We start from the raw sequence: 52,627 nt of genomic DNA, 5'->3' as shown, positions 1-52,627 counted from the left end.
ACCGGAGGTATCCGTACTGCCGCTTGTACCGGAGGTATCCGTACTGCCGCTTGTACCGGAGGTATCCGTACTGCCGCCTGTACCGGAGGTAGCCGTACTGCCGCCTGTACCGGTTGTCGTCGTCGTACCACCACCAGAGCCGGTAACAACGGTGCTCGAGCTACCGACCCATGCATCATAGGAGAATGGATAACCGTCAACCAAGCTGGAACCTGCATTCAGAAGATCCACAGTGCTCCCAGGAATAACGCCGTACTGGTTATAACCATCTGCCTGCGTTGTTGCATAATAGATGAATTGGTTGTCGTAATACCCTGCTCCCGACGGGTTGGTATTCTGTACAAGAGCATTGTCATGCACATTCCAGTCTGCTTGACCGTTATAGCCAACGATCGAGGATGTGACATTATGATCGATCGTCACATTTTGAGATCCGCTACTAACGATGATTTTCGGAATCGTTATGCCACCGGTTATCGCCCGGGGGACTGCTATCAGCGTGTTATCCGAGATCGTTACGCCATCAGTCATGTGAAGGGCGATACCATTGGTATGGGCATTGTAGAGAGTATTGCCCTCGATCGTGATATTGTAATGCCAGTCTGTAGGATCCGACCAGTCGGCTTTGTCTCCGCCTGCCCAGATACCTTGGGTGTAATCACCCGCGCCCATGTCCAGCACATTGTCACGGATTGTAATGTTGCTGCTGCCATCACCGCTTGCACGCATAATCTGGATCATGTCGCGGTGATCTCCAGAGCCCGCAGAACCACCAAAATCATGGATATAGTTGTTTTCGATTAGGACATTGTCGACCCGGCCCAGATTAATGCCATCGGACCGGATCGTATGAATGTTATTCCCGATCAGGTTAACATCCGTTGAGGTGCTAACACCTATGGCTTTCCACCATGAATGAAACTCCGTGTTGATTACGTCTACATTTGTCGAGCCCTGGATCACGAGCCCCCTACCGAAACCGGTTCCATCGGCGCTTGTACCGGTCCCGCTTGCAAAATCACCATCAAAAATCGAGTCTGTGAAGGTGATGTTACTACTGTCCACCACCCGGAATTCACTGGCGGATTCCCTCTGTCCGCTGGAATATGTATAATCAAACTCGATTGTATCAAACGTGATGTTCGATGCCTGATTAATGTAGGCTTCCGAAAAGCTTGCCATCGCGTTGGGATCCGCCGACTTGATCGTCACATTTGATGCAAACTGCTGACTAAGGCTCAACTTACCATAATTACCAGCCGCAAGCAGGATGGTTTCACCACCTGTCGCGCTCGCTAACGCCTGATTCAACTCTGCCGCATTGGCCACCGTGATAGTTTGAACTGCCATCTTACACCTTTTTCTTAGTGGCGCTTGCGCGCACACGATATCCCGTCCATCCAATTCGGATGCAACAATTGCCAGCAGGCAAAAGAGAGACCAAATTACGGCTAAAATTGGAAATTTTTGCTTAACTCGACGCAATCAGCACCGAATTCTGCTATTCCCGAGCAAACTCGTACTAAACTGGCGGGGATTGTTTCCTCCCCTTACCTATTTTCCCGATATGTGCGGCTTCGTCCGGCTATTTGCAACAAACGGACAATGTATTGCTTTTTTCAGGCGCATCCTCGCGCATATCTGTTCGGTGTCGGCAAATAGTCGCCCGATGCCGTAGCGCACCCACGCAAAACCTCAGCCCTCGCGGAAGGCACGGCTCAACTGATCGGCCAGTGGCTTGGTAAGATAGTCCAGGACCGATCTCTCCCCGGTTTGCATGAACGCCTCAACCGGCATACCCGGCACCAGATGTACCGGGCCAAGGCTGCGCAACTCCTCGGAGGGCAGTACCACCGTAGCACGGTAGAATACCTGCCCGGTTGCTTCGTCCTGTATGGTATTGGGGGATATCTTGACCAGCTCCCCATAAAGGATTGGGGCGGTTTTCAGATCAAAAGCAGGAAACTGCACTTTTGCGATCTGCCCGATATATATTTGGTCGATTGATGTCGGATCCACCCGCACCTCGAACTCCACCCCTTTCGAGACCGGCACGATCTGCATGATCACGGATTCCGGTGCCACAACACCCCCCACCGTATCAACCTGCGATTCATGCACGATACCCTCAGCCGGAGCCACAATATCGATACGCTCAAGCTGCTTTTCGATGGTCACAATTTCCAGTAGCAATTCCTCATACCGGGTTGTTGTCTCGCGCAGCTCGGTCACCACCTCTTCCTTGAACTGACCCTCCGATTGCAAGATCTCAAGCTGTGTGTCGCGGATCGAATTGAGGATGCGGGCAAGCTCGGACTGATGCGCAACTATTTCGCCAAGAAGTGACGACTCGGCGCGCTGAAGCGCCAACACATCGCCCTCGCGGGCCAGGCCCTGACTGTTGAGCTGCTGGGCGTTACTAAGCTCCTGACGGATATAGGTCAGCTGATCGCGCTTTGCCGCAGCCTGTCCTTCAACCCCATCGGTTTGGTTCTTGAACTGCTCAATACGCTCCTTGAGCTGTTCTTTCTTACCAGCCTGCAACTCACGGCGGGTCTGCAAGATTTCCATCTGCCCGGCATACTGACCATCCAGATTAAGCCCTCCCAGCTGTTCAGGCGGATTACTGCGCACAATCCGGTCAAGCCCGCGATGCTCTGCCTCCAACCGATCGCGGCGCACCACGATCTCGGATAGCCGGTTGCGGTATATGTCACGGTTAATGTCCAAAAGCGTCCTGTCCAGACTGAGCAGCAGATCCCCCTGCGCAACCAGATCACCATCGCGCACACGGATATCAGCCACCACGCCACCATCAAGGCTCTGAACCACCTTGGGGTTGCCCCGCACCACCGCCTGACCCGAGGCTATAACCGCCCCATTGATCTGGGTGTAATTGGCCCAGAGCAACAGCGAGGCAAACATAACCACGCTTCCGAAGCTGCCTAAAAGTGCCGGCCACCGCAAACCCGTTCTCAGACCCGAGTTCGATGGTATTTCTTTGGCGACACTCTGTTTTTCCGCCAGCTTCATAACTGTCCCCCCTTCACGGCATGGGGGACAGACGGTGACGTCGTCGCAAGGCGGATGGTTTCTTCCTTATCGCCGAAATAGGCCACACTGCCCTCACGCAGCAGCATCAGCTTGTTGACCGACGAGATGGCGCTTGGCCGATGCGCCATCACCACCACGACACTGCCGCGTTCGCGCAGAATCTGGATGGCCAACGACATCGCTTCGTCCGCATCCGCATCAAGATTCGAATTTGGCTCGTCCAACACCACAAGCCTAGGAATTCGGTAAAGCGCGCGCGCCAGACCCAGCTGCTGGATCTGGCCGCTTGAGAGGGGTTGCGCATGATGGCCGATCACGGTCGCATAACCATCGGGAAGAGCTAAGATCATATCATGCACACCGGCAACCTTTGCCGCTTCGATAATATCAGCATCACGCGAAGCTGCATCAAACCGCCCGATATTCTGGGCAATAGTTCCTGGCAAAACCTCTACCGCCTGAGGAAGGTACCCAATATGACGGCCCAGATCATCGGGCGGCCACTGATCCAGTGTTGCCCCGTCAAGCCGAACCTCACCCGCATCCGGCCGCCAAGCGCCAATCAGAATTTTGGCAAGGCTGGATTTACCGGCAGCACTGTTGCCAATCACCCCCAGCCCATCCCCTGGTGACAGGCTGAAATTAATTTGATTCAGAATCCGCTGCCGGCCCTTGGTATGAGATTGCGGCGGCATCAGCTTGATCAGGTTTTTGACTTCCAGTTCACCTTTGGGATCGGGCAGGGAAAGTTGCTGCTTTGCCTGCGGCATCGCATCGAAGGCCGCCATCAGACGCTTATGTGCCGCCATCCCGCGGGCAATCGCGCGCCATTGCCCCAGCACCTGATCAATGGGGGCCAGCGCCCGGCCCGCAATGATCGAGGTCGCGATGATCATGCCCGGTGTTATCTGCTGTTGCAGCGCCAGATAGGCCCCCACCGTTAGCAGGGCCGATTGCAAAAGCATCCGAAAGGACCGGGAGAAAGATGAGAACAGCTCGGTCCACTCTCCGCCCTCCTGCGCCTTGGCAAGAGCAGCTTCATGAAGCTGTCGCCATCGCGCAACAACTGCCCCCCGCATTCCCAGTGTCATGATAGCATCGGCATTGCGGTGGCTCGCATCCAGAAACTCCCGCTCCGATCCATCAAGCTGGGCGGCAGTATCGGTGGTGCCTTTTGTCACTGCCTGGTTCACGAGAGCCGCAGCGATCACAACCCCCGCCCCGGCGATGGTCAGATAACCCAGCCACGGGTGGATCGCAAAAACCACGACCAGAAACAACGGAATCCAAGGCAGATCAAACACACCCTGAATGGCAGGGCTCGACATGAAATTGCGGACCATGCTCAGATCCCGGATAGGGTTATGCACTTTTTTGGCCTGATTATCGAGGCTCTCCTGCATCCAGAAGGCCATCGCCGGATCACCGAGACTGCGGTCCAGACTATAACTCGCCCGGGATAATAGACGTGAACGCAGGAACTGATAGAGCCCAAGGAAGGCATAAAGGATGACCACGACCATAAAGAGGCCCTGAAGCGTCGGCACCGAGCCGCTGGACAGCACCCGGTCATAGATCTGCAGCATGTAGATCGGACCGGTGAGCATCAAAACGTTGATCATGGCACTGAACAGCCCAACGGTGATCAACGTCCGGCGCAATCGCCGAAGTGCAATTTTATAGAGGTTCTGCCCCTTGGGTACGGCCCGTTGCATTCTTTATTTGCCCTTATACCCCCGCCTGTATTCGGCGTGGTTGCCTGTTAGAAACACAATGTGACATTCAGGATGAGAAATCCAGCGTGAACACCAAGTACATCGCGACCGGGCTGTCCGGCTGAAACCGAAGGCGTATATATTATGCCCGAAGCCTGCGAACACAAGCTGTCCGGTGCGCCGGAACCGGGTTCCATGGCTCACGTGCCGCTACCACCTCGAAGGTCTGAGCGTACCCTTCTGCTTTGGCAGGAGAAATAGTGGGTTAGCGGACCAGAACCAATCGGCAGAGCTATGCCTATTGCATCAATATGTCGATCTTGGCACCCCGAATCGCATCCCCCATGTCACTATGTCACCATGGACAAAACATCACCTCAGACGTACAGTTTCAGCCTGCTTCATTGATAAATCATAGGGGTACTCAATATGGCCAAGACCCGCATCGTTACCGCACCTCTGGCCCTTGCAAGCGCTCTGTTCCTGCTGCTGGCAGGGCCGCTTGCTGCGGCCCCGGCTTGTTCTGGGACAGATATCACCACCAAAGTCTCAGCCACCCCTAGGGGCCATCTGATACGCAACCCCGCCGAGCTTTCCAACGCGCTCGGAAACACCCAAGGCGGCGATGTTTTCGAACTCGCCTCCGGCAATTATGGCGCGTTGACCATTACCACAGCGTTCCGCAAACCCGTCACACTCCGGTCAGCCGACCCGAAGGCTCCAGCGTGCTTTACTGAATTGCGCCTCGAAGGGGCCAAAAACGTGACACTTGATGGTCTGGTTTTCGATTATGCCTACACATCAGGTGATAAAGATAGTGCTGGCAGATTCAGTATCCGAAAAAGCCATAATATTCTCATTTCCAATTCGACCTTCGACGGAGACTACAAGTCCGGCGCAGGCACCGGCCGTGGCCTGCGCCTCAAGAGAAATGACTCCATCATCCTTCAGAACAACGTGTTTCGCAAATGGTGGAAAGCGGTCACTGGTGGTCTCGGCACAGACTACATCATCCGCGGCAACGAAATTTACGATATCCGCTCAGATGGCATGGCGTTTGGTGCCGTTGACGGGCTAACGATCGAGGCCAATCATCTGCATAATTTCCGAGGCATTAAGGGCGGTAAGGACCACCGCGACATGCTGCAGATCATGCGGGCCTCTAACCTGCGCAGCACCAATATTATTATCCGCGACAACATTTTCGATATGGGGGCGGGAGACTACGCACAAACGATCTGGATGGGCGGGGATGGCAAAGACCTTGGTGACCCGATGCTGCGTCATCAGAATGTGAGGATCGAAAACAATGTCATCTACAATGCCCACACGCATGGCATTTCGGTCCATGGTATCGACAACCTGTCGATCCGCAAAAACTCGATCATCCGGGTGCGCCGCGCCAAAAGCGGAAAGGTCACTATCCCGCGGATCAACGTCTCGCCGGGTTCGACATTTGTTGTCATCGAACAGAATGTCACCAGCAAAATCAACGGATACCAAAATCAGAAAAATTGGGTTGTACTCAACAACGCTCTCATCCAAGACACCTCTCCGGGCGCTCCGGGATATTACGACCGTGAATTTATCTACTACGCCACTGGGTCCTCTCACGGATATCACGAATATGGTGTGCGCCTTGGCAGTTCCGCCGACCGGCTAAATGCTGGCTCCACGCTTGTGAAGAATTATCCGACCCGCCGTTAGGGATATTTTAGAAAAATTTGCTGGGCCTGACCGGCTGGTAACGATACTAAGTCATCTGCATAGCGCAAACCGGGGCAGACATGGCATCAGATCTTAGAGATAAGCGGCTATTCTTACGATTTCTGAGCATCAGTGTCTTGGGTACAATTGCCGACTATCTGCTGGCGCTGCTGCTGGCTGAGGCCTTCTCCTTTGCCTACGTTACGGCTTCAACATGCGGTTTCATCTTAGGCTCGATCGTCAATTACTGCGGCCATAGCGTTTTCAGCTACGAACATACCAGCCGGAAAACCATCTCCCTCAGAGGCTATGGAAAATACCTTCTGGCAGTGCTGTCGTCGCTGCTCGTCCGGCTTATTGCAGTGGCGATGCTGGACTACCTTACAGCCCTGCCCTTCTGGTTCATTCTGCTAGTCGCCATCGGTGCGTCTTTTGTGACCAGCTATGTCATTTCGACCTTATGGGTGTTCCGCAAGCCGGATTAAAGCGTCTCTAAGTTTCGATATAAAGCTCATGCCACATCATATAATTCAGCAAGCCCCATAGTGGCCGACCATTGTCCCGCTTGCCACTCAGATGATCTTCGATTAGCGCCGAAATCGCCTGCACGCGGAAAATGCCAGTCTTTTCGATATTCTCCGGCCCCAGGTAGCGCATCATCAGATCTTTCAACTCATCCTTGAGCCACCGTGAATAGGGCATTTCCAGCCCAACCTTCTTTTTGTTGAGGATGCTCTCGGGCAGGTCGTTTTCCATCGCCCGACGCATTAAATGCTTCTTGCGCCGGTTCTTCATCTTCATCTCCGCCGGGACCGTGGCCAGAAATGCGGTCAGCTCCGGATCGGTAAAAGGTACCCGTGCCTCTAATGAATGCGCCATGGTCATCCGGTCGTTCTTGATCATCAGATCATCCGGCAGGAAGATGGTTGAATCGATATACATCAGCCCCGACAGTTCCTCGTCGGCATCCGCGTGCTGATAGGCGCGGGTGAAATGCCGCACTGCCGGTTCCAGGGTCCCAGAACTTTCGACAGCATCCGTATAAAGACCTCGCTTCTCAGCCTCACCCAGCACGATCCGCCACCACAGATGCGCCTCTTCGGGTGGCAGATCCAGCCCGCCCAGAAACCGTTTCGCCTTAAACTCAAAGCTCAGCTTTTTGTCCGACACTGGCAGACAGTTGACCAACGGCTTGATGATACCGTTGCGGATAAAGCCTGGAATTTTCCGTGCCTTTTTATACACGTTATAGGCCGCGTGAGTGTCATATCCGGCAAAGGCCTCATCCCCACCTTCCCCCGACAGGACAACGACAACCTCATCCTTGGCCAGTTCACTGACATAATAGGTCGGGATGGCCGAGCCATCACCATAGGGTTCATCCGTGAAGCTCAGGTATTTCGGCAGCATGTCCCGGACCATATCAGCGGTGATGATCACTTCACGGTGCACCGTGTTGAACTCTTTCGCGACAATTCTGGCAAAGGGCAGCTCGTTAAAGCTCTGGTCTTCAAAGCCCACGGAATAGGTATGGATGGGCTCATCGGTGTGCTTGCTCATCAAGGCCACCAGTGTGCTGGAATCCAGTCCGCCTGACAGGAACACACCGATCGGCACATCAGCGATCAGTCGACGCTCAAGCGCCTTGTCCATCAGTTCATATGAGCGTTCAATCGCATGATTTTCGGTGATGCTGTGATCAACGGTGAAATCCAGATCCCAATAGCGTTTCGTGGTGGTCTCACCATTTGCCGAGACGCTCATGTGATGCCCCGGCTGAATTTCATAAATCCCCTCAAATGCGGTCTGTGTGCCGGGTATATAATTGAAGGTCAGAAAATCATGCAGCGCCTGCATGGACGCTTTGCGTTCGACACGCTCATCCGTAATGATCGCCTTGATCTCGGATCCAAACCGAAAATGGTTTTCATCCTGCTGATAAAAGAACGGTTTAATCCCATAACGATCCCGGGCCAGATGCAGCATCTGGGCGCGCTGATCCCAGATCGAAATGGCAAACATGCCGTTCAGTTCGGCCACCATGTCCAGGCCAATCTCTTCATAAAGATGGATCAGAACCTCGGTATCGGTGCGCGAGCAAAACACATGACCGCGCTCTTCCAGCTGGTATTTCTCTTTCAGCTCCCGAAAATTGTAAATCTCACCGTTAAAAGCGATCACCACGCTGCCATCTTCATTGGTCATCGGCTGATGCCCGTTATAGGACAGATCAATCACCGCCAGACGCCGAAACCCCAAAGCCATACGATCATCCAGCCAGATACCATCATCATCCGGCCCGCGATGCGCGAGTGTCTTGGCCATTCTGGTGATCAGCGTTTCATTTGTCGCCGCCGCCTGTGGATCAAGCCGCAAGATCCCACAAATTCCGCACATGTTAATTAATTTCCTTCAAAAAATTTCCTAACCCACAATACTGTCATGACGCAGGCCGTGTGTTTTCAAGACAGACCACCACCGTTCCACCATTCAAAGACCCCCAGAACCGTTTCACCACTGAATAGTCCTGTTCGATCAGGGCCAGAAGACCGGGATAGGCGGTTTTGGCATGAACCGGCATCGTATAGATCAGCCAGATACGCCCGGTCACAGGTGCCAGACGGCTCAGATCCTCAAGCGTATCCACATTCTCCCAGCCCATGCCGTAATAGGCGTTGAACGGGAAACCGGCGATGCCAATGGTGACAATTCTATCGCCTTTTTTCTGTTCGCGCTCAATCAGCTCAATCGCACCGCTGTAGTCCTGTTTCGGCAGATAGACATAGCGCAAAGACAGACAGGAAACCGACACGATACCAACGCAAAACAGCATTCCCATCCGGACAGGCCAGAGCCCCGGCAGGTAAAGAAGACGGCCCAGATACTGCCCACTCAGCACCGCGCCGCGGATCAGGATGATGATGCCAAACCCCATGCCAAAAAAGAAAAACCGCGGGAACAGCGTGTAACCAATACTGGTCATAGCCGCGAACCCTACCACAACAGGGATCAGGAACAGCGCCGCCATTGCCGGCCTGGTCCGCAGAAAATCCAACAGGCCAATCCCAAAGATCACCAGCGCCACCAGCGCCACAGCGCCCCCGGCAAACCCGACCTGCACCGCGTTCACAATCTCCATCAAAGCCCAAAACGGATTGGTCCATTCGGTATCCGGGCCCTGCAGGCCAGAATTTAGCAGCGCCCCGCCAACCACGCTCGGCAGAACCAGCGCGTAGGCCTGAAAGGTCAGAAGACCCACAGGAATAAACCCGTAGAACAGGCCATTCCACCGGTTTGGCGTAGAGCGGAACAGAGTAGCGCCCCAGATCGCGAAATGGGCCAGTGCCACAAGCCCCATAGTCAGATGTGTAAAGGCCCCCAGTCCAACCGCCAGACTATATAGCAGCCATTTGCGCGGGCTGCCCTGCCGGATCGCATCCAGCAACCAGGCACTGGACAGCAGCGTGAAAAACAACAGCGCAGTATAGCCGCGCGCATTCTGGCTGAACCAGATATGATGAAAGGAGAATGTCATCAGGGCGATGGCAAACAGGCTTTCGCGGATGCTGGCCACTCGGCGCGCTAATGCATAAAGCGCCACGATACTGCCAATTCCGAACAAGACAGCCGGCAACCTCAGAGCCCAGACAGTGTCCCCAAACAGGGACAATGACAGCCGCGCCAAGACGCTGAACAACACGTGATTATTGGCGTCATGATAGGTGCTGACAATCTGCCCTACGGACAGGGGCATGTAATTCACATGGGTCAGCATCTCATCAAACCAGATGCCTGTATCGAGACTGTAAAACCGCAAAACAATCGCACATAAGAGCAGCGCTATAAAAATAGCCGTCTCTGATTGGGTAGCTTCGGCAAAGCCAGAAGAAGGGTCAGCGGACGGATAATACGTCGACAAAAACCGCAACAGCAGAGTATACGCTCCGATCGTGACAAGCCCACCCTTAAACAGCTGCGCGCCCAGAACAAGCTGCGGATTACCTATCGCCTTGGTGCCCTGCAGCAGCCAGATCAGCGAATCCGATGCCACAAACAACCCCAACAGAATGAGGGAAACCCCGAGAGCTATGTTGATATATGCCGTATTCATTGAGCCTTTGGTCTAATACCTATAATCGTGTTTTCGTCTTTATAAGTGTTGAAGCTTTTTTAATGTCTGAGCGCCTTCATAACCGCGTAATCTGGTTTTGTCGTGATCTGAAATTTAACGAAATAGCCATATAGTATCGGATTGGTTATCAATGTGCCTTTTGGTCGGCCATTGGTAAAGGATTCAATACAAACAAAGGCATGGAAGACATAAAATTATAGGTTCAACATTGCTTAACTGTCACATCCCGGACGGTAGTATGGCTGTTTCTTGAACCAGTGCCGCTCAACGCGATGCCGTCTTTTCAATTTGTAATTGTTCCATCCCAGACGATCACATAAATCGTCGCCGCTCTGCATTTTTAATGGCAAGATCGGTTTTGGGTGACATCCGGGAGGACGTTCAATGCTGATCAATCTTCATAGCCAGGCGATGACGACACCCAAAGTGCGGGCGGAAATTCAAGCGAGTGACGAGCCTGCTTGGGTTCTGGCGGAGCGGTACGGCACAACCGAACAGACAGTGTGGAAGTGGCACAAGCGCGATAGTGTAAATGACCGCAGCCACACAGCGCACCGGCTGGAAACAACGCTCACGCCTGCGCAAGAGGCCATTACAGTGGCCCTGCGCAAGACGCTGCTGGTGTCTCTCGATGACCTGCTCGCCGTGGTGCGCGAGTTCCTGAACCCGGATGTCTCGCGCTCAGGGCTGGATCGGTGTCTGCGGCGGCATGGCGTGGGCAATCTGCACGATTTGAAAGCAAAGGTGGCACGGCCCAAGCCCAGCGGCTTCAAGGCATATGAGCCCGGATACCTTCATATCGACGTGAAATATTTATCGCAGATGGCCGATCAAACGTCCCGTCGTTATCTATTTGTCGCGATCGACCGGGCTACCCGCTGGGTGTTCATTCGTATCTACAGCAGCAAGACAGCGGCCAACGCGCGCCGCTTTCTGCGTGATCTAGAGCGGACTTGCCCACTGCGCATCCGAACCATACTCACGGACAATGGGAAGGAGTTCACCGACCGTCTCTTTGGCCCGCGCAAGCGCGCGCAAAGCGGGAAACATGAGTTCGACAAGCTCTGCGCCGAACTGGACATCGAACACCGCCTGACGCCGCCCACCTGCGCCAGAAACCATCGTACCAATGGACCAAAAGCCAATCATGCACTAACTTTCAATATGGACCACTCAAGTGGGGCTGCTCACTTTCAGTTTGACAAATACCAAGGCTTAAGACGAAGGGTATCTGGTAAGCTTGGATGCAAATTTTGAAAAAACAACTGATGTCATTACTCTGTAATCACTTCTCTTTTTTCACTCGGCGGAAAAACCGGAGACTGCTTATCGTGGGTGTTCTTACCGTTATTCTTGGCCTAACAGCGGCACTAAGACTGTGGGGAATAGACATTCGCAGCATATCACATCCAGAGGTATATGTTCCCGGCATAGATCTTATTGCGCATCACTCAGAACCGCCACCGCGCCACACATTGACTGAAACACTCCACTGGCATTACCACGATGAGCCACATCCAATGGGATGGTATCTGGCCATGTTGGCCTGGACCAACGTTTTCGGCACCTCGCATCTGGCCTTGCGCTTACCGGGTGTCTTGTTCGCTCTGGGGTCTGTCCCGCTTATTTTCGCAATTGCGCGCAAAAGCTTCGGAACAGCTGTCGGCGGCCTCGCCGCCCTGATGCTCTCACTGCATGGGTTCCATATTTTCTGGAGCCAAACAGCCCGCATGTATGTCGCAGGAGCTTTTCTGGCGTTGCTGGCAACCTGGCTTCTTCTGCGCCTTACCAAAACGCCCAAACCCCTGCCCAGGCTTGAAATCTGCTATATCGCGACGATCATAGCGGGCGTTCTTACAGTAGAGTTCTTCTGGCCTCTCATCATGATTCATATGTTCTGGGCCATGCTGGTTTTGCAGCGCCCTGCTATCGGAACAGACAAATCAAGCGGTCAAATCGGGTTTAGCAAAGCACCAAGGGTGCTCCAAACCCAAACCATCGCCTTCATCATGGCTGTCCCCGCGCTGACACATGCGGTTTACAGGGCACGCAAAGGTGCCGCACCAGACCCGTCTACAGATTTCCTGATGGAATACTTTTCGTTTGGCTTCCTGTTTGCAAAGGATGAGTTTGCGATCCCTGCGCTTCACATAGGCCCGGTCTGGACCGGGCTCCTGCTAGTGTTTTCGCTGATCCTTTTGCTGTGCAGTTTAAAAGCCCCTAAGCGGGAAGCCCCGCTTACTATTCCACGTCAAAGCATTCCCATATGGATTCCGATCGTGGCCGCAATCATATCGGCCAGTTTCATGTTCTGGCTGGCGTCAATTGCTCATCGGCGCAACGAGGCCCTGATGACCTTGTCCGTTCTGCCATTCATTGCACTGATCATCCCGAGTTTAGCCTCGGTCTGGCGCAGATATGTCCCGCGACTGCCTTCCAGCTCTCTGCACCTGCTGCAGGAAAAGACAATCTTGTTATGGCTAATCGCGGTGATATCGCCGCTGGTCCTGTTTGCGATGTCTTATAAAGTGTCTATTCTAGCCCCAAGGGCCTTTCTGATCTTTATACCCTATTATCTCATACTCTGTGCCGCCGGGGCGCTTCATGTCATCCGTCATCAACGGCTCAGATGGGTAGCCGTGAGTGTGACCCTCCTCGTGTTTGCCGCCAGTATACCCTATTCCGCCCACAAGCCCGGCTCCCCTAATGACTACCGGGGTCTGGCTGAAAGCATGCAGACCGAGATGCAAGCCGGGGACTATATCCTGCTAAGAGACCGCGACTGGGTCGACACTCCTCTGCTTTATTATATGCCTAACGCACAGTTAATCGTATTGAACTATGTGGCCGCTCTGAAAGCAGATCCGGATGCGCGCGTCTGGTTGATCACATGGCCTTCCACAGCTCAACCTGTGATCAATGATGCACGCCGCGAAGCGCTGAAGAATTATCACCACGTGTTAACTCTCAAGAAACTAAGGGCGTCCGCCGAGCTCTTTGAACGAAATACAGACCCATAACCATTTATCAGCCTATACACCTAGAGAAACAGAACATTGCAGCCAGCAAATATGTTTGATCTTATTTTAGGGTACAAATAAACCTGATCGACGTCAGGCTGATATCCGAAAGTAACGCCAATGAGACATAAAACTCCGAGCCGGCCGTCACAGGCACAAAACACTGTCGTGGCACCGCCCACGCTCAGTATCGTTGTGCCGATGTTCAACGAAGAAGACGTGCTGCCAATCCTGTTCACCCGCCTCGGGAAGTTTTTTGATCAGGTCGGGGAAACCTTTGAGATCATCTGCATCAATGACGGCAGCACAGACCGTACAGCAAAACTCCTGGTTGAAGCGCACAATAAAGACGACCGGATCAAAGTTATTAACTTCTCACGCAACTTTGGAAAAGAAGTGGCTCTAACCGCTGGTCTTGATGCATCATCAGGCGATGCGGTTATTCCATTTGACGCGGATTTGCAGGACCCCCCCGAGCTAATCATAACTTTTCTCGAAAAGTGGCGTGAAGGTTATGACGTTGTCTGTGGTGTACGGCGGCAGCGGGGCACCGATACCGCCATAAAACGTTGGTCGGCAACAAATTTCTACCGGGTGATCAACCGGCTTTCCGGTGTACGAATTCCCACCAATGCAGGGGATTTCCGTCTGATGGATCGGCGGGTTGTGCGCGAAACATGCCGTCTGCGCGAGAAAAACCGCTTCATGAAAGGTCTTTTTGCTTGGGTCGGCTTCCGACAAACATCTGTGCCCTATGACCGACCAGAGCGCGCGGCTGGACAAACCAAGTTCAGTTACTGGAGGCTCTGGAACTTCGCCCTGGACGGAATTACTGGTTTCAGTTCTGTGCCGCTACACATAGCTGGCTATATTGGTATGCTGACGGCTGTCATCGCTGTCATCTATGGTTCTCTTCTGTTCATACGCACATTGGCTTACGGAGTCGACGTCCCCGGCTATGCCTCGATTATGGTCGCGGTGCTTCTGATCGGCGGATTGCAACTGATCGTACTCGGCGTGATTGGTGAGTATCTTGGCAGGCTTTACGAGGAATCGCGAAAACGCCCGCTCTACATCGTCGAAAGCACACTTGGACTGCCCCACCCTGAGGATACGTACCGCTGAAATAGACTCTATTCCAGCAAATCTGTCGCCGGATTTTCGGTAATCTCCACATCATCGTAATAGCGCTGAGCTTGCAACGCCGACCGATGCAAGCTCAGCCGCATCGCAGCCTGAATAGGTGCACCATCCAGAGCCGCCTGCGTCAGAAACCCTGAACGCAACCCGTGGGGGGTGGCGTAATTTTCAGGCAGACCAGCCTGTTGCAACCTTCGTTTGAGGATTTGGTAGATGGCATCAGGAGACAACCCTCGGGCAAGCGGTCGGTCGGCCTTGCTAATTGCCCGGAAAAGCGGGCCGTCCCCGATACCCCCTGCATCGATCCATGCCACAAGCAGCCGGGCCGCCCGCCCCTTCAGAACCAGCCGTGGTGTTCTACCTTGCTGGGTGGTTTTGGTTTCAACCATATTCAGCCATATCAGACCCTGTTTTTCGAAATCCTCCAGGGATACATCCTCACACCGGAACCCCACGATTTCGGACCGTCTGCGTCCGCCCGACGCCCAGCCAACCGCCAAGATTGCACGGTCACGCACCCCGCGCAGGGACGACCCACAAGCCTCAAGCAGCGCCTCAAGTACCTCACGGGTGATCGGGCGGGCGGATTTGGGTGTATGGGGACGGGCAGCGGCCCGGCGCGCTTTGGTGCGGGCCTGTCGGATAAGGGGGGCCTCAAACGGACTATTCAGATTGCGCATCCGGTGAAACGCTCGCCAAGAGGCAATCCGCCGGTCCAGCGTAGACGGGGCCGGGCAGGTCAGCGATTTTCTCAATCCGGCTTTGATCAAGGTCTCGGCTGTCACACGGGCCGGATCGCCCAGATCGGCATCCCGCAAATCACGCGCATGGTCCAACAGAAAACTCAATGCAGTAGACTCTGTTTCGGGCCAGTTTAGTCCCTGTTTCAGGCGAATTCCCTTCCAGGCGGTCAAATAGATCAAGTCCCGTTCATAGGCGCGCAGTGTGTTGGCCGGGGTGCCGCGAACATAAAGGTCGGTCAGAGCAATCTCATCGGTTTTGGAAAGAACCGGAGGCACGGTCAGCGAAAGCGCGATAGCCTGTGTCATCGCTCCATCCTGCGGAAAATTCGTGTTGAATACAATAGACGTGATAATCTTTTCTTATCATGTTTAATATGAAAACAATAAAAACCCACCTGTAATATGCATTTTTATGCTATTTTGCATATGTAGTTATGAAGCACCTGAATATAATGAAGAATACTGATCAAGAGCACAATAGCCCCAGGTCTCTCTACGACCCACAGGACAGCCCGGAAGAGGACCTATGGTTTTTACCAGGACCTGACGCAGAGACCATAGAGGAGCCCCTCCTCTGGCAGTTTACAGATCGCCAGACACTGGATGCAGCCATCTGGCGCGATGCAGAATGCGCGAATGCGGTTCCTCTGGCACGGGCTGCTCAGGCCTATGGCGCGCTCCATGACCGGCTGAGGCAGTCTCCAAACGCGTTGAACCGGATTGCGCTGATGCAGGTCGCTGACCTCAGCTGGCATCTGGGCGACCGGCTGACCGAAGACAGAATCGCCCTTTATCTTGCAGCGCGCATTTCACATGCCCGCGATCAGATGCCCGCTTTCGAGCGGGCCAGTTGGGCATATCGACGGCTTACAGACCGCCAGGAGGCAAGACCGGGGCAATTGGCGGATTTTCTCGGTCGCACCCCTGTAAAAGCCCCTGCTGCTGACCCTCTGCCGGTTGATCGGCCTCAGGGCACCGAATTTGCGGCTCTTGAGGCAGAATTCTGGGACGGCCTGTCCGATATGTCAGACAGCCATCCGATCACCCGTGCCGGTTTTGCCTGGCAACTTTGGAGCCGACTGGACCTTTCAGGAGAAACCAACCGGATTGAAGGCGCGGTGGTAGCCGCCCGAATTGGATCCGGCAACCCTGCAACGGGCCTGCGGTTTCTGCCCCTGAGCCCTGTCCAGCGCGGAAATACTCCCACAGACCGGCTAGCTGCTTTTTATGCTGGAACAGAGACTATATGCCTGCGCGCGCTCATGCAGTTGGATCGCATTGCAAGCTGGCGGGACAAGGCCAATACCGCAACTGGACATCTGTCAGGCCGCACTCCTGCCCGCCTGATCGGTGCCCTGACCGACTGGCCAATACTGTCAGCCGAAGCACTGGAAACCCTTACTAGGGTCTCCCGCGCCGCTGTGCAGCGCAATATTGATAAGCTGGAAAAGCTCGGACTGATCCGCGAAGTGACAGGCCAGGGCAGGTTTCGCATGTGGCGGGCTTTGACGTAGGGCCCTAATCCTCGACAGCCGCGGCGGCGATCTCCTGCGACACTGGACTATCCTTGTGCCCACCCACGTTGCTGCCGGCTCCAATGCTGATATTGAGCAAAACAAAATTCCGCCCCAACTGCCGCACCTCATTGGCCAGCACCACATCTGCATCGGCGATATTTTCTTCGGTGTCGATCAAATCGCGGATGGTTGCTGAACCACGCCCAACCTGATCACGGGTCAGATCACGAGCCTCTCGGTAAAGACGCACTGACCGACGGGCTGTCCTAGATGACTCGGCGCTGCCCTTGTAAGCGGCGCGTGCATTCTCAACATCCCGCAACGCACTCAGAACGGTCGATTTCCACTGCTCATGCGCCTGTCTTGCCTGAGAGTGACGCGCTGCAACCCGCGCTTTAGGTGATTTATCCAGTAGTGAGGGGAACACAATCGACGGACCAAAGAAATACTCCAGCCCCTCCAGCCCGCCGACGCGGACGGGTCCGATCGACCCGCCCAGCGACAGCCGCGGATACAGATTGGCCCGCGCCACACCTATTTCGGATACAGCAGCGTAATAGCTCCGTTCGGCGATCCGGATATCAGGGCGATTCCGCAACAGATCCGCAGGGATACCTATATTGGGTGCCAGATTTGGCTGCGGTTGGTGAACATAGCCATCAAGATTGAACCCAAGCGTCCCCGGTGCCGCCCCGGCCAGCACAGCGATATCGTTCTTGATGCTTTGAATCTGAGCCTGCAGAGGGGGAATCTGGGTCTGAGTTTCAGCAACCAACGCTTCGGTCCGGACCATCTCTACCCGTGTGGTCGAGCCTTGGTCAAACAGACTGCGTGTCAGACCTACCGTTTTGCGGCGGGAGGCCAACTGTTGGTTGCGCAATTGCAAAAGCCGTTGATTGTAACGCAGGTCGATATAGGCGTTCGACATGTTGAGTATCAAAAGAAGGCGCGCGGCATCCACCTCGGCCGCTGCTACCTCAACCCTAGCACCGGCGGCTTGTAACTTTTGTTTGCGCGACCCATAGGGATCAAACAGCCAATTGGCCCCAAGCGCGGCCTCGGAGCGGGTACTTGGACCATTCCCCGAACCTATTTGGTCCCGCCGCCGGATGGATGCTGTCGGTGTTAGGTCTCCGTTTGGTGGTACCCCTTCAAGGTTGCTATGGGCCTCAATCACACGCTCACGGGCGATCGCAAGATCGATGTTACCTTCTAGGGCCCGGGCAATCAGAGCGTTCAGTGTTCTGTCATCCAGATTTTTCCACCAGAGATCATTGGTCAAAAGCAACGGTGCGCCATTTGGAACGGATTTGTAGGAACGCGCAAAATTGAAAAATGGCTTGTTATAGGGCTCTTCAGTTGAACACCCAACAAGCCCAAGAATGCTGACCATAAAATAGCCAACAACCGGCGCCAAACGCCTAAAAATCTTTTTCATATCACTGCCCGCCTGCCTCGTTGAGCCGTCTGTGCGGCTTTATCAATTGCGGTTGTTATTCCAGAAAATCTGCCACATCTTCGTATTTCGAACAAGCGCGCAGAGCCATTTTCGGCAAGCATTCGAAAAATTTGGCAAAAACCACACAGTCGCAATAGGCTCGCCCACGCCGATCCGAGTTCTCCTGAGCGTGGTCAAAAGTGTTTCGCGCGCGAAACATCGGCTTACCTGCGGCGATGCAACCACTCCCGCAGGCTGTCCAGAAACGCTTCGGACATATCCGGACCCGACAGGGTTAACTGCGCGCCGCCTTTCTTCACGTCAATCCGGACACCACCAATCGTTTCAAATCGACCCGGAACAGACTCTATTACAGGGGAATTAGACTCTAATTTGGCGGCGCGGGTCAGGGCCTGCGTCAATATTGCCGCCTCTTGCTCGGCGGTCTCGGCGGGGTGTTCATTCAATGCCCGCGCGATGCGCCGGGTGGCGTTCTGATCTTCCTTGAGTGCTTTGACCACTGCCAGCCCCAACCGTTCCGGGATCGCCGAGGCAAAGCGCAGATGCGCGTCCAGCGCGTGATAAAGCACCATGAACGAGCCGATCTTGGAACGTTTCGCCCGGCTGGCCGAGGCAAAAAGCCCGCGCAAGGCGGCGGCTTCGTCGGGATAGACCCCCTGCTCTGCTGCGCGTGCGGCGATCCGGGCACGTTCGTAATAGGACAACCCGACACGTATCTCGTTTTCCTCGACCATCGCCAGATAGGCTTCCGAGGCGCTCTCGGGGCGCCGCAGCAGCGCCAGAACGCTGGCAAAGCGGTCTTCCCCGGTCTCAGCATGCAGAGCCTTGAGCGCCGTCAGGCGGCGCCATCCCGAGATCAGGCCAAACCGACCATCCTCAAGAGCAACCACTTCGATCGGCGTTTGCTGGCCCCGGCTCCGCAAGCTGGCCATCAAGGCAGACATCTCATTGCCATCAGCGACCAACCGGTCACGCACCAGATGGCCTGGATCCACCCCCTCAAGCGGCAGGGCCTCGACCAGCCGCCCATCCGCGCGCGCGGTGCGCAACGCGTCAGTCACCTCTTCCAGTGCCGCCTGCGTGGCCGTGGAGCCCGCCACCTGGGCGATTGGCGGACTGTGACGCGCCACACCCAATGGAAACATCAATTTGGTTTCAGGTGCCGGGGTGTTTTCGTCCAGATAATGAGGACGGGCAGGGGTCAATCGCTTGCGTTTCGCCATTGTCAGTCTCCTTTTTCCGCCTGTTTAGACTCTATTTTTGCATATCCTGTTACGCCACCGTGCGGTGCCATTGTTTCGCGTGCGAAACAGGTGCGTCTCACTGCGCCACCTCTGGTTCTCCAGCGGCGTCAGCCTGCTGCGCAAGATCCTCGCGGCGCCAGATGCCGATCAGCAGCCGCTTGAAGGCGGCATAGGTGGCATCAAAGGTTTCGCGACCCCGCACATAGGTTTCGCGGTTGAAATCGCGGTAATCAGCCTCGTAGATGCCGCTGACCTGTTCGCCGGCCTGACCGATCAGTGCGGTATACCCCTGCCAGTGCGGGCTGAGGGTCCGGCCCAGATAGGCCTGCATCAGCCCGGCCAGTTCGGCCTGCTGGCTGCCGTCATAGCGGGTGATGAGTGTGCGCACGGCATCCCATTCAAATGCCATCTCCGAGCGCCCCAGGGCGCGAGCGGCCATGTTCTCGCCGTCCTCGATGGATTGAAAGGTGGAATGCAGCATGTCGAAAAAGCGCCCCGTTGAATCAAACTCAAGGAATGATGCGCCCATCGGCACCAGCAGAATATCCGAGGCCGCAAGGCCGTTGATCGTCAGATACCCAAGCGCCGGCGGGGTATCGAGAAAGACGATGTCATAGTCATCCAGCACGCCGTCCTGGGCCAATGTATCGCTCAGCGCATCCCATAATTTCCAGCTGCGCCCCTGCATCCGCCAGACCGGGATCTGAAATTCAGCCCAATAGAGATTAAGCTGCGCCCCGATCAGATCAATATTCGGCCAATGGGTGCTTTGGATCAGATCCGCACTACGGGTTTTCAGCGCCTCTGACAGCGTGTCATCGATCGGGTGGGGGGTATCGCCCCGGTCAAGCCGTCTTTGGTTGTCCTGCTGCAAATGGGTGGCGTAGTGGCGTGCCAGAAGCGGAAACACCGTTTGCCATTCATCCTTGACCTGCCCGCCAAAGATCGAGGTCATCGAGCCCTGGCTATCGAGATCAATCACCAGCACCTTGTAGCCATCAAGTGCGGCCGACATCGCCAGATGCGCACAGGTCGAGGTCTTGCCGACCCCGCCTTTGAAATTGGCCACCGCAACCATCTTGGCCGGCAGGCCCTTGGGACGGTAGGGCAGGTATTCCTTGGCCTTCGATCCCTCAGAGGCGAAATGGGCCCGCAGACGCAGAACCTCATCAAGGGTGAACCACTTGGCACCCGCTGTCGTGTCCGAGCGCCCCTGAGGCAGATCAGGGTTGGCCTTGAGCACCCGGCGGAAATGCGCAGGGGCGACCGGGATCAGATAACGGGTGATTTCCCAGGTGGAAAACATCCGCAGTTTTTTATGCCCGTCCTCCTGCAAGCCGCGGCTGGCCAGATCGGCCCGTCCCCGCGCACAGGCCTCGGCAATGTCAGAGAAGTCGCCGGTTGTGGTGGGGTCACCCAGCTCTGCAAGCGCATCGTCGGGGGTGATGTTGAAATAAGGGGGAAGCCCGTCATGCGTGCCTGTTCGCATTGGTAAACCTGTCTATGTGATACCTTTTTGGCAAGGTACCACAAAACATCGCACATGGAAGGGAAATGAGGACAAGCCCGGTTTTTCTAAGCAAAAGAGCAGGGATTTGCCATTTTTTATAAGGGCGGTTGTGTGAGGTGCAAATATTTTCTGGTTATGAATCTGTTAATTTATAGTTACGGGATTTGGCATTGTGCCAAACATACTGATTATACAGGGCTTTTGGGCGCTTTATCTGGTTTGGGTGACTCTGATCCCACGATAGAATGACTCTGAAGCCACGATAATACGATTCCGATCCCACGATGGCGCGGCTTTACGGAGCCTGTGGATAACTTTAGGTTGGGCGTCAATAAAACCACGAAAAAAGATTCGGGCAGAATTGATGGGCAGGGCAGTATGAGCGGGGCAGGGGCGCTGTTGCCGGAGCGGCATCCGACAGCGGATTTTTTCGTTTGCGATATTTTTGACGCGTTGCCCAAGGATGATCTGGCCTCGATGGAGCATCCGATGTTTTCGCTGTCGACACGGCCGGACCGGCGGATCCTGAACTATGCCCATAACGGGGTTGAAATCACCGTGACGCCGTCGGTCAAAGGGCTGGCCACGATCCACGACAAGGACATCCTGATCTTCTGCATCAGCCAGCTGATGGCCGCGATCAATGCCGGCCGCGCCGTAAGCCAGGTGTTGCATCTCAAGGCGCACGACCTGCTGGTGGCGACCAATCGTGAAACCAGCGGCGATGGCTACAAGCGGCTGGCGCAGGCCTTTGAGCGGCTGGCAGGCACGCGGATCACCACCAATATGTCCACCGGCGAGACCGAGACCACCAGGGGCTTTGGCCTGATCGAAAGCTGGGAGATCGTGCGCCACAGTCGCGCCGGGCGGATGGCCAGTGTCAGCGTGAAACTGTCGGATTGGTTGTTCCGTGCGGTGCTGGCAAAATCGGTTTTGACCTTGAACAGAGACTACTTTCGCCTGCGAAAGCCCCTGGAGCGGCGGATTTATGAACTGGCGCGCAAACACTGCGGGCGTCAGCCTGAATGGCGCATCTCGGTCGAGGTGCTGCTGAAGAAATCAGGCTCGGCCAGCCCGCGGCGGGTGTTTCGAAAAATGATCCGCGACATGATCGTGGCGGATCATCTGCCCGATTACGAGATGTTTGAAGAACCGGGCGATATCATCCGGTTTTGCCGCCGTGGTCAGGTTGTGGAGGGCCCCGACCGGCCGGCTCTGTCACCCACAGCCCTGGAACAGGCCCGCGCACTGGCCCCCGGCTGGGACGTTTATGCGCTGGAGGCCGATTGGCACAGTTTCTGGGCCAGCACAGGGCGGCCCGCGCTCAGAAGTCCCGATAAGGCGTTCTTGGGCTATGTGGCCAAGCGAATGGCGGCCTCATAAGCGCGCCCGACGTTGCAGCATCATATCTATCCAAAAGGGGGGAGGTTGCCCGGAAGGGAGCTGCCGGCGGATTTGCCAGTGGCAAAGCAGGGTTCGCCAGTACGGACAAAAACCGCGCCAGCGAGCACGGCCAGCCATCCCGCCAAAGTATAGAGCCATAAGGACATCAGGACAGAATATCCGGCCAGAAACGCCGTACTTCCTGCTGTGGTCCCGGCAATAATGCCCAATCCGATGAGGCCCAGTATCATGCTCGTATCCTCCACAATGCAAATTGCACCCAAACGCGTTTGCAAGGGCAGTTTTATTTTTGCTTTAGCATACCCTGCTTGAATCTATGGCCAAAGTTGGACCCCGGCACCTAGTTTTTCATTAAGTTAGCCATGAAAATCCTCAAGTTTTCTAGCTATTTTATAGGAGGAGGGCAAAAACAGCCGATTTTTGCTGAAATTTCAGTGTGAGTTAAAAATTATACCAAATGTTGTGTAGGTTTGGTACTAAACAACAAGATACCGGGAATGTCCCTACGTTAAGCCCTGAGTTGCCGCAATCATGTCAAACTTCTGTCGATATTGCGCTTTAGCCTGTTTTAATTCAGATGCTTAGGAGCGCTTAAGAATGAACAAGCCGATCAGTCAGTCCGAAAAGCGCCAAAAGCTTTTCGCGCTCTTGCAAGACAGCGAGCATAGCCCGAACCACTTAACCATCCCGGTGCCGCAACCGCAGCCGCCGCGCCCATCCGCTCAGACGATCCGCGCGCAGCGTCAGGCAGAAGAGGTTCATAATATGCTCAGAAAATTCGTGAACCCGAACGCAGATCGATGGTCCTTGCTCTGAACTCCTAAAGCCTATTGATAAAATGCGCTGTTTACTGCTCCGGGCGTTCATCCCGGGGCTGATCCGGTGTTTTGCTTTTCTTCAGGAAGCGTTTGACCGGATACCAGACAAATCCCACGATCAGCAGAACTACAGCACCGATAAGGGCGATCAGAGTCCCGATAGCGCTGAGACCGGCCCCTGGGCCCACATAGGCAAGGGCGGCTTGTGGCAGTATGATGCCAGCTAACAGAACGGGTATCATCCAGAATTTGGGATCAGGCATTTTATTCACCATATTAATAATACTTATCTTGATCATTGGTTTTGAATCTAACTTACGAGATGCTCTATGACAACGCTGGGCTGCGTCTTGCAGTCTTATGGGGATGGTTGTTTTATCTAAAAATAGCTTGACCATATCTCGCTGGAGGTCATCGGTGCCCTGTGTTTCAAGAAGTGCAACACGCCCGGTTTGGCCGGGTTCTCCGCTGAAGTGGTCTGGGAACGCTTTACATTCACTGTTTAGAATCCATTTGCGCTTTATTTTTTCCATTTTGTCGGTCTCCTGCGTCAAATCTTTGCAGCCTTTTGGAATACAAACCTGTTTCGGTGTTGTTTTCGTTTAGGTCTCTGAGCACTGTCTGTACAGCGCTTCGGCTTGATCCCGCAGCGGGCTACGATAGGCGGCAAGCGTGGCATCGGGTGGTGGGACCGGTCGGAAATGCCGGGCAATATCTGGCGCGTGTGATATGTCAAGGTCAAGCCGCTCGCAAAGGTTGATCCCGGCTGTATTTCCTTGGCGGCACATGTCTTCGTAGCCAAGGATCTGCAGCTTCTCGCGATGTTGGTTGATATGCCGGAAGGCGCTGATCCAATAAGCGAGCCAGTAATCAAGGCAGGCAGGCGTCAATCCGTCTGACAGCCTGGCAAAATCTTCAAACAGGATCGGGCGGTGCAGGGTGCCAAACTCAAAATGCCCTATATCCTGCATATATCTACGGGAGAATGGGTCATCGGCATGGCGGGTCAGGAAATTCTTGTGCTGTCGGTGAAGTGAGGCGGCATGAGTCAGTGGATGGCGCATAGGAACCAGAATATCTGCTTCGGGGAATATCTCGGAGATTAGTCCCAGCCGAGAAATATTGCCGTTGTTCTTGGAGATATAGCGCCCAGGGCCAGGCTGGCCTTTGCAGCGTAGAGCAACTATTTTTTTGAAATGCCGCTTCAGAAAGGTGCAGGCTTCATCCTTGAAATCCTGCGCGGTGCCAAGAGCTATCCCGTCCAGTTTAAAAAATTCGGGCCAGAACGCTTTCCAAATGACTTCCTCAAAGGCTTCGGGGCTATCAAATCCGATGGTTATCCCGTCGCCATGGGCCCGCTCCTGCAAATAGGCCTGTTTGCCGAACTTTCCGCTGAGACGGGACCACAGCAAAGGGGCCATCAAGAAGGGCATGTCGCGGTAAAGGTGAGGGGCCAGATCAGGCACCGAATTTAGTGCGGTTAGCAAGATGGTCGTGCCAGCTCGGGGTAGCGATGTGATAAAGATCGGCGGTCCCGTCTCGATGTCCTTAAGATCACTCTGAAACATCCGCTCTTCTATCTCTGCGGCCGTGATCTGGATCCCGGGAGAGGAAAAGGCGATGCGATGGATCAGCCTGTCGAGTCGGGAATAGTTGTTTAGCGCGACCATAAGCGTGTGCCTGCCACATAGCCGAGCGTGATGATTGCGGTTGCTATCAAAATCACTTCCCAGCGTTCCATAAAGGCCAGGGTGGCCGCCAGGGGGGCAAAGCCTGTCAGATCGGCCATAAGAACTGGAATGAAGGCTGCCGCCAGGGCCAGAAGGCTGCGCAAGATCAGGGATCCGGCCAGCACCAGAAGGCTGACTGCCGCCGCCTGAACCGCGCGTTCACGGGCCAGCTCGTCCAGCGTGGGGTCGCGCATATTATGCAGGGCATTGCGTGTTGTAATTATCGCATTTTTTGCAATAGCGACAATATTGGCGCACCAAAACACAAGTAAAAATAGCCCGGCGGACAGGGCTGTGATAACAATCATGACAATCATGTCGGGATTTTTCGGGATTGATTAGAACACAGCGATCCACTCATATCTTGATCAGCCGATCTCCATCCACCGTGATCCCTGATTTGTCGAACACATTCCGGGTGTCGAAAATCAGCGCTGCGTGGGATGCAACCAGCCCATAATCTGTTGCGCTGTGATCGGTGATGATAGCCACCGCCGCGTAGCGTTTCACAGTGTCCGCCGTCAGCGGAACCGATTCCCGTCCGGCAAGCCGGGGAAATTCACCCCCTTCAGGCAGGCGGGGAAAGAACGGGTCATGATAGGCCACCTCGGCCCCGAGATTTTCGAGCTGTTCCAGCAACACCAGTGCGGGGCTGCGGCGGGTGTCTTCCACATCGCGCTTATAGGCGATCCCCATCAGAAGGATCTGTTGCCCGGCCAATGGTTGTGTGGGATCTGAAGCCTCGTCGGCGCGCGCGGTCAGATCTGCGGCGATCCGCGCAGCTAAGGCGGCGGGCACGCCATCGTTGCTGTGACGGGCCAGATCAATCAGCGGTGTGGCCGATCCGACGTCTGTCGCGCGCCAGGACAGATAGGCGGGTGAGACCGGGATACATGCCCCGCCTATCCCAGGACCGGGATAGAAGGGCATGAAGCCAAAGGGCTTGGTTGCGGCGGCTTCAATCACCTCCCAAACATCCACCCCCATGGCTTCAAGCGCGATCTTCAGCTCGTTGACCAGCGCGATATTGACGGTGCGAAAACTGTTCTCGACCAGTTTGACAGCCTCGGCCGTTGCGGCTGAGCTGACAGGCACAGCACTGGTGACAATCACACTATAGAAGTCTTCAATCAGCTGGCGCGACAGTGGATCATCTGCGCCGACCACTTTGGGAATGCTGTGGGTATCAAACGTGTCATTGCCTGGATCTTCGCGTTCAGGCGAGAACCCGAGGAAAAAATCAATCCCCGCGCGCAGCCCACCGGCTTCTAGGATCGGCCGAACCAAATTGGTGGTCGCTCCCGGCCAGACGCTGCTTTCCAAAACCACCAATTGCCCGGGCCGCAGCTGCGGTGCAATATCTTCGGCGGCCGCCGACACAAAGCGCATATCCGGGTTTTGTTCAGGCGTGAGGGGGGTCGGCACGCAGATCAGGATGATATCTGCATCCGCCAGCGCCGCACTGTCCTGCGTGGCCCGAAGGTGCCCGCTGTCAACCGCGCGCGAGATGCGCTCGGGGGCAAGGTAGGAAATGACCTGTTCGCCCTGCATGATCCGCTTCACGCGTTCAGGGCTGAGATCGACGCCGGTCGTGTCAAATCCGGCATCATAAGCGGTCAGCGCCAGTGGCAGCCCCACATAGCCCAGGCCCACCACAGCGACCCGGGCGTCGCGCGTCGCAATGCGTTGTTTGAGGGAGAGTTGGTGTGAAGATTCACAGTTCATGATGTGCCTTGGTGATATGAAGTTGAAATCTATGCAATTAATGGGTTTCCGGGAAAAACCGGACCTTTTCAACGGATAAGGTGGAATGTATGCAGAATCCAACAAATTAGTAAAATACTATATAAGGCGCATATTTCTGTTTCCAGATTTGCGGCAATCATAGCTTAGATGTTAGATTGTTCATGAGTGGTTCTTTCGTTCCTCTGAACCCCATCGGCAAAAGAGATGGGCGGGAAGGAGCCCCGACTACCTATCTGTGCCGCAACGCTTGACGGAACGATCTTTCGGCCAATTCCGCCCCTTTGTCCCAGCCAAAATGCGCCGCCTGTGCCAGGGCCTTGTGGGACAGCGCATCGCGCAGTCCCGGCTCGGACAGCAAGCGGATGGTCTGTGCGGCCAGTGCATCGCTTGACAGCGGATCAAAATAAAGCCCGCCATCGCCCACCACTTCCGGCAGGCTGCCCCGGTCCGAGCTGAGCACCGGCGTGCCGCAGGACATGGCCTCGAGCGCGGGCAGTCCGAACCCTTCCCAGAGCGAGGGAAACACCAGCGCATCGGCGGTATTGAGCAGGGTTGTAAGCTCTTCATCATCAATCTCACCGGTAAAGACGATACTTTCAGATCGCGCCGTGTCTGCGGCGGCACTGGCCTTGAGATCCTCAACATTGTCCCAGAACCGCGCGCCGGTGATGCGCCCGACGATGGCCAGTCGGGCCTTTGGCACCTGCTCGAGGATGGCGGGCATGGCCTCAATCAACCGCAGCACGTTCTTGTGGCGGTTGAACCCGCCCAAGTAAATCAGCAACGGCGCATCCGGAGGGATGGCATATTTTTGCCGCGCCTGAGCCATGCGGGCAGCATCACGGATCGGGCGAAAGACCGGTTCCGCCCCTTCGGTAATGATGTCGATGCGGGTCTGGGGGATGCGCAAGATGCGTGCCAGATCATTCGCCGAGGCCTGAGAGATCGTCATCACCCGTGTTGCCTGCATCTTCGCCAGCCAGCATTTTGCCTGCCACAGCCGGAAATTCAGACGCTTGGGGAAGATCAGGTCAGGGAACCGTTCAGGGATGGTATCGTGATAACAGACCACTGATGGCCGCCGGGCGGGGAGGGGAAAATAGGAATAGACTGCCGGGTAGAAAAACAGATCACACTCCAGCCGTCGTGCGGCTTTGGCCATGGTGATCAGGTCAGCTCCGCCGCGGGCCGCCGCCCCTGAAGAGGCCTCGGACATAGATGTATCTGATCCCGCAACCACGACATCAACCCCGTCCGGGACAGGCCGGGTGGGGGCCTGGTCGAACAGAAGCGTATAGCGAAACCCGGTATCGCGCGCCGCCAGCGCCGGGATCAGGTTGCGGGTGAAGCGGCCAAAGCCGCGCTCATTTTCCCAGGAACTGGCATCAACACCAATATGGATCAAATTTTATCATCCTTGAAATAGGTCCGCCAATGCTGGCATGCGGTTGGGTCATTTGCCATAGCGGGCTTTCAGATAGGCCTCGGTTGCGGCCAGTCCCCGCGCGAGATCATGTTTGGGCTCATATCCCAACCGGGTGCGGGCATGGTCGATCCGGCAGATGCCTTTGGTGGAGAACAGCTCGAGCATATAGCGATCAGGATAGGTATCACCTCGGGAGGTCATCCGCCGCTTGATACTGCGGACGAGTGTTTCAAATCGGTCCCGGCCAAGCAGCTGTCGTGCGGTGGCGCTGATCCGGGCTGCAAGCGGGGGGGTGTCGGGTATCCGATGCGGCGTATCCGGGGGCAGCCGGTTTTCAAGCGCGTTGCGCCCCTCGTGGCGAATGGCCCCTGCGCCGATGATCTGTGCATAGCCGTTCAGCAAGTCCGACCACGCAGCAGGGCTTGCGCCGGAAATGATAAACCGTTCACGGCCCAGATCCGTCAGCACGGCTGCACGCAGCATCGCTTGCACCAGATCATCCACAAAGACGACGTTGCATAGCCCTTCTGGGTCGGGCAACACCACAGTACCTGCCGCCAGCCAGTCGGCCAGCCGGTCGGTCCAGAGCATGCTGCCGGGCCCATAGATCAGCGTTGGTTGCAGGATCGCAGCGCGGCAGGGCCCGCTCATCAGGGTTTGCTCCATTGTCATCTTGGCCTGCCGATACGGGGTGCCTCCGGGGCGAGAGACAGGGCTGCCTTTGGCCAGATCCGCCTGCGGCCATCCATCATAGACAACGATCGAGCTGACATGAATGATCCGTTTGATATCCGCGGCCTCAGCCGCTGCCATCAGAGCGTTGAACCCCGCCAGATTGGTGGCTGCGGGCGCGCGCATGTCATAGGCGAGATGAAACAGCACATCCTGTTCGCGCAGAGCCGCGCCTGTCACGCTGGGGTCATCCAATGCGCCGATCACCACATTCGCCCCCATCTGACGCAGCATCCGGGCGCTGTGGTGGCTGCGTAGCAAAGCCGTGACATGCGCTCCGTTTTCCAAAAGCGCCGGAACCAGCCGGGCCCCGACGAATCCTGTGCCCCCGGTCACAAGAACTCTCTGACCTCGTAATTTTTCTGACCCGGAAAACTTCATTGTCTCCTATCCTTCCCCAATCCGGGCAATGGTTGCAAACCGTTGCGTTTAAGAAGCCTAGCGCAGTAAAAATGTGCATGCTACTGCGCGTGCAAATGAATTACTGCTATAGAGACCAGGCGTGACGTCGGGCAATTGTAAATGAGGAATTTGATGAAGATCGGTGTAATTGGTGCTGCTGGAAAGATCGGTCAAATGCGGGTTCAGAATATTATTGAGAACCCCGAAACGACGCTGGTTGCCGTGATGGATATGGAGATGCACCGTGCCGTGGCAGTGGCCCATGATGCGCAGGCGTTCACGGATTTGGACCGGTTTTTTGAGACTGATATGGATGCGGTGGTGATCTCAACCCCGGCCCATGTGCGCGAAGCGCTTTGCATACAGGCGTTCGAGCGCGGCTTTCACGTACTGACCGAAAAACCGCTGGCCCCGACGGTAGAAGGTGCCCGACGAATAGTCGCGGCTGCCAAAAAAGCGGGCAAGGCTTTGGGGGCCGGGTTTAACATGCGGTACTATCCGTCCTTTGCCTATGTGAAGGACATTGTGGCGTCCGGTGTGATCGGAGAGATCGACCACGTTCGGGTTTATGGCGGCCATGACGGGCTGGGTCACTTTACCCATGACTGGGAATATCAGGCTGAGTTTTCCGGCGGTGGAGCGCTGTGGGATGTGGGCATTCACATGACCGACATGACCCGCCACATCCTGGGTGAGATCACCAGCGTGTACGGCGTGGCCACCAACACGGTCTGGAATGTGCCCGGATCGGAAGACAACGCAATTGCAATCTTCAAGAACCCCAAGGGCATTCCAGCGATCTATCAAGCCAGCTGGATTGACTGGAAAGGTTATAAAAGTGCCATAGAAGTCTACGGCGCGTGCGGAATGGTGCGCGGCACCTACGCGCCGATGCAGAATCTTTTGATCACGATGGACAAACCCGGCGGGGTGGCAAAAAAAACCCGCAAATTTTATCCTGAGATCATGCTGCGTGAAAAACTGAAATCATGGAAAACAACGGCCGTGGCATCGTTTGGTGCAGAGCTGGCTGATTTTGTCCGGCTGACCCGGGCGGAGGCGGGCTTGCGTTGTGCCGATGGCCATGCCGGTCTGCGGGCTATTGAAATTGCCGCAGCCGTGCCGGAAAGCACGCGTACCGGGAACCCGGTTACACTGAAAAATCTTGGGGATATGACAATCTGATGCGTAATGATCCGACCCTTTCTATCGTTCTGACCATCGTGCAGGGCGGCACCTATGTGCGTGACTTTCTGGAAGCGGTGCGCAGTTTCGATGACCCGCCGCCGCTGGACGTGATCATCCCTTATGATGCCAGTGTTGCGGATGTGGCGGACTATGCCAAAGACTTCCCCGAGGTGACGTTTCTTGATCTGGGTGTGATTAATCCGATCCGCCCGATCACATCTGAGGCTGGCAAGCACGAGCTGTATGACCGGCGCCGCTCGGCCGGTCTGGCGGCGGCCAAAGGCGATATTATCGGCATTCTTGAAGATCGCGGATTGCCGCAGGCCGATTGGGCGCGCACCATTGTCCGGCTGTATGCCGAGACCGGTAAGAATGTGATCGGCGGTGCAATTGAATGCATGGAACCGGTGAGCACGTTGAACTGGGCCTTTTACGTCACGGATTTTGGCCGATACGGTCGCCCGTTTGAAACTGGTGCCGCCGACTGGGTATCGGATGTGAACCTGACCTATAGCCGCAAGGCGCTGGATGAAACCCAGCACCTGTGGAAGGACCGTTACCATGAGCCGATCGTGCACTGGTATCTGATTGAGCAGGGGGAAGAACTGTGGCTGTCCAATGAGGTGGTTGTGCACCATCGCCGCCCCAATGCGACCTTTAAAGAATTGCTGCCCGAGCGGTTCGACTGGGGCCGGCTTTTCGGTGAGATCCGGATCCGCAACCAGAGCACCCCGAAGCGTCTGGCGCTGATTGCTGCGGGCCCACTGATCCCACCGCTTTTGTGGTTCCGTCACTATAAGTTGCAAGCCAGCAAGGGCCGCGGCATGCGGTATCTCAGGGCGTTGCCCTATGTGATGCTGCTGTCAACTGCGTGGACTCTGGGCGAAGTTTGGGGATATATCACCAAGCGGCCTTAGTGCGCAGGCGGCAGGACCTCTAGGTGCGTGCCAGCTCGTAATAGGTTTTCTCAAACTGACGGTGAACCCAATCGGGATCAAATCGGTCTTCGCGGCTACGTTTCAAGGCGTTTTCGGCAAGCAGCATACGGCGGTTCTCATCTGACAGGACATCTGCAACTGCCGCACAGATTGCGTCAACATCGCCGATGGGGACAACTGCGCCAACAGTGTTATCGATCAGTTCAACCACACCCGAACAAGCGGTGGCGACAGCCGGGGTGCCGGCCTGAAACGCTTCGACGATGGTGAACGGCAACGCCTCCCACCGTGAGGTCAGCAAGAACAGATCCGCAGCGCGCAAATAGCGGATCGGCTGTTCGGTGCGCCCGACGAAATTGAGGTGTTTGCCCAGCCCCTTGGCTTGCGCCATCGCCCGTAGCATCGCTTCATCCGGGCCATCACCGGCCACAACAAAGCGATAGCCAGGATGGGTGTGCTTCATTCGGGCGACACAGTCGATCAGGATGTCGATCCCCTTTTGATGCAGCAGGCGGGCAAGTGTGACAATCACCCGGTCGCCGTCGCCAAGAAGCGTTTTGCGCAGGGTAGCGATATCCTTGGCGCTGTCCTCGGGCGGGGGGGACACCCCCAGCCCGATCACCTTCAGCTTGGCGCGCGGCACGCCTCCGATCGTCGCGAGATCTTCGGCCGAGCGGTGGCTGGGTGTGATCACCAGATCGCATTTGGCGGCGATCCGGCCAAAATCGGCGATGCGTTCGGGCTCGGATCCGTGATAGGTGACCGCCACCGGCACCCGCCGCCCGATCCGGGCAATATTGGCCACCAGAGCCGGCGCAGATTCGTGACAATGGATCAGATCGACTGGGTTTTTTGCCAGATGGTGCCGCAGGTGCCAGGCCGCAGATAGTGTATGGCGTAGTCTGTTGGCGATATTGCCACCATCCCCCGCGACATAGCGGGTTGGCAAATCAAGAAAATCTTCTTGGGTGCCCGGTCCGGCCCAGACATCGGCAGTTCCGGCCAGGGTTGCTTTATGACCGTGGCGGCGTAGCCAGTCGCTGAGGCCAAGAATATGACGGGTGATGCCCCCCATGCCAAATTGGGTGCCCATTTCAAGAACATGAAGCGGTTTGGAGGGGGTATCGGTTTCTACTGTATCCTGCATCCTAGTTCTTTCTTTACAGTATGCTGCATTCGTTACCTTGATAGTAAGCCCACTCCTGCCAGGTCTGTCAGAATTTAATATAATGAGCGGAGATGGTTCTGCTCAACGATATTGTAGAGGTATTTTGATTAAACGATATTGGTTACCCGCTCGGAGTTCGTGAACTTGAGGATGATGCTTAGCTTTTGGAGACTTGCCAATTAGCGCCGCTCTGACAGCATGAATGCAAGGTTTTGGCCGTCTTGATCGACGGCGCGGTACAGATAGGTCCATTTGCCCCGAACCTGATGTAGGTTTCGGTCATTCCAGCGCCTTGCCCATTTCATCAGATTTTTGCAACAATGTGCGATATGCATCTGAATTGTTCGGCTAGAGAATGACATTTGATGCTGTTAATACCTATCGTTTGGATGCACATGTATCTATGTGCTAATGCTGCTGCATTCGAGTGGTAATCTTTTCAGATGAGATACTTATGCAAATACTGATTACGGGTGGAGCTGGATTTATTGGGTCGCATCTTGCGGAACGTCTGATACGGGACGGGCATGAGGTAACGGTCCTTGATAATCTATCCACGGGCCGCTTGGAAAATCTGGCATCCATCGCAGATCACCCTTCTTTTACCTTCGTGCAGGGCAGTGTCCTTGATGCCGGGCTGGTGGATAGGCTTGTCGATCCAGTCGGCGCGGTGTTCCACCTGGCGGCGGCGGTCGGGGTGAAGTTGATCATGGAGCAACCCAGCCAGTCGATCGCGACCAATGTGGACGGCACCCAGAATGTATTGCGCGCGGCGGTGCGAACCAAAACATTGACCTTCATTGCGTCCAGCTCGGAAGTCTATGGCAAGGCCACCAAATTTCCATTCAATGAAGATGATGATCTGACCATTGGAGCCACGCGTATGCTGCGCTGGTCTTATGCCTGTGCGAAGACACTGGATGAATTCATGGCGTTGGCTTATGTGCGCGAAGCGGATCTGCCGGCCATCGTGTTGCGGTTTTTCAACACCACTGGGCCGCGCCAGACCGGACGTTACGGAATGGTGTTGCCGAATTTTGTAGATGCTGCGCTGGCGGGCCGGTCGATTCAGGTGCATGGCACTGGGGAGCAGTCGCGCTGTTTCAGCCATGTGGAAGATGTGGTTGAAGCGCTTGTAAGATTGCTGGATACGCCTGCCGCGCGCGGCGAGGTGTTTAATATTGGTGGAGAACAGGAAGTGACGATCCGGGGTCTGGCCGAGCGGGTGATTGCGGCCACCAGATCGACTTCGGAAATCCAACTTGTGCCTTATGAAGAGGTTTATCCGGAAGGGTTTGAAGATATGCAACGGCGACTGCCTGATGTGTCCAAGCTGCAGCGCTTTACCGGGTTCAAACCGGAGCGGTCTCTGGATGATATTATAAGTGATATCATTGCAGAGAAACGTGCTGCGCCGCAGAGTTGAGGGACGTTTCGCAATGACACCGCTCCAAAGAGTGGAAAATAAGGTTAACAGTTTTGATTGTATCATTATAATCCAGACGCTTCAGATGATCTTTGGGGCGGATCGGGCCATTACCATATTGGAACGTATTCTCAAACTGGGGGGCGGTGGTGCTGTGCACCTCGCACGGGATGACCCCGGTCGCGTGGCGTGAAGGCGTGGATGACAGACAGTGGCTGATCTTGTCATAGGTTCTGGTCCTGCTGGTATCTCTGTGGCTCGGGCACTTTTGGCGCGTGGCAGAACCGTGGAATTGCTGGATGCGGGGGCTGAACCGGAACCGGAAGTTCAGGACCGGCTGCAGGAGATATCAGGACTGTCCTCCGATGTTCTGAGCGATGCGGCGCGCGCCGCCTGGATGGGACCACAGTTTTCTGCCTCTGATGGCGAGGTCCGGCGTTATGGGTCGAGTTTTGCGATGGAGCTTGGAGAAAATACCTTTGCCGAAGGGGCCAAGTGGTTTGCCCTGCGCGCGTCCCGGGCTTTGGGGGGGTTGTCAAATTACTGGGGTGCAGCGGTGCTGCCCTATCGGCAGGAGGATATCGACGACTGGCCTGTCACGGCGGGCGATCTTGCTCCGCATTACCAGGCAGTGGCCGACTGGATGCCTATCTCAGGTCGGGGGGATGATCTGGCTAGGTTGTTTCCGGCCTTCAGCATGGCAACGGCGCGGGCGATTGCCCCGACAGCGCAGGCTGAGGGGCTGCTCAGTCGACTGAATCAGAAAGCGCCAGTACTGGCCGACATGGGTGTGCAGGCCGGGATGGCACGACAAGCCGTTGATCTGTCTTGCCGGGCTTGCGGGCTGTGCCTGCATGGCTGCCCGTGGTCGCTAATTTATTCGGCGCGCCATACATGTGTCTCGATGCGCGGCACCCCGCATTTTTCGTATCAATCGGGTATGGTTGTGCGGCAAATCTGGGAAGAGGGTGAAGGCATTTTGGTGTCTCTGGCCGATGGTCGGACACATCGAGGAGAGCGGGTGTTTCTGGCAACCGGTGTGCTGGAAACTGCCCGGATTCTGCTGGCGTCGCCGGGATTGGCGAGAGATGAACTGATCTTGAAGGATAGCCAGCAGGCGTTTCTGCCTATGCTGCATCACTGGCGGTCACCGCGGCGGCCCGATAGCCTGCCGTATCAAACACTACCCCAACTCTTTGTCGAACTGGACGACCCGGCGATTTCGCCCCGTCTGATACATGCGCAGATCTATACTTGGAATGAATATTTCGCCCGCGATCTCAGGCAGAATTACGGGCGTCTGCCCGGCATGGGGCCTATTCTGGACAGTGTATCGCGGCGGCTGATTGTGGCGCAGGCGTTTCTGCATTCCGATTTGTCCGCCTCGGTTGCCTTATCCATTGCGGGCGATGGTCGCTTGATCCCACGGCTGATCAATAATCCGAAAACGGCATCGACGATGCATGCGGCCCTTGGCCGCTACAGCCGGGCGTTTCGCCAGCTGGGCCTGATCGGGCTGCCTTTTGCCGCACGTTTGGGTGCCCCCGGGTCCAGCTTTCATATGGGAGGCAGCCTGCCGATGGCCGAAACCCCCGGCAAGGGGCAAAGTGATCTGCTGGGGCGCCCAAAGGGTGCGGCGCGCATTCATGTGGTGGATGCGTCAGTATTTCCATCAGTTCCGGCTACCACGATTACCTTTAGCGTAATGGCCAATGCGCATCGCATCGGAACGCTGGCCCCTTAAGGCGGAGATCAGGGCCTGATGAAACGCGCGGCTTGTCTTATGCTACGCAGCGTCTGACGTGTGGTCAGATACGCCGCGCCGCGGCCCGCAAGATGGGCCTGCCAGCGGGTGATCTCGGTGTAATAAAACATCTCAAGCCGGGGCAGGTCGTGGATATCCGAGCTTGGGTTTGCCACGCCCAGCCTTGTGCCCACGGATGTTGCATAATGGCGCGCCGTACACTGTCGCACAGCGTCAGAGGACGACCCGTAGGGGGGCGCGAAATGGCGGATCGGCTGGCCAAGACGCGCGCTGATGTCATGACCTGACCGCGCGACTTCATGTTCCAGGCTGTCATGATCCAGTGCTGCAAGATCAGGATGGGTGATGCTGTGGGCGCCAAACTCAACCCCCTCAGCTGCCAGGGTTTCGACCCTGTTCCAGCCCATAAGGGGCCGGGCCGGCGTGTTGCAGCCGACCCAGTTCTCGGCGCCGCCGATGCAGCCCGAGGGCAGATAGACAATCGGGCGGAAGTCATAATCGCGCAGGATCGGCCAGGCGACCTGATCAAAGTCGGTAAACCCGTCGTCAAAGGTAATCACGACGGAACGCGCGGCCAGACCCCCCGGATCAGCCAGCGCATCAAGCGATACCACCGGCAGGCCCGAGGCGGCCAATGCCTGCATTTGTGCGGCAAAGGTTTCGGGCGCGATCGAGGTTGGCCCACCCGCATCCGAGATCGAGTGATACATCAGGATATCAATCCGGGGTGCGGCGGGCATCGCCTAGTCCTCTACGATATGGGTGGCGAATACCTCGCGGTAGCGGTGCCACTTTTCGCGGTCGACCTGACCTGTCGCATCAATGCAATCGGCAGCGCCGTAAGCCATGGCAAAGGCATGGTGGGTATTGTCATGGGCAAACAACCCCTGACGGCCAAATACCAGCAGGCCATCAAGGCCCAAAAGCCAGTCATCGACAACATCAACCCGCGCCTGAAAGTCGATATCATAGACCGGATAGGCATGGCTGAGCCGCCGGGTTTCACAGCGCCGCACCGGCACAGTCACAGGCAGGCCCAATTGCCCCAGCCAGCCGGTAAATGCCTGGCCCAGTTCCGCGTCGGACATATCCCACCATTTTTCACCGGGATCGCAGGGCAATTCGGCACAGAGTACAGTAACGCCTTTGGGCTCAACGCTGGCGGAATAGTTCTTGGGCTCTGACATCCGGCTGATCGGGATTGAGGTCTCGGGAAAGTAATGGGCGTCAAATTCGGTAAACTGATCCGTTTCCAGCACCAGATACAGCAGGATCATCCCGCGAAAGCGGATCGCGCGGGCAGCTTCGACCACTTCGGCGGGGGGCTGATCAATCAGCCGCGTGAGGCCGGTCAGCGGGATGGTTGACAGGATCAGATCGCCGGTCAGTTGTTTTTCATCATCGCCGTCGCGAATGGTTACCCCGGTGATGCGGGTTCCGTCGCGGGTGATCTTGGTGATTTCGGTGTCGAACAGAAATTCGGCACCATTGGCGCGCGCGCTGTCCTGCATCGCGGCTGAAATCTGTCCAAAGCCCTTGCGTGGATAGAAAAACCGCCCGCCTGTTTCGCTGCGCAATCCCGGCATCAGGCGCAGCATTTTCATCAGGATCTTGCCGACCGAGCCACTGCCGACCCGCCGTTCGGCCAGGGTCACGGCCAGTTTTTCAGGCTCAAGCCCCCAGAGCTTGCGCACGTATGGAAAGTAGAAATGGTTCGAGATTGTCGGCCCAAGCCCGCTGTAAAGCACGGTTGAAAATGTTTCGGCCCCGGCGGGTTTCTTGCGGAACGGCTTGAGCACCATGTCGCCAATCAGCGACAGGGCAAAGGGCTTTGGCAGGCGCATCAGCGCATCCGTCAGCTTGAGCGGAAAATGGATCCACTTGCCCCCCAGCCGGATCCGTCCGTGCCGGGGCCTGAGCAGCAGGTCATCGCCCAGCAATTCCTTGACGTCGGCCAGCACCTCGGGTTCCGCTGCCGGGTGAAACCGGTGCGAGCCATAGTCGCAGATCACACCCTCGACCGGAAAAGAAGCCGAATTGCCGCCCGCCTGGGGCGCACGTTCAATCACTGTCACCTCGGCCTGACCCGAGCGGGTCAGCGTATGGGCAGCCGCCAGGCCGGCGGGGCCAGCGCCCAGGATAATGATATGAGGCTTGTCAGCGGCCCCGGTGGGTTGGGAAACATCCGTCACGTGTACTTAATCCTTTTATGCCTGTCCGGTGTAATCTGAACTGCGAATGATCAGGGTCTGAGATGCAGCCGCGAGATCATGTCGGCGATCAGCCCGAGCGACCAGATCATGATCGCGGCAAGGAACGCGAACACCGTAGTGCCGCTGAGGTTCCAGTAGGTGATATCGACGAGAAGTTTCAGCATACCCAAGGCGAAAAACATCAGCCCCAGCGGGATGAACACCCTGAGCGGGTTGAACAATGTGCTGATGCGCAGGATCAGGATGATGAAATTGAGGAAATCAACCGGCCGGATTTTCGACTTGCCGACACGTTTGCCATATTCGATCGGTGTGTAGATCATTCGCTTGCTGTTTGACGTCATGCAAAGCGTGATCGTGGTGGTGAAAGAGAAATTTTGCGGCAGCAGTGGCAAGAACGGGATCAGCTCGGATTTACGAAAGACACGGAGGCCGGAATTGAGGTCGTTGATCTTGCGCTCGGCCAGGAACGAGGCGAAGGCGAACAGAAATTTCTTGGCCGGCCGGCGCATAAACGGCACGTTCTTCATCGCAGCCCCACGGTCACCCACAACCATGTCCTGATCGCGGCACATCGCCAGCATTTTGGGCAGGTAGCGAGCTGGGTAGGTGCTGTCGGCATCCAAGATCGCGACATATTCATATTGCGCCATCTTCACCCCACGTTTGAGGCTCGCGCCATAGCCGGAATTGACGTCATTATAGGCGATAGTGGCACCGCTGTCTTCGGCCTCAGCGCGGGTTTCATCCTGGCTGCAATCATCAACCACGATGATTTCATAAGGAATGCCAAGTGGCTCAAGATGGCTGCGAACATCCTCGACCGTGCTGCGTACGGCAATTTCCTCATTATAGGCCGGGATGACCACGCTGAGTTCCATACCGGCCGTATCCGACGGGACCACCTCTTTGGTTGTGGGGCTGTCTAGTGTAGTCGGGTCTGCGATTTTATCCATGGAGGTGAAATTTCCTTATCAATCCAATAAGCTCAAACGGCTCCGATTTTGAGCGCATATTATTCGAACACACGTTGCAGATCATAGACACTAAATTTGACCAAATTCGATCCTTCTGGCGTCAAGTTTTGTACTTTGCCTATTTATCGTGTTTATTAGATGGCTTTTCTAAGGGCTGTTGACGTTCACCTGATGTGAATGATTGTAGCGGCGATCGAGATGAATGTTTTGAAGCTGGGGTCTGTTTTGCACGAGCGCATAGCTATCCCTCTGTTTTCCTTCAGTTTGCCAAAGTAGTTTTCGATCAGGTGCCGCCATTTTTAGGTGTCTTTGTCGAACTCCGCCGGGAACTTCCGGTTGGACTTCGGCGGGATGACCGGAGTGATGTCGCGATCCAGCAGGTCATTGCGCAGCCAATCCGCATCAAAGGCCCTGTCCGCCAGCAGGTGCCCGGCAGACAGATTTTGGATCAGCGTATCGGTCTCGCGCAGATCATGGGCTTGTCCGGGCATCAGGCAAAAATAGACGAGGTTGCCGAGCGCGTCCGTCAGCGCCAGTATCTTCGTGGTTATCCCCCCGCGAGAGCGCCCGATGGCCTGCAAAGTGTCCCCCTTTTGCGCCTTGGCCGGAGTGGTGAACCTTGACGATGATGCCATCGATCATGGCGTATTCGAGGTCGGTGCCTGAGGCTAATACTTTGAACATATGATAGAAAATATCTGCCTTAACCCACCTTCGGAACCGCTTGAACACAGAGTTCCACTTGCCGAATTCGTCCGGCAACTCGCGCCATTGTGCCCCAGTGCGAACGATCCAAAGGACGGCTTCCACAAACAGGCAAGGATCGCGCCCAGTTTGTCCCGGGTCAGTGGGTTTTCCAAGACAATACGGTTCGATGATTGTCTAATGCGCATCGGTCAGGACTCTTCGGGTCAAGGCTGCTCTCCTCTGTTTGCAACCTTGAGTCAGAAGTTAAGTGATTTGGGAATCCCGAACGTCAACAGCCCCTAATGTGCCCCAACTGTCTTTGCTATGACTGCTATGATACCAGTATCTCTGGATTAGCGACTATAACGAATTGAACGCCAATATGATTTTCAAACAACTAACAACGCCATGGTTTGCTGCGGCGGTGATCACCGCCGCAGTAGAACAGGTGGTTTACCAGTTGAGGTTTTGGTCTTCCTTTGACCGATTAACATATTCTGCTGGCGTCAGACCAGCGAGGCTGGAATGTGGGCGGTGGTGGTTGAAGTCGGTGCGCCATGACGCGATCAGATTGCGGGCATGGTTTAAGCTATCGAACAGGTGTTCGTTCAGCTGCTGGCCCAGATGGTCTGTGAAGGCCTTTATCCCAGGGGCCGGTATGTTGACCATTGCGGCAGAGTGAAGCGAGACGGATTTGATTGCCTCGACAGCTTTGCCTCTAACCCGCTACTGTGTAATTCAGAATGCCAGCTGTTTCATGTCGCAGCAGGGCACCATGAAGGAGTTTGATGTCATTGCGACAGAGTTTCACCAGCGGCGTTGTCTGGATGTCTGTTGGCATCTGGGTGGAGCAGGCGTTTAATTTCATTGTTTTTGCCATCCTTGCGCGGCTGCTTGGAGTCGAGGCGTTTGGCCTGTTGGCGATGGCGGCGGCCTTTGTCCTGTTTTCCGAATTCCTGGTGCGCGAGTCGATTTCAGATATCCTGCTGACCCACGAAGAGCTGTCCCCGGACCGGCTGAATTCGGTGTTTTGGCTTTTGGCGGTGCTGGGGGGCGTTTTGACGGCACTGCTGTTTTTGGGCGCAGGCCCGGTTGCATGGTTTTATGGCGAAGCTCTGGCCGGAGACTTGCTGGTCGGGCTATCGCCCACCGTCATGATGATTGCGCTGACAGCTGTTCCGGTCGCGATTTTACGGCGTGAAATGCTGTTTCGCGTGCTAGCCCTGCGGGCGGTTGTGGGGGCGGTTATTGGCGGTATCGTGGGCATTACCATGGCGCTGTCGGGGTACGGGGTATGGGCCCTGGTCGGCCAGCGGCTGGCCACGACCGCTACGAATATCGTTATGGCGTGGGGGGCGGTGTCCTGGCGGCCAGCCTTCAGCATCTCACGCGACCATATCCGGGAGGTTCTGAAATTTGGCCACCGAATCATCGGACTGCGCGCCGCGGAACTGGCGGCGGTACAATCGCCAGCAGTGATCATCGGGGCGCTTATGGGCCCCACTCAGGCGGGATTTTACGCCATAGCCTGGCGGGTTGTTGAGATTACCTCTTTCCTGCTGATAACGCCGTTTCGGACTGTCGCTCAGCCTGCGTTTGGCGCGATGGCACGGGAAGGTGGGGAGGCCTCAAGTCTGCTGATAGATTTGATGCGGTTGACCGGATTTGCGGCCTTCCCGGCTTTTGCGGGGTTGGCCGTTCTGTCTGAGCCGATCCTGGTGTTGCTGTTTGGTCAAAAGTGGATTCCGGCCGCGCCTGTGCTGAGCCTGATGTCCATATTCGGTATGTATCTATGTATCGAGAAAGTTCAGCAAACTTTTTGTCTGGCAGCGGGCCAGGCCGGCAGGCTGGCGGCCCTGTCATGGGTCGAGGTATTGCTTGCCACCGGGGCTATCGCGATTGCCTCACCCTATGGGTTGACGGTAGTCACGGCGTCGTTTGTTGCAGTCTTTCTGATCATTTGGCCCCTTAAATTTGGAAATCTGGCGAGTATAGCAGAGCAGTCTACCCTAACGTTGGTGCAGCTGCATTTTGTTCCACTTATACTGGCAGTTGTGATGGCTGTTGCCGTTCAGGGGGTTGTAATATCTCTGGGTGGTTGGCCTCAGGTGGTGGTGTTGCTACTTGGTACGATTACAGGTGTCGTGATTTATGTCTTGCTGGCTTTTCTGTTTCAACGGGACAGGTTTCATCTTCTGATGCTGATGATCCGACCGAGAGCAGAACCTCACGAGGCAGGGACAACCCCTAACAAAATTGAGGGATAGATGATTTCATTACGCATTGTGATGTTTACGACATTTTATCCACCCTATTCCTTTGGTGGAGACGCGATCGGCATACAGCGTATGGCCCGAGCGCTTGCCGCACGCGGGCATGATGTAACGGTTGTGCATGATGAAGATAGCTATCTTATTCTGGGGGGGCGGCCACAGGCCGAGGGGGCACCGGACGGTGTGCGCCGAGTCGGGTTGCGCAGCCGGCATGGGATATTGTCGAATCTTCTGACACAGCAGGTCGGGTACCCGGTCATCCATGCGGCCCGCATTCGCGAGATCCTTGATGAACGAAAGCCCTATATCATTTGGCACAACAACACCTCACTGATAGGGGGCCCCGGCCTGTTGCCGATGGGGGAAGGGCTGAAGATTTATGAGGCGCATGAACACTGGCTGGTCTGTCCGACCCATGTCTTATGGCGTCACGGGCGCGAGCTGTGCGACAAGCGCCAATGTCTGCGCTGTGTTCTGAACTATCGCCGCCCGCCGCAGCTTTGGCGTTATACCGGTGCGCTTGACCGGGCGCTGAATCACATGGATCTGATCATTGCCAAGAGCGAATTCAGCCGCGCGAAGCATCGTGAATTCGGGCTGAGACAGGACATGGAAGTTTTGCCCTATTTTCTACCCGACCTACCCACACTAGCCGAGCCTTATACCGGTCATCCCAGCCCCTATTTCTTGTTTGTTGGGCGGCTGGAGAGAATCAAGGGCTTGCAAGATGCCTTTCCAGCAATGGACCGCTATCCTGATGCCGACCTTCTGATCCTTGGGGACGGCGATTACGCGGGTGAACTGAGGCAGCTGGCAGCAGGAAACCCACGAATTAAGTTTCTTGGCCGCAAACCCCCGGAAGAGCTTGACGCGTATTACCGCGGTGCGCTTGGCTTGATTGTGCCTTCGGTTTGCTATGAGACTTTCGGGATCATCCTGATTGAAAGCTTCCGACTGGGAACGCCGGTGATTGCCCGGCGGCTTGGTCCGTTCCCCGAGATCGTGGAACGCTCCGGGGGTGGGGTGCTGTTTGAAACAGAAGATGAGCTTGTCGCAGCGATGCGTAGCTTTCAGGATGGCAGCGATACCCGCAGCCGGATGGCCGGGGCGGCACGGGCAGGGTTTGAAACGCTTTGGCGAGAAGATCAGGTTCTGGCGCGGTTCGGGGCGGCCTTTGCCCGCGCGGCACATGGGGCAGGGCAGACAGAGCTTGCCCATGCCCTTGAGGGGGGGGCGTTTGAAAACGGGGTGGCTGTCAGCTGATTATGCTGTGCTTCCCAGCGGGGACAGGGGCTCAGGCGGGATGGAGGGACTTACCATATTGGCTTACCCAAACGGAACGTAACGGTCTTTTCTCCGCCATCGGCATTGTGCAGGCGGGCGGAGATTTCGTTCATGGTGTTACTGGGCTGTATTGTGAAACGCGCGCGGGCCTTTTCGCCATTGAGTTCCAGATCAAGTGGCTGAAAATCAGCGCCGTTTATCTGCACCAAGGCAGCGGCAACCCCGGGCTCGATAATCTTCAGTTCGATATCAAGCGGAGTGTCGCGCCGCAACGGCCGGGTCAGAATAAGGCGAGCAACACGTCCTGACTGGTTCACGGGATGCACCGCAACCTTGCCATAAGATTCAGGGCCATAGCGCTGATAGGCGGTTGCGATAATCGTCAGTAAGATCAATACATATACCCAACGGGTAAGGCCCAGACCGCGCCAGATACGCCTCGGTGCGCTGACGGGGTTGGTGTCTGTCGAAGCAGAAGCGATGCGGGTGGCAAAAATAAGGGCTCCCGTTAATGAGACCCCAGTTGCCACAAAGCCAAACAGTACCCACAGCCCTAGGGACAAAGCTCCACCCCAAGTGCCAAAATGCAGCATATGCATCAGGCTCTTCAAGCGTTTCAAGCCGCCGTCGTCATTTGGGGTAAAGGCACCGAGCACATCAAATGTTACCGGATCGATGGTCACTGTGCTGGGGCCGCGGAGCCAAGAAAATATTGGCTGATGCCCAATAAAACTGAGCCCCTCAGATTTGCGCCCGGGCAACCCGAGGCCAATAGGTTCAAACCCGGGAAGCGCGGCGCGGGCGTGCTCTTCGGCCTTGTCGATTACGTCCCGGCCAAAACCGGCAGGTAGCGCGGTTTCGCGAGCGGATGCGGGCGCAGGATGAGGTGTTGTGCCTTCGAAACCAAGCGCGCCGAGCAGAAAATAGAAACTGGTCATGGCGATCAGCAAGATCAGAGGCAGCGCCCACAGGGCTGTCAGCCGATGGAGCCCGCCGATCCAGTTTCTGTGGCCACCAGTGCGGCTTGGCCAGCGAAAGAATCCTTTCCAGAACCGACGGTAAGTGATCAGTCCGCTGATGATCTGGGTCAGCAGGATAACCGAACTGGCCGAGATCAGTATGAAAATTGGCTGTTTGGTGGTTAGAAAGGTGTCGTGCAGATCGCGTAGAATATTACGAAAGCCAACCACGCGCGTTTCTTCAACCAAGTCACCGGTTACAGGGTTTGTCCAGAAACTGACGGATTCGCCCCAAGCCGTTGTGGCAAAGGCCCGGTCCACAAACCATGGTGCCGACTCTTTGGAAACGAACCAGATGGTCGCTCCGGGCCGGGCGTCCTTGATGCCTTTATAGATGTCTCCGAAACTCGCAGTACGGTCTTCCGAGTCTATTGTTGTCCAGACATTCGGCTGGGCGATTGATTCCAGCTCTATACCCACAACAAGCAGTGCCCCGGTCAGAAACATGAAAGTAAAGAAAACCGACAGGTGTAGGCCCAGCCAGGTATGTATGGTGAATACCCTATTGCGGAATTTGCGGGGTGTTTGCATGGCTGGTCCTCATAAATGTCCCCGTTTGTATGATGCGGGTGACCAAATTGTTCGTTTCGCCCTTACTAAACGCAGGCCGAACAAGGGAAATAAGGGCCATCAGAGCGTTGAGATGTCAACCGGTTCGGGCTAGAGGGTGTGGCCACAAGTGTATGGTATGATAGAATACTTCTCGTGACCGAATAATGTCGGGAATCAGAGCGCTGCAGATTGATATACTTGGGGCGGATGAAATTTGACGCTCCGGAAGTGGTGTTTGTCGGTTGCTATGCTAGGGTATGATATGAAAACAATTTCCGTGGTTTCTCCTTGTTTTAACGAAGAAGATAATGTGGCAAATTGCTACGAGACCGTGAAGGCAATCTTCGATGAAGAGCTGCCGGGTTATCGGCGGGAGCATATTTTTATTGATAATGCGTCCGATGACGGGACCGTCGAGATTCTCCGCAAGATCGCTGAAACCGACCCGGATGTGAAAATTGTGGTCAATGCTCGGAATTTTGGGGTATTCCGTTCAACTTTTAACGGTCTGCGCTATGCAACGGGCGATGCGGTTATCGTTATGTTGCCGGTTGACCTTCAGGATCCGCCGGAAAAAATCCCCGAATTCGTGGAATTGTGGGAAAGTGGATATGACGTGGTTGCAGGAGCCCGCAGCACCCGCGAAGAAGGCTTCACGATGCGCGCGGCGCGCGGCATATTCTATACAATCGTAAACCGGCTTTCGGATGTGTCTCTGGAACCGTCAGTTGGGGAATTTCAGTTGATTGACCGCAAGGTCCTGAAAGCGGTGCTGTCGCATAATGACCACCATCCCTATATCCGCGGAATCATCGCAGCCTGCGGATTTCGCCGGATCATCGTGCCTTATACCTGGCGGGCGCGCAAAAGTGGTTTATCCAAGCATAATGTGATGGCGCTGACCGACCAGGCGCTGAATGCAATTTTTGCGTTTACCCGAGCTCCGATGCGGTTTTGTACGATCAGTGGGCTGGTGATCGCATTTGGTTGTATCCTCTTTTCCATAGTTTCCGCGCTGCTGTATTTCATTGATCCGGTTCAGGCACCGCGCGGGACGACAACAATTATCGTGTCGCTGTTCTTTCTGTCAGGCATCCAGATGCTGTTTATCGGAATGCTGGGGGAATACATTACTTCGATTCACAATCAGGTGCGTGGCGGCCCGATTGTGACTGAACAGGAACGGATCAATATCGAAGGGCCCGCCAGAGATCCGGCAGTAGCACGGGAAGAACTGGCGTCATGACCATAAGAGTCCGCCTGGGGCGGCGGGCGGCGGCTGTTTTCTGGGCATGTATCTTTGGGTGTCCGGTCTTGGCGGAAAGTGCGCCCAAAACCCATGCCACAACCGAAGAACTCAGTCTCTGGTTTGCTGTTATGGCGCTGGCGGGGCTTTCGTTCATGATTGTGTTATGGCGTCGGGGGCAGGGTCTGTTTGGGTTGCTTGGAGCGCTTTTTCTGCTGGGAAGTTCAGCCCGGCTATGGCTGACGGAACCCCTATGGTTTCCACGACTTGAGATATCGCTTGGGACGCCGGAAAACTTGGTGATGCTGGCTGTATTGACCCTGCAGGCACTGGCCACATGTTTTGTGCTGATGCGCCAGTATGTACCGGGGGTACCCGGGGATATTCTTGCGGATCTGGGCAAGATACGTGTCGTTTTTCTGGCAGGGATTGTTGCAGCGCTTTCAGTTTCAGCAACACCCTATATCGCTTATGGCCATTATGTGCCTTATGCTTTGCAGATTGGTGTGGGCGGAGCGATATCTGTTCTACAAATCACGACGCTGATTGCACTCATTGTCGTTGCCGGACCAAAGACGGGACCGCACCTTCCTGTTGGTGTTCTGGCGATCTTTGCGACATTTGTCAGCGCGGCACTTGCCTGGACGGTTTTTGATCGTGTTCCTCATGTACAGGACGAACTGGCCTATCTGTTTCAGGCCCGGACATTTGCGCACGGCGCGCTTTGGAGCCCGGCACCTGTGGAAGGCGCGCGGGCGGCACTGGACTATTATCTTCTCGATATTCGCGGCGATCAGTGGCTTAGCGTTACGGCCCCCGGCTGGCCAGCGGTTCTGGCAATTGGGGTGCTTGCGGGTGTGCCATGGCTGGTCAACCCGGTTCTGACCGGCCTATCTGTTCTTCTGGTGCACGACATCGTCCGGCGTACCGTCAACCGGAACCGTGCCGATCTGGTGGCCCTGCTGATGGCGACCTCACCTTGGGTGCTGGCAACTGGTGCTTCGCTGATGACGCATTCAACCGCGCTTATCATGGCCCTTTTGGGCTGGTGGTGTCTGCTGCGCGCGGGCAGGGGTTCAACCCGGCGGGATGTTATTTTGGGGCTTTGCGCCGGGCTGGCCTTGGGCTGGATGTTTGTTACCCGCCCGCTGGATGGGGTGATCGTAAGCGGATTGACAGGCCTGTGGTTGTTGCGCCGACTACCGACGGGGGTAGGGCAGGTCGTGGCCTGTGCGATGGGTGGTATTCTGACCGGATCGGTCTATCTGGTGTGGAACCAGGCTGTGACCGGGGAGTTGCTGCTGGCACCTCAGGCCGATTATCTGAGTCGTCTCTGGCCTGATACAGCCAATACTTTCGGATTCGGCGCAAATGTGGGCCCACCAGATAAAAGCTGGGGCGCGCTTGATATATGGGTTGGCCATAGCCCGGCTGAGGCGACACTCAGCCTTCTGAATGGTTTTGTGGCGCTCAATACCGAGCTTTTGGGGTGGACCTTTGGGTCGCTTGTCCCAATCTGGGCCTTGCTGCTTTGGCACCGTAGGTTGACCGGGTTCGACCGGGCGATGCTGGTGGTATTTCTAGTAATTGTTGCAACACTTTTCTTCTATTGGTTTACCGGGACATTCTATATCGGTCCACGCTACTGGCATGTTGCGCTGTTGCCAGCCCTTGTTCTGTCTGCGGCGGGGGTCGAAGAGATTGCCCGCTGGATGCCGGAGCACCATCGCGGCCGTTTCGGATATGTGGTCTTGATGTTATGCGTGGTTTCCCTGATCAGCTTCATGCCGTGGCGCAGTATATCGAAATATCATGGATATGGGGGCTATACGGGTGACATAAGACGGCAGGGGGTGGCAGAAAACTGGGGCCATGCGCTGGTCATCGTGTCCACCGAAGGGAATGTGGGTTCGGCACTATATCTAAATGATCCGTTCCTGTCGCCCGACCAGCCAGTTTTTGTTCGAGACCTGGGGTCCGATGGCAACGCAGCCACGATAGCAGCTTTCCCCGACCGCGAGGTTATCTATGTCAGGAATGAGAAATAGGAACGGTTCTTACTGCTCAGGAGCATGACCAGTCTGATACCTTGAAAAAGGATTTTGGCAGGATAGAAGCATCGTGCATCCAGGTGATATGTTCGTCATCATATCGGTTGACCCATTCCCAGATAATCTTGTCTAAACTATCTACTTGAAAAACCCGACCACCTTGCGCTTCGGTCACCAGAATGGAATCGTCGGGTTGCATCTGATGTGTTGCGCGTTCACGGGAATAAAAATACGTTTCGGGTTGTCCGCCATAGACAACACTCGTTTCATTAGTGGCCGGGTTTATCCGGTAAATATGGCTTCCGCCTTGGCGCTTTCCGCTATCTGTCTCATCAGTATTATTATCATAGAGTGTGATTGTGCCATCTGGCTGAAAATCAGGATCGTGCTGGCGGATCCAAGGACCTATATGGTGCCACTTGATTTTTTGCATCGCCGCGTCGACCACTAGGATCATATTGCGATTGCGCACCGACAACAGCAGATCACCCGTATCAAACATGGGGAAGGCCGGTGCAAGTTCGGGTGATAGCTCCTCGACCTCATTGAGATGAAATTCACCATTGACCCAGGTCTCGGCTTTTCCGGTGGATGTCAGTATCGACTGATAGTTGTTTTCCACGAAGAGCTCGGTTAGTTTTTTGGATTTTTTCAGAGTGCCATCCGGGCCAAAAGTAAAGATCAGATCCTCCCAGTAGTCGCCGTCATAGGGCCAAAGAACATTGCCCGTTTCTTCATCAACATATTCACCGCCAGAAATAACAATATCGCCGTTGAACATGAAATTGGGTGAATGGTGGGTAATAAGTTCGGTCTGAGCCCATAGGGGTGTGGCACAACGGTCCAGCTTGATCATACCGCAGCTTTCAAAGCTGAGCACGATTGAGCCATCCGGCTCAATGATGGTGCCGTGCGGGATAGCGTTCCATTCCGTTGCTGGTGGATTTCGGCAGAATGAGGGGTCCCCGACTGTATCAAACAGGCTGACAGGCCATTCATTGATGATTGTTCCATCCCGCTCGATCAAACGGACTCCGTTGTGATCTTTGAAAAATCCCGACAAGAGCAGATAATCTTCGGATTGTGTTGGAAAGGTATTAATCGTTACACCTTCGCCGTCATACCGTGCTTTTCGTAAAAAGTGGATTGGTTTGGATTTCATCAGATTTGGCAGCTCTTTGATTACCAACCGGGCTTGATCAAAGGTACCATAAACAAGCTCATGAAGCTGATTGCGATGATGCCCGGAATATAATCCAACCAGAAATATAATTCCAAGCAATGCAGTGGTCGAGATGACCCGGAAGACCAATTTTGAATTACGCATTTGACTACTTTAAAACCTTATGGGCACGTTGTAGCAATTAACAGCTTGAAGGGTCAATAACAGGAGGCGGAACTGCAGTCGGGTGCAAAAAGGTTCCCAGCTAAGCCAGTCACATGGATTAGTAGCGATAATTAGCAAAATTTGATCATAATCATCTAAATTTTGTACAATATCAGCAGATTCGCGGCACATTTGGGTAAATATTTTTTTATTGGTAGGTGGAAAATAAAATGATAACCGATATTTCTACACATGATCACGCCGAAAGTTATTCACCCCCTATCTACAGTTGGCTGATTATCTGGGTTTTGTTGACGATTTTTGCGTGGGTGTCACGCAACCCGATTGAACAGACTGTTGGCCTCTATGCACTTGCCGGGCAATCAATGCCCTATTTCGTTTTTGACCACGTATGGCTGTTAAATTTGATCACGCCTGCTGCATCGGTGATTATCAGCCTCTTTTTTCTGTTTCCCGGGCTGGTTCTGGCGTCGGCTTTGCGTCAGACACATGATCTGGTCCGTTGGCTGCTGGCAGGTATTTCACTGTCTATGCTAAGCCTTTGCGGCGCTGCGATCCTCTGGCATCAGATCACGGGTAACGTGCTACGCGGGGATGCCTATTTTATAATGGTTGCGGTGGTCACGGCGGCCAGCCTTGCCTTTTACGCTCTGCGCCGGGCAATGGGGCGTACCGGGCATCTTAATCTTGCCGCCCATCAAGGTGATATTGTAGCCGCGCTGTGCCTTTCATTTCTCATTTTGGCTGTCATGTCTGCCAAATTTTACTGGGAAAACTTTTCTTCTGATGGGGTTGGCGTCCTGAATTTTGTTAGGCTTTTTGTCGATACAGATTGGCCCTTTTGGCCAAAAGAAGCAGGGACGATTCAGGCAGCCCCTGGTGCGACATCCTATCTTTTTGTCCTTCCAGGATCGTGGTTCCAGCGGCTGTTAGGAGAAAATGAATTTGCCATGCGCGTCCCCTATGTTTTGTACATCGGGATACTTTACATTATCATACTGGGGCTTATCCGAACCGGGCGCAAAGCGAGAGTGCTGCCAATCGATCATGCCCTGATCATTTGGGCACTCATGATCTATACCGTGTCTATCATCTATAGCGGTGGCTATAATCCGTACTTCGGGGATAGTCCGATGCCAGCCGCGCGCGAGACTTTGGCCATGGCGCTGTTTTTGGGATATATTTATCTGGTTGTGACAAATCAGATGGGCTTTGCATGTGTCATTGGCATTCTGGCCTATATGACTCTGCCGACCGGCGGATTATGGATGTTATTGGTGTTGGCTGCCTTTTTCCTGACCTGGCAACCACGTGATTGGCGACGGATCAGATGGATTTTTGCATTGCTTGTGGCCTGCGCAATTATCGGCACCTCGGGGCCGGTTCTGATCCGGGCTGCCGGGCTGCCGGTGCCGGGAGGGGAATTTGATCTCAAAAGCATCGTGAACCGGTTGCGTTATGTCACGTTTTGGGAGCCGGAAAGACTGGCTTATCTTATCGTGCCAGCGGGTGTTCTGCCAGCACTGTCCATGGTGTTCTGGCGGCATCAAGATCAGCTTTCACGGATGCTGGTACTCATTACAATGTCGTTTTTTCTGTTCTTTTACTTTCAGGGTTATCGGGTTCTGCTACACCATTTCATCCCTGTCATGCTGACGCCACTTATTGTGATGTGGCGCTATGATTGGCTGAGTATTGCGCGCAATGTTTGGCCTGCACGGGCGATGATTGCTGCTGGTCTTGTTGTCGGTATTTATCTGTCTTTTCCTGCCATACCATGGCTGCATCAATTTTCGCGCGAGATTGGATCACATGTTCAAGTGGTCGGGCCACGTTACGATGGCTACAAATTGACGGGCCTAGATACGTTTCACGAAACATTCGAGCGCGTGTTTCCCGTCCGCTTCACAGATAAAGAGGCTGCGAAAAACTATTTTGGCGGGCCTCTGGTCTGGTTATACTACGCCACCCAGCCAAAAGCGGCGGATCAGACCATTACTTATGTGCTGCAGCCCGAGACAACACCAGCCCCGACCGACGCGCGCGCGCAGGAGACATATGATGGTTACATCCTTTATGTGCTGGATGAAGGCAGATATCAGACACATCTGAACACAACCTTCTCAACCCATTTTAGTGCCCCTGCCTATCATGTGTCCCGGGATGATATCTTTGGCCGTGGTGCACAAAGCGAAAAGCGTTTAGTAATTGACCTAGTCGCGATAGGGCGCTCCATTCTGGGGATTAAAGAGCCAGACTAGGCGTGTATCGCTGACGTTGTCTTGTCTAATGAATCGGAATAGTTCGATGTTCCTGCCCGGCAAGCCCCAGCAGAACGGCTTTATTGAAGATTGCCCAGTGGGCGTCGGTTAAAACTCTTCGGGTCAAGGCCGCTTTTCTGGTGTTTGCAACTTTGAACCAGAAATCACCCGTTTTGTGAGGATCGAACGTCACCAGCCCCTAGCACTTAGCTAAGTACTTGTGCGCTGCATAAACACACTCGTTAAACAGGTGCAAGCGTTGCGATCCAGCCACAGTGATAGCGTCCCAGCGCGTGGTGTAATTCCTACGGTAGCGCGGGCTGAGTGGAGCCTTGCGCAGCTCAGGCGAAGCCCGCGCGGCTTTCTGGGTGGTCATGGACGTTCTCCGGTAGGGTTGAGTTGCAAAACTGACCTGCCGATCGAGGAGATCACCCATGACCAAAGACATGTTAGCAGAAACCGTCGCGCTGAAGGCGCTTCTTTCGGACAGCGCGGATCATCAAATACTGGCCGAGATGCTTGGGTTTGTCGCCGACCGCCTGATGGCGCTGGATGTGGACCAGCGATGCGGTGCTGGAACGCATGAACGCAGCACCGAACGGGTAAACCATCGGAATGGATATCGTGAGCGCCGTTGGGAAACTCGGGCCGGGACCGTCGATGTTCAGATCCCGAAACTTCGGAAGGGGTCATACTTTCCGGAGTTTCTGGAGCCCCGTCGGGCCTCAGAAA

The 52,627-nt window shown here is 55.2% G+C and carries 39 protein-coding genes and 5 pseudogenes (1 of these 44 running past the window's edge); 19 read left to right on the top strand and 25 right to left on the bottom strand.

Annotated elements, in window-relative coordinates; all coding sequences use genetic code 11:
• The 3 genes from ACEWL3_RS15185 to ACEWL3_RS15175 all read right to left on the bottom strand — a co-directional run.
• A partial coding sequence (locus tag ACEWL3_RS15185) for a right-handed parallel beta-helix repeat-containing protein (RefSeq protein WP_435001101.1) occupies positions 1 to 1,350 on the bottom strand: 1,350 nt, incomplete at its 3' end.
• Positions 1,351 to 1,695: 345 nt separating this feature from the next.
• On the bottom strand, positions 1,696 to 2,925 hold the full coding sequence (locus ACEWL3_RS15180; protein WP_386184280.1) for an HlyD family type I secretion periplasmic adaptor subunit: 1,230 nt from the start codon (positions 2,923 to 2,925) through the stop codon (positions 1,696 to 1,698).
• A gap of 104 nt (positions 2,926 to 3,029) precedes the next feature.
• Positions 3,030 to 4,769, bottom strand: a complete 1,740-nt coding sequence (locus ACEWL3_RS15175) for a type I secretion system permease/ATPase (RefSeq protein ID WP_386184278.1) — start codon at positions 4,767 to 4,769, stop codon at positions 3,030 to 3,032.
• Between the two features lie 429 nt (positions 4,770 to 5,198).
• Between ACEWL3_RS15175 and ACEWL3_RS15170 the strand changes: the two genes are divergently transcribed.
• Together ACEWL3_RS15170 and ACEWL3_RS15165 are read left to right on the top strand one after the other, a co-directional pair.
• Positions 5,199 to 6,476, top strand: coding sequence for a right-handed parallel beta-helix repeat-containing protein (locus tag ACEWL3_RS15170; RefSeq protein WP_386184276.1), 1,278 nt, complete (start codon positions 5,199 to 5,201; stop codon positions 6,474 to 6,476).
• Positions 6,477 to 6,556: 80 nt separating this feature from the next.
• Positions 6,557 to 6,961 carry a GtrA family protein gene (locus tag ACEWL3_RS15165; RefSeq protein WP_386184273.1) on the top strand — a complete coding sequence of 135 codons (405 nt, stop codon included), beginning with the start codon at positions 6,557 to 6,559 and terminating at the stop codon, positions 6,959 to 6,961.
• Between the two features lie 7 nt (positions 6,962 to 6,968).
• Here the strand turns inward: ACEWL3_RS15165 and asnB are convergent, their stop codons facing one another.
• Both asnB and ACEWL3_RS15155 read right to left on the bottom strand, forming a co-directional pair.
• The gene (asnB, locus tag ACEWL3_RS15160; protein ID WP_386184271.1) at positions 6,969 to 8,873 is read right to left on the bottom strand and encodes an asparagine synthase (glutamine-hydrolyzing); all 1,905 of its coding nucleotides are present in this window, start codon (positions 8,871 to 8,873) and stop codon (positions 6,969 to 6,971) included.
• Between the two features lie 43 nt (positions 8,874 to 8,916).
• Positions 8,917 to 10,587 carry a glycosyltransferase family 39 protein gene (locus ACEWL3_RS15155; protein ID WP_386184269.1) on the bottom strand — a complete coding sequence of 557 codons (1,671 nt, stop codon included), beginning with the start codon at positions 10,585 to 10,587 and terminating at the stop codon, positions 8,917 to 8,919.
• Between the two features lie 405 nt (positions 10,588 to 10,992).
• Between ACEWL3_RS15155 and ACEWL3_RS15150 the strand changes: the two are divergent.
• The 3 genes and pseudogenes from ACEWL3_RS15150 to ACEWL3_RS15140 form a co-directional block, all read left to right on the top strand.
• Positions 10,993 to 11,742, top strand: a pseudogene (locus ACEWL3_RS15150) (DDE-type integrase/transposase/recombinase); the annotation flags it as partial.
• Between the two features lie 110 nt (positions 11,743 to 11,852).
• Complete coding sequence (locus ACEWL3_RS15145; RefSeq protein ID WP_386184266.1) at positions 11,853 to 13,628, top strand: glycosyltransferase family 39 protein; 1,776 nt, start codon at positions 11,853 to 11,855, stop codon at positions 13,626 to 13,628.
• Between the two features lie 168 nt (positions 13,629 to 13,796).
• Complete coding sequence (locus ACEWL3_RS15140; protein ID WP_435001098.1) at positions 13,797 to 14,753, top strand: glycosyltransferase family 2 protein; 957 nt, start codon at positions 13,797 to 13,799, stop codon at positions 14,751 to 14,753.
• An 8-nt stretch (positions 14,754 to 14,761) separates the two neighbouring features.
• On the opposite strand, the gene ACEWL3_RS15135 is transcribed toward ACEWL3_RS15140, so the two are convergent.
• Complete coding sequence (locus tag ACEWL3_RS15135; RefSeq protein WP_386184261.1) at positions 14,762 to 15,817, bottom strand: tyrosine-type recombinase/integrase; 1,056 nt, start codon at positions 15,815 to 15,817, stop codon at positions 14,762 to 14,764.
• A gap of 146 nt (positions 15,818 to 15,963) precedes the next feature.
• Here ACEWL3_RS15135 and ACEWL3_RS15130 point away from each other — a divergent pair, with 146 nt between their 5' ends.
• Positions 15,964 to 17,025: a MarR family transcriptional regulator gene (locus ACEWL3_RS15130; RefSeq protein WP_386184258.1), complete on the top strand. Its 1,062-nt coding sequence runs from the start codon at positions 15,964 to 15,966 to the stop codon at positions 17,023 to 17,025.
• Positions 17,026 to 17,029: 4 nt separating this feature from the next.
• Here the strand turns inward: ACEWL3_RS15130 and ACEWL3_RS15125 are convergent, their stop codons facing one another.
• From ACEWL3_RS15125 to ACEWL3_RS15115, 3 genes are all read right to left on the bottom strand, one after another.
• Positions 17,030 to 18,466, bottom strand: a complete 1,437-nt coding sequence (locus ACEWL3_RS15125; RefSeq protein WP_386184256.1) for an efflux transporter outer membrane subunit — start codon at positions 18,464 to 18,466, stop codon at positions 17,030 to 17,032.
• Between the two features lie 224 nt (positions 18,467 to 18,690).
• Positions 18,691 to 19,710 carry a ParB/RepB/Spo0J family partition protein gene (locus tag ACEWL3_RS15120; protein WP_386184253.1) on the bottom strand — a complete coding sequence of 340 codons (1,020 nt, stop codon included), beginning with the start codon at positions 19,708 to 19,710 and terminating at the stop codon, positions 18,691 to 18,693.
• A gap of 97 nt (positions 19,711 to 19,807) precedes the next feature.
• On the bottom strand, positions 19,808 to 21,220 hold the full coding sequence (locus tag ACEWL3_RS15115) for an AAA family ATPase (protein ID WP_386184250.1): 1,413 nt from the start codon (positions 21,218 to 21,220) through the stop codon (positions 19,808 to 19,810).
• Positions 21,221 to 21,619: 399 nt separating this feature from the next.
• On the opposite strand from ACEWL3_RS15115, the gene ACEWL3_RS15110 reads away from it, so the two are divergent.
• Positions 21,620 to 22,624, top strand: coding sequence for a replication initiator protein A (locus ACEWL3_RS15110; protein WP_386184247.1), 1,005 nt, complete (start codon positions 21,620 to 21,622; stop codon positions 22,622 to 22,624).
• 26 nt (positions 22,625 to 22,650) lie between these two features.
• On the opposite strand, the gene ACEWL3_RS15105 is transcribed toward ACEWL3_RS15110, so the two are convergent.
• Positions 22,651 to 22,875, bottom strand: a complete 225-nt coding sequence (locus ACEWL3_RS15105) for a hypothetical protein (protein WP_386184245.1) — start codon at positions 22,873 to 22,875, stop codon at positions 22,651 to 22,653.
• Between the two features lie 367 nt (positions 22,876 to 23,242).
• On the opposite strand from ACEWL3_RS15105, the gene ACEWL3_RS15100 reads away from it, so the two are divergent.
• Positions 23,243 to 23,461, top strand: a complete 219-nt coding sequence (locus ACEWL3_RS15100) for a hypothetical protein (RefSeq protein ID WP_386184242.1) — start codon at positions 23,243 to 23,245, stop codon at positions 23,459 to 23,461.
• A gap of 31 nt (positions 23,462 to 23,492) precedes the next feature.
• On the opposite strand, the gene ACEWL3_RS15095 is transcribed toward ACEWL3_RS15100, so the two are convergent.
• The 6 genes from ACEWL3_RS15095 to ACEWL3_RS15070 all read right to left on the bottom strand — a co-directional run bounded on the left by ACEWL3_RS15095 (position 23,493) and on the right by ACEWL3_RS15070 (position 29,478).
• Positions 23,493 to 23,996 carry a hypothetical protein gene (locus ACEWL3_RS15095; protein ID WP_386184241.1) on the bottom strand — a complete coding sequence of 168 codons (504 nt, stop codon included), beginning with the start codon at positions 23,994 to 23,996 and terminating at the stop codon, positions 23,493 to 23,495.
• A 69-nt stretch (positions 23,997 to 24,065) separates the two neighbouring features.
• Positions 24,066 to 25,133, bottom strand: coding sequence for a sulfotransferase (locus ACEWL3_RS15090; RefSeq protein WP_386184239.1), 1,068 nt, complete (start codon positions 25,131 to 25,133; stop codon positions 24,066 to 24,068).
• Complete coding sequence (locus ACEWL3_RS15085) at positions 25,121 to 25,387, bottom strand: hypothetical protein (protein ID WP_386184237.1); 267 nt, start codon at positions 25,385 to 25,387, stop codon at positions 25,121 to 25,123. Before ACEWL3_RS15085 ends, ACEWL3_RS15090 begins: the two co-directional genes overlap by 13 nt.
• A gap of 163 nt (positions 25,388 to 25,550) precedes the next feature.
• The gene (locus tag ACEWL3_RS15080; protein WP_386184235.1) at positions 25,551 to 26,918 is read right to left on the bottom strand and encodes a nucleotide sugar dehydrogenase; all 1,368 of its coding nucleotides are present in this window, start codon (positions 26,916 to 26,918) and stop codon (positions 25,551 to 25,553) included.
• A 250-nt stretch (positions 26,919 to 27,168) separates the two neighbouring features.
• Positions 27,169 to 28,344: a glycosyltransferase family 4 protein gene (locus tag ACEWL3_RS15075; protein WP_386184232.1), complete on the bottom strand. Its 1,176-nt coding sequence runs from the start codon at positions 28,342 to 28,344 to the stop codon at positions 27,169 to 27,171.
• 48 nt (positions 28,345 to 28,392) lie between these two features.
• Positions 28,393 to 29,478: an NAD-dependent epimerase/dehydratase family protein gene (locus ACEWL3_RS15070; protein ID WP_386184230.1), complete on the bottom strand. Its 1,086-nt coding sequence runs from the start codon at positions 29,476 to 29,478 to the stop codon at positions 28,393 to 28,395.
• 153 nt (positions 29,479 to 29,631) lie between these two features.
• On the opposite strand from ACEWL3_RS15070, the gene ACEWL3_RS15065 reads away from it, so the two are divergent.
• Positions 29,632 to 30,684, top strand: coding sequence for a Gfo/Idh/MocA family protein (locus ACEWL3_RS15065; RefSeq protein WP_386184228.1), 1,053 nt, complete (start codon positions 29,632 to 29,634; stop codon positions 30,682 to 30,684).
• Entirely contained in the window at positions 30,684 to 31,604 is a 921-nt protein-coding gene (locus tag ACEWL3_RS15060; protein WP_386184225.1) for a glycosyltransferase family 2 protein, read from the top strand. The genes ACEWL3_RS15065 and ACEWL3_RS15060 overlap by 1 nt, the downstream gene beginning before the upstream one ends.
• 19 nt (positions 31,605 to 31,623) lie before the next feature.
• On the opposite strand, the gene ACEWL3_RS15055 is transcribed toward ACEWL3_RS15060, so the two are convergent.
• Positions 31,624 to 32,772 (bottom strand): glycosyltransferase family 4 protein, encoded by a 1,149-nt coding sequence (locus ACEWL3_RS15055; protein WP_386184222.1) that lies wholly within the window; start codon positions 32,770 to 32,772, stop codon positions 31,624 to 31,626.
• 203 nt (positions 32,773 to 32,975) lie between these two features.
• Positions 32,976 to 33,059 (bottom strand): annotated as a pseudogene (locus ACEWL3_RS15050) (DDE-type integrase/transposase/recombinase); the annotation flags it as partial.
• 188 nt (positions 33,060 to 33,247) lie between these two features.
• On the opposite strand from ACEWL3_RS15050, the gene ACEWL3_RS15045 reads away from it, so the two are divergent.
• The 3 genes from ACEWL3_RS15045 to ACEWL3_RS15035 are packed head-to-tail and all read left to right on the top strand — an operon-like array spanning position 33,248 to position 35,963.
• A complete protein-coding gene (locus ACEWL3_RS15045; protein WP_386184219.1) occupies positions 33,248 to 34,219 on the top strand; it encodes an NAD-dependent epimerase/dehydratase family protein in 972 nt (323 codons plus the stop codon).
• A gap of 13 nt (positions 34,220 to 34,232) precedes the next feature.
• On the top strand, positions 34,233 to 34,412 hold the full coding sequence (locus ACEWL3_RS15040; RefSeq protein WP_386184216.1) for a hypothetical protein: 180 nt from the start codon (positions 34,233 to 34,235) through the stop codon (positions 34,410 to 34,412).
• Positions 34,413 to 34,430: 18 nt separating this feature from the next.
• Positions 34,431 to 35,963, top strand: a complete 1,533-nt coding sequence (locus ACEWL3_RS15035) for a GMC oxidoreductase (RefSeq protein WP_386184214.1) — start codon at positions 34,431 to 34,433, stop codon at positions 35,961 to 35,963.
• A gap of 8 nt (positions 35,964 to 35,971) precedes the next feature.
• Here the strand turns inward: ACEWL3_RS15035 and ACEWL3_RS15030 are convergent, their stop codons facing one another.
• From ACEWL3_RS15030 to ACEWL3_RS15010, 5 genes and pseudogenes are all read right to left on the bottom strand, one after another.
• Positions 35,972 to 36,724 (bottom strand): polysaccharide deacetylase family protein, encoded by a 753-nt coding sequence (locus ACEWL3_RS15030; protein WP_386184212.1) that lies wholly within the window; start codon positions 36,722 to 36,724, stop codon positions 35,972 to 35,974.
• 3 nt (positions 36,725 to 36,727) lie between these two features.
• Entirely contained in the window at positions 36,728 to 38,176 is a 1,449-nt protein-coding gene (locus ACEWL3_RS15025) for a protoporphyrinogen/coproporphyrinogen oxidase (RefSeq protein ID WP_386184209.1), read from the bottom strand.
• Positions 38,177 to 38,226: 50 nt separating this feature from the next.
• Positions 38,227 to 39,153, bottom strand: a complete 927-nt coding sequence (locus ACEWL3_RS15020) for a glycosyltransferase family 2 protein (RefSeq protein WP_386184207.1) — start codon at positions 39,151 to 39,153, stop codon at positions 38,227 to 38,229.
• Between the two features lie 185 nt (positions 39,154 to 39,338).
• Positions 39,339 to 40,053 (bottom strand): annotated as a pseudogene (locus ACEWL3_RS15015) (IS5 family transposase).
• A 261-nt stretch (positions 40,054 to 40,314) separates the two neighbouring features.
• Positions 40,315 to 40,473 (bottom strand): annotated as a pseudogene (locus ACEWL3_RS15010) (integrase core domain-containing protein); the annotation flags it as partial.
• Positions 40,474 to 40,649: 176 nt separating this feature from the next.
• On the opposite strand from ACEWL3_RS15010, the gene ACEWL3_RS15005 reads away from it, so the two are divergent.
• Positions 40,650 to 42,128: a lipopolysaccharide biosynthesis protein gene (locus ACEWL3_RS15005; protein ID WP_386184204.1), complete on the top strand. Its 1,479-nt coding sequence runs from the start codon at positions 40,650 to 40,652 to the stop codon at positions 42,126 to 42,128.
• Positions 42,129 to 43,397, top strand: a complete 1,269-nt coding sequence (locus ACEWL3_RS15000) for a glycosyltransferase family 4 protein (RefSeq protein WP_386184202.1) — start codon at positions 42,129 to 42,131, stop codon at positions 43,395 to 43,397.
• Between the two features lie 50 nt (positions 43,398 to 43,447).
• Here the strand turns inward: ACEWL3_RS15000 and ACEWL3_RS14995 are convergent, their stop codons facing one another.
• Positions 43,448 to 44,968, bottom strand: a complete 1,521-nt coding sequence (locus ACEWL3_RS14995; RefSeq protein ID WP_386184200.1) for a PepSY-associated TM helix domain-containing protein — start codon at positions 44,966 to 44,968, stop codon at positions 43,448 to 43,450.
• Between the two features lie 283 nt (positions 44,969 to 45,251).
• On the opposite strand from ACEWL3_RS14995, the gene ACEWL3_RS14990 reads away from it, so the two are divergent.
• Together ACEWL3_RS14990 and ACEWL3_RS14985 are read left to right on the top strand one after the other, a co-directional pair.
• Entirely contained in the window at positions 45,252 to 46,235 is a 984-nt protein-coding gene (locus ACEWL3_RS14990; protein ID WP_386184198.1) for a glycosyltransferase family 2 protein, read from the top strand.
• Positions 46,232 to 48,283, top strand: a complete 2,052-nt coding sequence (locus tag ACEWL3_RS14985; protein ID WP_386184196.1) for a glycosyltransferase family protein — start codon at positions 46,232 to 46,234, stop codon at positions 48,281 to 48,283. The genes ACEWL3_RS14990 and ACEWL3_RS14985 overlap by 4 nt, the downstream gene beginning before the upstream one ends.
• 16 nt (positions 48,284 to 48,299) lie before the next feature.
• Here ACEWL3_RS14985 and ACEWL3_RS14980 read toward each other — a convergent pair whose 3' ends face one another.
• Positions 48,300 to 49,613, bottom strand: coding sequence for an arylsulfotransferase family protein (locus ACEWL3_RS14980; protein ID WP_386184194.1), 1,314 nt, complete (start codon positions 49,611 to 49,613; stop codon positions 48,300 to 48,302).
• Positions 49,614 to 49,843: 230 nt separating this feature from the next.
• Between ACEWL3_RS14980 and ACEWL3_RS14975 the strand changes: the two genes are divergently transcribed.
• Both ACEWL3_RS14975 and ACEWL3_RS14970 read left to right on the top strand, forming a co-directional pair.
• A complete protein-coding gene (locus ACEWL3_RS14975; RefSeq protein WP_386184191.1) occupies positions 49,844 to 51,895 on the top strand; it encodes a hypothetical protein in 2,052 nt (683 codons plus the stop codon).
• A 446-nt stretch (positions 51,896 to 52,341) separates the two neighbouring features.
• Positions 52,342 to 52,627, top strand: a pseudogene (locus ACEWL3_RS14970) (transposase) (its annotated part continues 227 nt past the right edge of the window); the annotation flags it as partial.

The sequence above is a fragment of the Sulfitobacter sediminivivens genome, assembly GCF_042611115.2.
In the GTDB taxonomy this organism is placed as follows: Bacteria; Pseudomonadota; Alphaproteobacteria; order Rhodobacterales; family Rhodobacteraceae; genus Sulfitobacter; species Sulfitobacter sediminivivens.
The sequence above is the reverse complement of the archived record's forward strand: the minus strand, read 5'-3'. Positions and strand labels throughout refer to the sequence as shown.

Bases quoted from the DNA above. Each gene is read 5' to 3' on its own strand.
- ACEWL3_RS15165 (WP_386184273.1), top strand. From the start codon at position 6,557: ATGGCATCAGATCTTAGAGATAAGCGGCTATTCTTACGATTTCTGAGC.
- ACEWL3_RS14990 (WP_386184198.1), top strand. From the start codon at position 45,252: ATGAAAACAATTTCCGTGGTTTCTCCTTGTTTTAACGAAGAAGATAAT.
- asnB (WP_386184271.1), bottom strand. From the start codon at position 8,873: ATGTGCGGAATTTGTGGGATCTTGCGGCTTGATCCACAGGCGGCGGCG.
- ACEWL3_RS14980 (WP_386184194.1), bottom strand. From the start codon at position 49,613: ATGCGTAATTCAAAATTGGTCTTCCGGGTCATCTCGACCACTGCATTG.
- ACEWL3_RS15145 (WP_386184266.1), top strand. From the start codon at position 11,853: ATGCAAATTTTGAAAAAACAACTGATGTCATTACTCTGTAATCACTTC.
- ACEWL3_RS15120 (WP_386184253.1), bottom strand. From the start codon at position 19,710: ATGGCGAAACGCAAGCGATTGACCCCTGCCCGTCCTCATTATCTGGAC.
- ACEWL3_RS15060 (WP_386184225.1), top strand. From the start codon at position 30,684: ATGCGTAATGATCCGACCCTTTCTATCGTTCTGACCATCGTGCAGGGC.
- ACEWL3_RS15040 (WP_386184216.1), top strand. From the start codon at position 34,233: ATGACACCGCTCCAAAGAGTGGAAAATAAGGTTAACAGTTTTGATTGT.
- ACEWL3_RS15090 (WP_386184239.1), bottom strand. From the start codon at position 25,133: ATGGTCGCGCTAAACAACTATTCCCGACTCGACAGGCTGATCCATCGC.
- ACEWL3_RS15080 (WP_386184235.1), bottom strand. From the start codon at position 26,918: ATGAACTGTGAATCTTCACACCAACTCTCCCTCAAACAACGCATTGCG.
- ACEWL3_RS15170 (WP_386184276.1), top strand. From the start codon at position 5,199: ATGGCCAAGACCCGCATCGTTACCGCACCTCTGGCCCTTGCAAGCGCT.
- ACEWL3_RS15030 (WP_386184212.1), bottom strand. From the start codon at position 36,724: ATGCCCGCCGCACCCCGGATTGATATCCTGATGTATCACTCGATCTCG.
- ACEWL3_RS15110 (WP_386184247.1), top strand. From the start codon at position 21,620: ATGAGCGGGGCAGGGGCGCTGTTGCCGGAGCGGCATCCGACAGCGGAT.
- ACEWL3_RS14995 (WP_386184200.1), bottom strand. From the start codon at position 44,968: ATGCAAACACCCCGCAAATTCCGCAATAGGGTATTCACCATACATACC.
- ACEWL3_RS15085 (WP_386184237.1), bottom strand. From the start codon at position 25,387: ATGCGCGACCCCACGCTGGACGAGCTGGCCCGTGAACGCGCGGTTCAG.
- ACEWL3_RS15070 (WP_386184230.1), bottom strand. From the start codon at position 29,478: ATGAAGTTTTCCGGGTCAGAAAAATTACGAGGTCAGAGAGTTCTTGTG.
- ACEWL3_RS15045 (WP_386184219.1), top strand. From the start codon at position 33,248: ATGCAAATACTGATTACGGGTGGAGCTGGATTTATTGGGTCGCATCTT.
- ACEWL3_RS15000 (WP_386184202.1), top strand. From the start codon at position 42,129: ATGATTTCATTACGCATTGTGATGTTTACGACATTTTATCCACCCTAT.
- ACEWL3_RS15135 (WP_386184261.1), bottom strand. From the start codon at position 15,817: ATGACACAGGCTATCGCGCTTTCGCTGACCGTGCCTCCGGTTCTTTCC.
- ACEWL3_RS15175 (WP_386184278.1), bottom strand. From the start codon at position 4,769: ATGCAACGGGCCGTACCCAAGGGGCAGAACCTCTATAAAATTGCACTT.
- ACEWL3_RS15055 (WP_386184222.1), bottom strand. From the start codon at position 32,772: ATGCAGGATACAGTAGAAACCGATACCCCCTCCAAACCGCTTCATGTT.
- ACEWL3_RS15020 (WP_386184207.1), bottom strand. From the start codon at position 39,153: ATGGATAAAATCGCAGACCCGACTACACTAGACAGCCCCACAACCAAA.
- ACEWL3_RS15005 (WP_386184204.1), top strand. From the start codon at position 40,650: ATGTCATTGCGACAGAGTTTCACCAGCGGCGTTGTCTGGATGTCTGTT.
- ACEWL3_RS15100 (WP_386184242.1), top strand. From the start codon at position 23,243: ATGAACAAGCCGATCAGTCAGTCCGAAAAGCGCCAAAAGCTTTTCGCG.
- ACEWL3_RS15125 (WP_386184256.1), bottom strand. From the start codon at position 18,466: ATGAAAAAGATTTTTAGGCGTTTGGCGCCGGTTGTTGGCTATTTTATG.
- ACEWL3_RS15130 (WP_386184258.1), top strand. From the start codon at position 15,964: ATGAAGAATACTGATCAAGAGCACAATAGCCCCAGGTCTCTCTACGAC.
- ACEWL3_RS15180 (WP_386184280.1), bottom strand. From the start codon at position 2,925: ATGTTTGCCTCGCTGTTGCTCTGGGCCAATTACACCCAGATCAATGGG.
- ACEWL3_RS14975 (WP_386184191.1), top strand. From the start codon at position 49,844: ATGATAACCGATATTTCTACACATGATCACGCCGAAAGTTATTCACCC.
- ACEWL3_RS15115 (WP_386184250.1), bottom strand. From the start codon at position 21,220: ATGCGAACAGGCACGCATGACGGGCTTCCCCCTTATTTCAACATCACC.
- ACEWL3_RS15095 (WP_386184241.1), bottom strand. From the start codon at position 23,996: ATGGAAAAAATAAAGCGCAAATGGATTCTAAACAGTGAATGTAAAGCG.
- ACEWL3_RS15105 (WP_386184245.1), bottom strand. From the start codon at position 22,875: ATGATACTGGGCCTCATCGGATTGGGCATTATTGCCGGGACCACAGCA.
- ACEWL3_RS15065 (WP_386184228.1), top strand. From the start codon at position 29,632: ATGAAGATCGGTGTAATTGGTGCTGCTGGAAAGATCGGTCAAATGCGG.
- ACEWL3_RS15155 (WP_386184269.1), bottom strand. From the start codon at position 10,587: ATGAATACGGCATATATCAACATAGCTCTCGGGGTTTCCCTCATTCTG.
- ACEWL3_RS14985 (WP_386184196.1), top strand. From the start codon at position 46,232: ATGACCATAAGAGTCCGCCTGGGGCGGCGGGCGGCGGCTGTTTTCTGG.